55 protein-coding genes (1 of these 55 cut by a window edge) are annotated in these 54913 nt (G+C 67.2%); 27 read left to right on the forward strand and 28 right to left on the reverse strand.

Annotation, left to right across the window (positions count from 1 at the left end):
* Positions 1-188: 188 nt before the first annotated feature.
* The gene (locus tag NS1_RS32835; RefSeq protein WP_062990805.1) at positions 189-941 is read left to right on the forward strand and encodes a thioesterase II family protein; all 753 of its coding nucleotides are present in this window, start codon (positions 189-191) and stop codon (positions 939-941) included.
* Here NS1_RS32835 and NS1_RS32840 read toward each other — a convergent pair.
* Both NS1_RS32840 and NS1_RS32845 read right to left on the reverse strand, forming a co-directional pair.
* Complete coding sequence (locus NS1_RS32840) at positions 922-1296, reverse strand: DUF2784 domain-containing protein (RefSeq protein WP_062990807.1); 375 nt, start codon at positions 1294-1296, stop codon at positions 922-924. The genes NS1_RS32835 and NS1_RS32840 overlap by 20 nt on opposite strands.
* 68 nt (positions 1297-1364) lie before the next feature.
* Positions 1365-2795, reverse strand: a complete 1431-nt coding sequence (locus NS1_RS32845) for an SDR family NAD(P)-dependent oxidoreductase (RefSeq protein ID WP_062990809.1) — start codon at positions 2793-2795, stop codon at positions 1365-1367.
* A gap of 113 nt (positions 2796-2908) precedes the next feature.
* Here NS1_RS32845 and NS1_RS32850 point away from each other — a divergent pair, with 113 nt between their 5' ends.
* A complete protein-coding gene (locus NS1_RS32850; RefSeq protein WP_062990942.1) occupies positions 2909-3601 on the forward strand; it encodes a TetR/AcrR family transcriptional regulator in 693 nt (230 codons plus the stop codon).
* Here NS1_RS32850 and NS1_RS32855 read toward each other — a convergent pair.
* On the reverse strand, positions 3598-3948 hold the full coding sequence (locus NS1_RS32855; protein WP_062990811.1) for a hypothetical protein: 351 nt from the start codon (positions 3946-3948) through the stop codon (positions 3598-3600). The genes NS1_RS32850 and NS1_RS32855 overlap by 4 nt on opposite strands.
* Before the next feature lie 258 nt (positions 3949-4206).
* Between NS1_RS32855 and NS1_RS32860 the strand changes: the two genes are divergently transcribed.
* Positions 4207-4917: a hypothetical protein gene (locus NS1_RS32860; protein ID WP_062990813.1), complete on the forward strand. Its 711-nt coding sequence runs from the start codon at positions 4207-4209 to the stop codon at positions 4915-4917.
* A gap of 57 nt (positions 4918-4974) precedes the next feature.
* On the opposite strand, the gene ligD is transcribed toward NS1_RS32860, so the two are convergent.
* The 3 genes from ligD to NS1_RS32875 all read right to left on the reverse strand — a co-directional run bounded on the left by ligD (position 4975) and on the right by NS1_RS32875 (position 7607).
* Positions 4975-5973: a non-homologous end-joining DNA ligase gene (gene ligD / locus NS1_RS32865; RefSeq protein ID WP_062990815.1), complete on the reverse strand. Its 999-nt coding sequence runs from the start codon at positions 5971-5973 to the stop codon at positions 4975-4977.
* On the reverse strand, positions 5970-7049 hold the full coding sequence (locus NS1_RS32870) for an ATP-dependent DNA ligase (protein ID WP_200950468.1): 1080 nt from the start codon (positions 7047-7049) through the stop codon (positions 5970-5972). Before NS1_RS32870 ends, ligD begins: the two co-directional genes overlap by 4 nt.
* Before the next feature lie 174 nt (positions 7050-7223).
* A complete protein-coding gene (locus NS1_RS32875; RefSeq protein ID WP_062990817.1) occupies positions 7224-7607 on the reverse strand; it encodes a cold shock domain-containing protein in 384 nt (127 codons plus the stop codon).
* A gap of 219 nt (positions 7608-7826) precedes the next feature.
* Between NS1_RS32875 and NS1_RS32880 the strand changes: the two genes are divergently transcribed.
* Positions 7827-9344, forward strand: coding sequence for a condensation domain-containing protein (locus NS1_RS32880; protein WP_255284786.1), 1518 nt, complete (start codon positions 7827-7829; stop codon positions 9342-9344).
* On the opposite strand, the gene NS1_RS32885 is transcribed toward NS1_RS32880, so the two are convergent.
* From NS1_RS32885 to NS1_RS32910, 6 genes are all read right to left on the reverse strand, one after another.
* On the reverse strand, positions 9345-10658 hold the full coding sequence (locus NS1_RS32885; RefSeq protein WP_062990821.1) for a pyridoxal-phosphate dependent enzyme: 1314 nt from the start codon (positions 10656-10658) through the stop codon (positions 9345-9347).
* Positions 10658-12067, reverse strand: a complete 1410-nt coding sequence (locus NS1_RS32890; RefSeq protein WP_062990823.1) for an alanine racemase — start codon at positions 12065-12067, stop codon at positions 10658-10660. Before NS1_RS32890 ends, NS1_RS32885 begins: the two co-directional genes overlap by 1 nt.
* Positions 12064-13317, reverse strand: a complete 1254-nt coding sequence (locus NS1_RS32895) for a heavy-metal-associated domain-containing protein (RefSeq protein ID WP_062990825.1) — start codon at positions 13315-13317, stop codon at positions 12064-12066. Before NS1_RS32895 ends, NS1_RS32890 begins: the two co-directional genes overlap by 4 nt.
* Positions 13318-13357: 40 nt before the next feature.
* On the reverse strand, positions 13358-14653 hold the full coding sequence (locus NS1_RS32900) for an aminotransferase class V-fold PLP-dependent enzyme (RefSeq protein ID WP_255284779.1): 1296 nt from the start codon (positions 14651-14653) through the stop codon (positions 13358-13360).
* Between the two features lie 68 nt (positions 14654-14721).
* Positions 14722-15156: a CBS domain-containing protein gene (locus tag NS1_RS32905; protein WP_062990826.1), complete on the reverse strand. Its 435-nt coding sequence runs from the start codon at positions 15154-15156 to the stop codon at positions 14722-14724.
* 87 nt (positions 15157-15243) lie between these two features.
* Entirely contained in the window at positions 15244-15432 is a 189-nt protein-coding gene (locus NS1_RS32910) for a hypothetical protein (protein WP_062990827.1), read from the reverse strand.
* A 353-nt stretch (positions 15433-15785) separates the two neighbouring features.
* Between NS1_RS32910 and NS1_RS32915 the strand changes: the two genes are divergently transcribed.
* Both NS1_RS32915 and NS1_RS32920 read left to right on the forward strand, forming a co-directional pair.
* Positions 15786-16019 carry a DUF397 domain-containing protein gene (locus NS1_RS32915; protein WP_056817490.1) on the forward strand — a complete coding sequence of 78 codons (234 nt, stop codon included), beginning with the start codon at positions 15786-15788 and terminating at the stop codon, positions 16017-16019.
* An 18-nt stretch (positions 16020-16037) separates the two neighbouring features.
* On the forward strand, positions 16038-16922 hold the full coding sequence (locus NS1_RS32920) for a Sco1979 family transcriptional regulator (protein ID WP_056817487.1): 885 nt from the start codon (positions 16038-16040) through the stop codon (positions 16920-16922).
* Positions 16923-17021: 99 nt separating this feature from the next.
* On the opposite strand, the gene NS1_RS32925 is transcribed toward NS1_RS32920, so the two are convergent.
* From NS1_RS32925 to NS1_RS32940, 4 genes are all read right to left on the reverse strand, one after another.
* Positions 17022-17276: a hypothetical protein gene (locus tag NS1_RS32925; RefSeq protein ID WP_056817483.1), complete on the reverse strand. Its 255-nt coding sequence runs from the start codon at positions 17274-17276 to the stop codon at positions 17022-17024.
* 352 nt (positions 17277-17628) lie between these two features.
* A complete protein-coding gene (locus NS1_RS32930) occupies positions 17629-18285 on the reverse strand; it encodes an SDR family oxidoreductase (protein ID WP_062990828.1) in 657 nt (218 codons plus the stop codon).
* Positions 18286-18295: 10 nt separating this feature from the next.
* Entirely contained in the window at positions 18296-18778 is a 483-nt protein-coding gene (locus NS1_RS32935) for a DUF2599 domain-containing protein (protein ID WP_255284780.1), read from the reverse strand.
* An 80-nt stretch (positions 18779-18858) separates the two neighbouring features.
* The gene (locus NS1_RS32940; protein ID WP_062990946.1) at positions 18859-19110 is read right to left on the reverse strand and encodes a hypothetical protein; all 252 of its coding nucleotides are present in this window, start codon (positions 19108-19110) and stop codon (positions 18859-18861) included.
* 275 nt (positions 19111-19385) lie between these two features.
* On the opposite strand from NS1_RS32940, the gene NS1_RS32945 reads away from it, so the two are divergent.
* From NS1_RS32945 to NS1_RS32955, 3 genes are all read left to right on the forward strand, one after another.
* Positions 19386-20603 (forward strand): lipase family protein, encoded by a 1218-nt coding sequence (locus NS1_RS32945; protein ID WP_062990830.1) that lies wholly within the window; start codon positions 19386-19388, stop codon positions 20601-20603.
* 253 nt (positions 20604-20856) lie between these two features.
* The gene (locus tag NS1_RS32950) at positions 20857-22221 is read left to right on the forward strand and encodes a lipase family protein (protein WP_062990831.1); all 1365 of its coding nucleotides are present in this window, start codon (positions 20857-20859) and stop codon (positions 22219-22221) included.
* Between the two features lie 281 nt (positions 22222-22502).
* Entirely contained in the window at positions 22503-23684 is a 1182-nt protein-coding gene (locus NS1_RS32955; RefSeq protein WP_062990837.1) for an esterase/lipase family protein, read from the forward strand.
* Between the two features lie 72 nt (positions 23685-23756).
* Here NS1_RS32955 and NS1_RS32960 read toward each other — a convergent pair whose 3' ends face one another.
* The gene (locus NS1_RS32960; protein WP_056817464.1) at positions 23757-24983 is read right to left on the reverse strand and encodes a PucR family transcriptional regulator; all 1227 of its coding nucleotides are present in this window, start codon (positions 24981-24983) and stop codon (positions 23757-23759) included.
* 182 nt (positions 24984-25165) lie between these two features.
* Between NS1_RS32960 and NS1_RS32965 the strand changes: the two genes are divergently transcribed.
* Complete coding sequence (locus tag NS1_RS32965) at positions 25166-25642, forward strand: HAD-IIIC family phosphatase (RefSeq protein ID WP_062990839.1); 477 nt, start codon at positions 25166-25168, stop codon at positions 25640-25642.
* A 78-nt stretch (positions 25643-25720) separates the two neighbouring features.
* Here the strand turns inward: NS1_RS32965 and NS1_RS32970 are convergent, their stop codons facing one another.
* Positions 25721-26599 carry a sigma-70 family RNA polymerase sigma factor gene (locus NS1_RS32970; protein WP_062990841.1) on the reverse strand — a complete coding sequence of 293 codons (879 nt, stop codon included), beginning with the start codon at positions 26597-26599 and terminating at the stop codon, positions 25721-25723.
* A 120-nt stretch (positions 26600-26719) separates the two neighbouring features.
* Between NS1_RS32970 and NS1_RS32975 the strand changes: the two genes are divergently transcribed.
* Entirely contained in the window at positions 26720-27064 is a 345-nt protein-coding gene (locus tag NS1_RS32975) for a DoxX family protein (RefSeq protein ID WP_062990843.1), read from the forward strand.
* A 42-nt stretch (positions 27065-27106) separates the two neighbouring features.
* Here NS1_RS32975 and NS1_RS32980 read toward each other — a convergent pair whose 3' ends face one another.
* Positions 27107-28696 (reverse strand): GMC family oxidoreductase, encoded by a 1590-nt coding sequence (locus NS1_RS32980; RefSeq protein ID WP_062990845.1) that lies wholly within the window; start codon positions 28694-28696, stop codon positions 27107-27109.
* Positions 28697-28841: 145 nt separating this feature from the next.
* Positions 28842-30323, reverse strand: coding sequence for an FAD-dependent oxidoreductase (locus NS1_RS32985; protein WP_255284781.1), 1482 nt, complete (start codon positions 30321-30323; stop codon positions 28842-28844).
* A 180-nt stretch (positions 30324-30503) separates the two neighbouring features.
* Here NS1_RS32985 and NS1_RS32990 point away from each other — a divergent pair, with 180 nt between their 5' ends.
* Positions 30504-30995, forward strand: a complete 492-nt coding sequence (locus tag NS1_RS32990; protein ID WP_062990847.1) for a glutathione peroxidase — start codon at positions 30504-30506, stop codon at positions 30993-30995.
* A 1-nt stretch (position 30996) separates the two neighbouring features.
* Here NS1_RS32990 and NS1_RS32995 read toward each other — a convergent pair whose 3' ends face one another.
* The 4 genes from NS1_RS32995 to NS1_RS33015 form a co-directional block, all read right to left on the reverse strand.
* Complete coding sequence (locus tag NS1_RS32995) at positions 30997-32214, reverse strand: DUF7373 family lipoprotein (RefSeq protein WP_157125514.1); 1218 nt, start codon at positions 32212-32214, stop codon at positions 30997-30999.
* Entirely contained in the window at positions 32190-32489 is a 300-nt protein-coding gene (locus NS1_RS33000) for a hypothetical protein (protein WP_169812863.1), read from the reverse strand. The genes NS1_RS32995 and NS1_RS33000 overlap by 25 nt, the downstream gene beginning before the upstream one ends.
* A gap of 394 nt (positions 32490-32883) precedes the next feature.
* A complete protein-coding gene (locus NS1_RS41985) occupies positions 32884-33573 on the reverse strand; it encodes a serine/threonine-protein kinase (RefSeq protein WP_062990855.1) in 690 nt (229 codons plus the stop codon).
* 44 nt (positions 33574-33617) lie between these two features.
* Positions 33618-35045, reverse strand: coding sequence for an MFS transporter (locus NS1_RS33015; RefSeq protein WP_084504707.1), 1428 nt, complete (start codon positions 35043-35045; stop codon positions 33618-33620).
* Positions 35046-35221: 176 nt separating this feature from the next.
* On the opposite strand from NS1_RS33015, the gene NS1_RS33020 reads away from it, so the two are divergent.
* Positions 35222-36052: an SAM-dependent methyltransferase gene (locus tag NS1_RS33020; RefSeq protein ID WP_062990857.1), complete on the forward strand. Its 831-nt coding sequence runs from the start codon at positions 35222-35224 to the stop codon at positions 36050-36052.
* A 75-nt stretch (positions 36053-36127) separates the two neighbouring features.
* Complete coding sequence (locus tag NS1_RS33025; RefSeq protein ID WP_255284782.1) at positions 36128-36712, forward strand: QsdR family transcriptional regulator; 585 nt, start codon at positions 36128-36130, stop codon at positions 36710-36712.
* On the opposite strand, the gene NS1_RS33030 is transcribed toward NS1_RS33025, so the two are convergent.
* Positions 36709-37323 carry a TetR/AcrR family transcriptional regulator gene (locus NS1_RS33030; RefSeq protein WP_062990861.1) on the reverse strand — a complete coding sequence of 205 codons (615 nt, stop codon included), beginning with the start codon at positions 37321-37323 and terminating at the stop codon, positions 36709-36711. The two genes, NS1_RS33025 and NS1_RS33030, sit on opposite strands and share 4 nt — an antisense overlap.
* 56 nt (positions 37324-37379) lie before the next feature.
* On the opposite strand from NS1_RS33030, the gene NS1_RS33035 reads away from it, so the two are divergent.
* The 5 genes from NS1_RS33035 to NS1_RS33055 all read left to right on the forward strand — a co-directional run bounded on the left by NS1_RS33035 (position 37380) and on the right by NS1_RS33055 (position 43243).
* Positions 37380-38543, forward strand: a complete 1164-nt coding sequence (locus NS1_RS33035) for an acyl-CoA dehydrogenase family protein (protein WP_062990863.1) — start codon at positions 37380-37382, stop codon at positions 38541-38543.
* Between the two features lie 9 nt (positions 38544-38552).
* A complete protein-coding gene (locus NS1_RS33040) occupies positions 38553-39680 on the forward strand; it encodes an acyl-CoA dehydrogenase family protein (protein ID WP_062990865.1) in 1128 nt (375 codons plus the stop codon).
* A complete protein-coding gene (locus NS1_RS33045) occupies positions 39680-40804 on the forward strand; it encodes an alcohol dehydrogenase catalytic domain-containing protein (RefSeq protein ID WP_062990867.1) in 1125 nt (374 codons plus the stop codon). Before NS1_RS33040 ends, NS1_RS33045 begins: the two co-directional genes overlap by 1 nt.
* Positions 40801-42243, forward strand: coding sequence for an NAD-dependent succinate-semialdehyde dehydrogenase (locus NS1_RS33050; RefSeq protein ID WP_062990869.1), 1443 nt, complete (start codon positions 40801-40803; stop codon positions 42241-42243). The genes NS1_RS33045 and NS1_RS33050 overlap by 4 nt, the downstream gene beginning before the upstream one ends.
* A gap of 73 nt (positions 42244-42316) precedes the next feature.
* Entirely contained in the window at positions 42317-43243 is a 927-nt protein-coding gene (locus NS1_RS33055; RefSeq protein WP_062990871.1) for a helix-turn-helix transcriptional regulator, read from the forward strand.
* On the opposite strand, the gene NS1_RS33060 is transcribed toward NS1_RS33055, so the two are convergent.
* Positions 43226-44524, reverse strand: a complete 1299-nt coding sequence (locus NS1_RS33060) for a PucR family transcriptional regulator (protein ID WP_062990873.1) — start codon at positions 44522-44524, stop codon at positions 43226-43228. The two genes, NS1_RS33055 and NS1_RS33060, sit on opposite strands and share 18 nt — an antisense overlap.
* Positions 44525-45031: 507 nt before the next feature.
* On the opposite strand from NS1_RS33060, the gene NS1_RS33065 reads away from it, so the two are divergent.
* The 4 genes from NS1_RS33065 to NS1_RS33080 all read left to right on the forward strand — a co-directional run bounded on the left by NS1_RS33065 (position 45032) and on the right by NS1_RS33080 (position 48354).
* The gene (locus NS1_RS33065; protein ID WP_062990875.1) at positions 45032-45589 is read left to right on the forward strand and encodes a TetR/AcrR family transcriptional regulator; all 558 of its coding nucleotides are present in this window, start codon (positions 45032-45034) and stop codon (positions 45587-45589) included.
* Positions 45590-45756: 167 nt separating this feature from the next.
* Positions 45757-47073 carry a lipase family protein gene (locus NS1_RS33070; protein ID WP_255284783.1) on the forward strand — a complete coding sequence of 439 codons (1317 nt, stop codon included), beginning with the start codon at positions 45757-45759 and terminating at the stop codon, positions 47071-47073.
* A 235-nt stretch (positions 47074-47308) separates the two neighbouring features.
* Entirely contained in the window at positions 47309-47809 is a 501-nt protein-coding gene (locus NS1_RS33075; RefSeq protein WP_062990879.1) for a hypothetical protein, read from the forward strand.
* 146 nt (positions 47810-47955) lie between these two features.
* Entirely contained in the window at positions 47956-48354 is a 399-nt protein-coding gene (locus NS1_RS33080) for a hypothetical protein (protein WP_062990881.1), read from the forward strand.
* A gap of 29 nt (positions 48355-48383) precedes the next feature.
* On the opposite strand, the gene NS1_RS33085 is transcribed toward NS1_RS33080, so the two are convergent.
* Both NS1_RS33085 and NS1_RS33090 read right to left on the reverse strand, forming a co-directional pair.
* Positions 48384-49169 (reverse strand): MerR family transcriptional regulator, encoded by a 786-nt coding sequence (locus tag NS1_RS33085; protein WP_062990883.1) that lies wholly within the window; start codon positions 49167-49169, stop codon positions 48384-48386.
* Complete coding sequence (locus NS1_RS33090) at positions 49166-50359, reverse strand: serine hydrolase domain-containing protein (RefSeq protein WP_062990885.1); 1194 nt, start codon at positions 50357-50359, stop codon at positions 49166-49168. The genes NS1_RS33085 and NS1_RS33090 overlap by 4 nt, the downstream gene beginning before the upstream one ends.
* 207 nt (positions 50360-50566) lie before the next feature.
* Between NS1_RS33090 and NS1_RS33095 the strand changes: the two genes are divergently transcribed.
* From NS1_RS33095 to NS1_RS33110, 4 genes are all read left to right on the forward strand, one after another.
* Entirely contained in the window at positions 50567-51004 is a 438-nt protein-coding gene (locus NS1_RS33095) for a hypothetical protein (RefSeq protein ID WP_062990887.1), read from the forward strand.
* Between the two features lie 221 nt (positions 51005-51225).
* The gene (gene gad / locus NS1_RS33100) at positions 51226-52608 is read left to right on the forward strand and encodes a glutamate decarboxylase (RefSeq protein ID WP_062990889.1); all 1383 of its coding nucleotides are present in this window, start codon (positions 51226-51228) and stop codon (positions 52606-52608) included.
* A gap of 268 nt (positions 52609-52876) precedes the next feature.
* Positions 52877-53050, forward strand: a complete 174-nt coding sequence (locus tag NS1_RS33105) for a CsbD family protein (RefSeq protein ID WP_062990891.1) — start codon at positions 52877-52879, stop codon at positions 53048-53050.
* A gap of 625 nt (positions 53051-53675) precedes the next feature.
* Positions 53676-54913 carry the 5' portion of a carotenoid oxygenase family protein gene (locus NS1_RS33110; protein WP_062990893.1) on the forward strand. The gene runs 163 nt beyond the window's last position, so the window shows 1238 of its 1401 coding nt (coding positions 1-1238); its start codon is at positions 53676-53678; its stop codon lies beyond the right edge, outside the window.

Here is a 54913-nt window from a genome sequence, read left to right on the forward strand (position 1 = left end):
GCCGCCGCGACCGAACCCGCCGCGAGCGCCCACACCGGTAGGGTGGCCGCCAACCGCGCACCGGGGTCGGGCACGTCGGCGTCGCCGGACGGTGGGAGTCCCAATCCCGTCTCGTAGGCGTGGACGAGCTGCTGCGCGGTGGTCACATCGACCAGCCTAGTTGTGGTGACGACGGTGAGGAGTGTGATATGGGCGTGAATACGGCTGCGACGGAGTGGGTTCGAATACTGCGACCGGGTACCGCGACGGGTGGTCGATTGACGTGCTTTCCGCCGGGCGGTGGGTCGGCGACCTTCTATCGGGAGTTGGCGCGACACATCGGCCCGGACGTCGACGTGACAGCGGTGCAGTATCCGGGCAGACAGGACCGCCTGGGCGATCCGATGATCACCGACCTGCATCTGCTCGCCGACCGGATCGCCGCCGACATCGCGCGTCGACCGGCAGCGACACGGTCGCTGTTCGGGCACAGCATGGGTGCCACCGTGGCCTACGAGACCGCGCTGCGACTGGCCGCTGCTGGACAACCCGTTCGCGCCCTCGTCGTCTCCGGCCGTCCCGCGCCGGAGTTCGTCGAAACCGCCCGGCTGCACGAGGCATCGGATGCCGCGCTCATCGAGGATCTGGAGCGGCTGGCGAACGACCCGGCCCCGGTGCGACTGCTGCGCACCGAACCGGGACTCGCCGATCTGGTACTGCCCGCCGTTCGGGCCGACTACCAGGCGGTCGAGACCTATCGGCATCGGCCGGGACCGCTACTGAGCTGTCCGGTCGTCGCGCTCGTCAGCACCGAGGACCCCACGACCACCGTGGCCCAGGCCGAGCAGTGGCGTGCGGTCACCTCCGGGCCGTTCAGCCTGCGCACCTTCGGTGGTGGGCACTTCTATCTCGACGCACAGCACGCCGCGGTGGCGCAGGAGATCACACGGCACGTGAACTGAGTCGGCGCTGGTACAGGCGCGCGTAGCCGAGCCAGGAGACGAGCACCGCCACCGCCGCGAGCGCGCGGACCAGGCCGAGCGCGCTGTCGGGGTAGATCACCCCGGTCAGGTAGTGGTCGATGAATCCCGCCTCGGGCAGCTCGCTCACCCCGGCGCGCCTGCGCGCCCAGTTCTCGGCGTAGGTCAGCGGGCAGTGGAAGCCGATCAGGATGATGCCGAAACCCCATGCCACGGCCATCGCGTGCAGGCCGATGGTGCGAGGCCATCGCCACGCGAGGAATCCGCCGACGACCACGTACGCGATGAACGCGACGTGGGTGACAGCGAGAACCTCGGCCAACACCCGGAACGACACCTATTCAGAATATGTACCCGCTCGCCGGTCGGAATCATGATCATCATTCCGGTTCGGCATCGCTTGGATCACCAGGGCGAAGGCCGGTAGTCCTTCAGGAAGCAGCCGTAGAGGTCGATGCCGTCCTCGCCCTGCACGATCGGGTCGTAGACGCGGGCGGCGCCGTCGACGAGATCGAGGGGAGCGTGGAAGCCCTCTTCGGCCAGCCGGACCTTCGTGAAGTGCGGGCGCTCATCGGTGATCCAGCCGGTGTCGACGGCGGTCATCAGGATCGAGTCGGCCTCGAACATCTCGAGCGCGCTGGTCCGGGTGAGCATGTTCAGCGCGGCCTTGGCCATATTCGTGTGCGGGTGCCCCGGACCCTTGTAACCGCGGCCGAACTGGCCTTCCATCGCGGAGACATTGACCACATACTTGCGCCTGCCCGCCGCGGCGGCCAGCGCCGGACGCAACCGCGACACCAGGATGAACGGCGCGACCGAGTTGCACAGCTGCACCTCGAGCAGTTCGGTGGCCTCCACCTCACCGACGGTCTGCACCCAACTGTTGGTGTGCGCGAGATCGGGGACGAGGCCTCCTGCGTCGATGGCCACGCCCGCCGCGATCCGTTCCGGGGTGGCCGAGCCTGCGACCAGCGCGAGTTCGGCGACATCGGTGGCCGACAGCGACGGCGTGAGCGAGGCGGTGAGCGCGGTCGGGTGAGCCTGCATGGTCTTGCCGAAGGTGACCATCTCCGGCAGCACGCCCGCGGGCAGCGGGGAGTTCTCGGCGTCGACCAGCGCGCTGTAGGCACCAGCGGAGCGGCGCACGGTCTGGGCGGCGTTGTTGATCAGGATGTCGAGGGGGCCCTGGGCGGCGACGTCGTCGGCCAGGGCGACGACCTGGGCGGGGTCACGCAGGTCGATGCCGACGATGCGCAGCCGGTGCAGCCAGTCGGCGCTGTCCTCCATGGCGGCGAAGCGGCGGATCGCGTCGTTGGGGAAGCGGGTGGTGATGGTGGTGTGCGCGCCGTCGCGCAGCAGGCGCAACGCGATGTACATGCCGATCTTGGCCCGGCCACCGGTGAGCAGGGCGCGCTTGCCGGACAGATCGGTGCGGGCGTCGCGTTTGGTGTGGCTCGAGGCCGCGCACTCGGGGCACAGCTGGTGATAGAACGCGTCGACCTGGGTGTATTTCTGCTTGCAGATGTAGCAGGGTCGCGCCTTGAGCAGGGTGCCCGCGCTCGCACCGGAGGTGGCCGAGCTGATCGGGATGCCCGCGGTCTCGTCATCGATGCGCTGGGGGGAACCGGTCGCGGTAGCGGCGATGACCGCGCGGTCGTTCGAGGAGATCTGCTCCCTGGCCTCGATGCGGCGGCGGTGCTTGAGCTTTTTGAACATGTGCCCGACGGCGCGCTGCACGGCGATGGAATCGGGATGTTCCTTCTCCAACTGCCCGGCGCGTTCCAGTACCCGCAGACAGGTCGCCAACTCATCCGGATCGATCATGTTCTCGGTCATCGGGGAGTGCGACATTCCTTCGTGCGGGAGCGGTGGACGACATCTATTGTCGCATTGGCCGCGCGAGCGACCCGCTGGGTATCGTGATGGGCCGTCGCCGCAACCGCGCGACGATGAAACGAACCCGACGGAGCAGCCCGATTTCCCCGCTGGACACCGATACCGCAGACGCGCCGCGCAGGCGCAGGCTCGAACCCGACGAGCGACGCGCGCAGATCCTGGCCTGTGCCATCGACATGTTCGGTGAACGGCCCTACGCGGCGGTGTCGACCGCGGAGCTAGCCCAGCGCGCGGGGGTGGCGCGCGGCCTGATCAACCACTACTTCGGGAACAAGCGCGACCTGTATCTGGCGGTGGTGCGTCGCATGGTGACCCTGCCGCGTCAGGACAGGGTGTCCATTCCCGACGGCACGGCGGGCGAGCGGGTCGACGCGATCGTGGGCTGGCTGCTCGACACCATCGCCGAGCACGGCACCACCTGGGTGAAGGTCACCAGCCACGAGGGCGTCGGTGACGACCCCGAGGTGCAGCAGATCCTCGACCAGGCCGACGACGCCGCCGCCGAACGCATGCTGGTGATGATCGGACGCGCCGATCTGGCAGACAGTGCATCGTTGCGCGCGCTGGTGCTCGCCTACGCGGGCCTGGTGAAAGTCGCCGGGCGCGAATGGATTACCCGCGGCACGCTGACCAGGGCCCAGATGCATCAACTGCTGGCGGACACCTTGCTCACGATCATCAACGAGACGATCCCCAGCGTCCTGCGCACCGCGCCGACACCGAGCGTGCAACCCGGCGAAGGTTAGGGATCGAGCGCACGCCGCGAGGGTGGCATCGCGACCTCCGCACTGTAGCGCTGTGGTCCGGCATGGCCGGGTGCGTGGCCGGTGCGGCCCAGCGCCTGTTCGATCTTCTGCTCGCGGTGATGTTCGAACATCAGCGCGCCGACGCCGCCGCCGAGGAAGAGCACCGTCGCTATTCCGGCCAGCACGGCCCACCCGGTGTGCTCGGTGCCTGCCGCGACGAGGGTGCAGGCCAGCCCGACCACCCCGATCGCGCACATGACGATGCCGGGGACGTTGTAGTCGTCGGCCAGGAGGTCACCGGCTTGGGCATGCCAGGGCGGGTCTGCCGAAGGCGTGCTGCCGGACATGAGTCCTCCTCGGGAGCTGAGGGGTGCGAGCAATGGTGCACTTGATGACCAGCATGAACCTGTTCGGTCTGGCGAAGCAAAGGTGTTAGCCGGTTCGTTACCAGGCGGGTTACCGCAGAATCACACGTTATGTCACTGTGACCCTATTTTGCGTTTGAGCTGTGCTATCGGGCTCGGAGTCCTTATTCTCGTCGCGTAACCCGGCGCCATACCTGTTTCGTTGTGCGCCCGGGGAGATCGGAGAGGGACCCGGGGTTGATGGCACGGTACGAGGAATGGGACGACGACCCCGAGCAGGAGTCCGATGATCGACGTTGGGACGGCCAGCGCTGGCCGCAGGTGTCATCGGAGGGTGTGGGCGGTGGGCGCCGCAATGATCAGCCGCGCGTGAATCCGTATGCGATGGTGGCGCTCGCTGCCGCGCTGGTGCTGCTGTTTCCGATCGCGATCGTGTTCGGGCTGCTGTCGTTCGGGCATCCGCGCGGGCGGGGAATCGCGTTGCTGGCGTTGCTGCTCGGCATTACCGAGGTGGCGGTAGCGGCGGCGATCGGGCTCGCTGTTTTCGGTGGATTGGATGTGTCCGTTCCGACGCTCGCCGGGTCGTCGACCACGACACCGAGGCCGGTGTCGGTAACTTCCCACGCGACGCCGACGACCACCGAGGCCGTCCCGGTGACGAGCCCCGCGGCCGGCAGTGAGAAGGGCAGCGTGGTCGAGAAGGGCACCGAGTGCGCCGCCGAGAAGGCCGGTCTACTCGGTGTCGCCGCAGACGGTGCGACGTTGCTCTGTCTGCGCGGATCAGGCGGTTACACCTGGTCGGGGCCGTTCCGGGTGTCGGGGTCCTACTACACCGCGGGGGCGAAATGTGATCCCTCGGTGGACAAGTCGGGCCGCACCACCGATAACCACGCGCTCGTGTGCGAGGGCAAGGGCAGCGCCGCGGTCTGGTCGCCCTGGACCACGGAGTAGAGCTCAGTGGACGGCGGGGCAGCTTCCATTTCCGGGCTCGGATCGGGGGAGTAGACCTCAGTCCTTCTTGGCCCGGCTCGGTTGCACGCGCGGTGGCTCGTTCGGCATCTTCGGATACTGGGGTGGCCACGGTGCGTCCATCAACCCCGCTGCCATGTCGCGCTCCGACATCTCCAGCAGCGGGTCGATCGACTGCGCGGGCCGATTCGCCCACGGATCACCGGACTCGGCGAGGCGGGCGGGAACTGTCGCGAGGGTGAGTTCGTCGGGGACGACGGTGTCGAGCTCGGCCCAGGTGATCGGCGTCGACACCTGACCGCCGACCTTCGGCCGCACCGACCAGGCGCCGAACACGGTCTTGTGCGGCGCGTTCTGATTGAAGTCGATGAACACCCGCGAGCCGCGCTCCTCTTTCCACCACTGTGCGGTGATCTCCTCGGGGTGCCTACGTTCCAGCTCCCTGGCCAGCGCCACCGCGGCCGCCCGCACCTCGTAGCCGTCCCACCTCGGTTCCAGCGCCGCGTAGATGTGCAGACCACGCGAACCCGAGGTCTTGATGGAGGAGTCGATGCCGAGTTCGGCCAGCAGTTCGCGCGTACGCACCGCGGCGCGTCGCAGATCGTCGAATCCGATGCCGGGCGAGGGATCGAGGTCGATGCGCAGTTCGTCGGCGATCCGCAGATCGGGAACGTGATTGGGCCACACGTGAAAGCCCAGGCAGCCCTGATTCACCGCCCACAGGATGTGGGCGAGATCGTGGGCCACCAGCGCGTCGCTGGTGGTGCCGTTCGGGGTGGACACCTCCACCGTCTGTAACCAGTCCGGCGCCGACTTCGGCACCCGTTTCTGGAACCACGATTTGCCCGAAGCGCCGTCGGGATAGCGTTCCAGCAACAGCGGACGGCCCCCGATCACGCCGAGCAGCGGATCGGCGACGGCCCGGTAGTAGTTGACCAGGTCGAGCTTGGTCTCCCCGCGTTTGGTGAAGTAGACCTTGTCGGGATTGCTGATCGTCAGCGCGCGGCCGTCGACGTCGAGTTCCACCGCGGCGCTCATCGGCCGACCCCGAAGATCGCGTCGAGCTCGGCGGGCGCCACTTCGTCGAGTTGGGCGTAGGTACACGACTCCGGGGTGCGATCGGCCCGGAACCGGGCCAGCCGCCCGCCGTGGCGGAACCTTCCCGACTGCACGTGCTCGTAGCGCACCTCGGCCACCAACTCGGGCCGTAACGGCTCCCACGAGAGGTCTTTGCCCCCGCTCCATCGACTCACCCCGCCCGGCATCTTGCCGTCGGCGTTCGCCTGCGCGACAGCGTCGGCCCAGTTGCGCCACGGATGGTCGTCGAGCGCGTTCTCGCGCAACGGCGCCAGCTCACCGAGCAGTTCGCGGCGCCGGGCCGCGGTGAAACTCGACGCCACCCCGACATGATGCAGATTGCCCTCGTCGTCGAACAGGCCCAGCAGCAGCGAACCGACGCCCTCGCCGTCCTTGTGCATCCGATACCCGGCGACCACACAGTCGGCGGTGCGTTCGTGCTTGATCTTGAGCATCACGCGCTTGTCCTGCAGGTAGGTCAGCTCGTCGGACTTGGCCATCACGCCGTCGAAGCCCGCGCCTTCGAACCGGGTGAACCAGTCCTGGGCCACGTCGGGATCCTGGGTGATCGGCGTGAGGTGGATCCGGCCGGGCGCGGCGTCGAGCAACGATTCGAGCTCGCGGCGCCGCTGCGCGAACGGTTCGGTGGTGAGATCGCGATCGCCGAGGGCGAGCAGATCGAAGGCGACGAAACTGGCCGGCGTCTCGGCCGCGAGCTTGTTGACCCGCGAGGCCGCCGGATGCAACCGCTGCTGCAAGGTATCGAAATCGAGGCCCTGGTCGGTGACCACCACGATCTCCCCGTCGACGACACAGCGCGGCGGCAGCGCCGCCTTCAGCAGCTCGGCCAACTCGGGGAAATACCGGGTCAGCGGGCGATCGTTGCGGGAGCCGAGTTCGATCTCGTCACCGTCGCGGAACACGATGCAGCGGAAGCCGTCCCACTTGGGCTCATAGCTGAGTCCGGGTTCGCGCGGCAACGACGGCGTCGACTTGGCCAGCATGGGGCGCACTGGCGGCATCACCGGTAGATCCATCCGATCCTCCTCGCGGGTGTGTTCACCCGTATCGACGATGCGAGCACGCCCGATTCATCGGTGTGTGAGGCGATCGTAGGACGGGGTACCGACACGTGCGCGGACCTCGGGCGCGCGCCTGTCGCGGTCGACTGTCCGCGTGGCGCGCACGCGGTGCGGAGCGCGGGCGCGAGGTCAGCTGTCGAGCCAGCCGTGTTCGTCGGCGAAGGTGGTGAACCGGTCGCGGATGGTGATGATCTCGGCCGCGGTGAGCGCGGGGGAGGCTTCCAGCAGCAGTTCGGTGATCTGCTGACGCAGTTCCTCGGGACCCAACTGGTCGCCGCTCTTGCGCGTCTTCTGAGCCGTTGGGGTCTGGCCGACCCCGGTCAGGTTGATCGCCTTGGGTCCCCGATCACCTTCGGTCACATCGAATTCGAACAGACGACCCTGACGGAGCTCGTCCTCGTCGAGGCCGATGTCGTTGACGTGGACGAACACATCGGGCCCGCCGTCATCGGGCCGGATGAACCCGAAACCCCGTGAACCGTCGAACGACACCAATTTCCCGATGGACACCAACCAACTCCTCGCTCAGCTTCCCGTCGCTACTCTAACGCGGCTTTTGGGCGATTTCCCCCGGAAAGTGGATAGTCGGCGAAATCTTCGGAGTCGCGATGTGATCGACCGACCGAGCATGGTCACGATCCGGTAACTGCGCGTTCACATCCAGTCATTAGCGTGGCTCACCTGTCGGAACGGTGTGGAGGTTGTAGACGCGTGTTGGACCCCGGCGTGGGGATGAGGTCGGGGGGATTCGAGGCCGATCGCGGCGTGTTGTCGGCGACGGTGCGCACCGGAAGTGCTCCGGGGCGTTCGCGGCCCGCCACGCCACCGGTGCTCGCTCCGCGCCCGTGTCCGGCGCACGTGCCGCTCGCGCCCGCCCAGGAGCGGATGTGGCAGGCCGCGCGGCTGGGCCGGTCGGCGGACTGGAATGTCGCGCGGGCCATGCGCTTGCGCGGCGCGGCCGTCGATGTGGCGGCACTGCGCGAAGCACTGAAACTCCTTGTCGCCCGACACGATCCGCTGCGAACCCGTTACCCGGCGACCGAGCTCGGCCCGGCGCAGCGGGTAATCGAGCCCGGCGACGCCGTCCTCGATGTGGCCGAATGCGCGGTCAGCGCAGCCGAACTCGCCCCCGCGGTCGCCGAGCTGGCCGGGCGGCCCTTCGACCTCGCCGGTGAACTGCCGGTGCGGGCACGGCTGTTCGTACTCGGCCCCGACGATGTGGTGCTGGCCCTTGTCGTGCACCACATCTCGGTCGACGGTCGCTCGATGGGCCCGCTGATCCGCGATCTGGTCACCGCCTACCTGGCTTGCCGTGCGGGCACTTCCCCGCAGTGGCGGCCGCTGCCGATCAGCTACACCGACTACACCCTGTGGAAGCACGAGCAGCTCGGCGAGTTCACCGACGAGTGGAGCCGGGCCACCCATCAGCTGCGGTACTGGGCCAATGCGCTGGCGGGCCGTCCCGCCCGGCTCGCCCTGCCCGCCCGCGAACAGCCCGCCCCGCCGATCGACCCCGTCGCCGGTGCGCTGCTGCCGATTTCGTTCGATGCCGCGACCCACGCCGGGCTGCTGCGCTTGGCGCACGAGGGTCGGGCGAGCCTGTTCATGGTGTTGCAGGCCGCGTTCGCCCTCACCGTCGGCGCCTTCGCGCGCAGCTCCGATGTCACTGTCGCCACGGCGGTTTCGGGACGCGAGCACCGCCTGCTCGACGATCTCGTCGGCAACTTCTCCGATGACGTGCTGATGCGGGTCCGCCTCGACCGCGCGGGCGACGTCGAGGAGCTCATCGATCAGGTCCGCCGCGTCGCGCTCGCCGCGTACGCCCACCCCGACACCCCCGACACCCGCCTCAAGCGTTGCCTGCTGGAGGACGCCGCGCTCCCGTTGTTTCAGGCGACGCTCATCCTGCAGCGAGCAGAAGCGCCACGCACTGCCACTGAACCATCACCGGCGCAAGGTCTTTCGATCACCGAGATACCGACCGGCGTGGTCAGGGCCAAGCACGATCTCGAGTTCGGGCTCACCGATCACTACGATCGCATCGGCGCGCCCGCCGGTATCGACGGGTCGTTCATCTATCCGATCGCTCGATTCGACGAGACGACCGCACAGCACTTCGTGGCGCGCTTCGGCAAGGTCGTCGGGCTCCTCGCGCAGGGGTATCGCGGCCCGCTGGCGCCGTTGCTGGCGGCGGCCGGTCGAGGTCGTTCGCTGAGCACCGCTCGACGTGCGACCAGGGTGCTCGTCTGATCAGCCGCCGCGCTCCATGGCATATCCGGCATCGCGCCACGCGACGATGCCGCCCTCGAGGCTGAACGCCGCATAGCCCGCGCGGTGGGCCAGTGCGGCGAAGCGCAGCGAGGTCTCCCCGACCGGGCACACGAACACCACCGGCCGTGACCGCGGAAACGGCACACCCTGGGTGAGCATCTCGTCGAGTTGGTCGTCACGGATATTGAGCGCCCCGGGGACATGCCCGACCCGGTAGGCCATCGCGCCCCGGGTATCGACGACAGTGGGTCTGGCGGTGCGGTCGAGCTCGGCGAGTTCGGCGGGTGAGAGCGTCGGCGCGGAGTCCTCGGGGCTCGGGGGCGCCGGTGCGGTGGGCTTGCCGAACAGGTCAGGCCGACGTTTGGCGAAATAGGACAGATACGGTTCCATTCGGTCACACACGATCAACACCGCCACCAGCGGTCTGCCCTCGGGCCGCGGCGCCGCGGCCAGGGCGTGCAGGGCGGCGTAATAGCCCGCGCCGCTGGTCGGTCCGGCGAGCACGCCGTAGCCGCGAACCAGGTCGAGGGTCGCCTCGATGGCGGCGGCGGCATCGACGGTGACGATCTGGTCGTAGAAATCCGGCCGGAACAGGCCGACCTCCCACATCTCGCGCTCCGAGCGGATACCGGGGATGAAATCGAAACGATCCGACACCACCCCGATGGTGCGCAGCCCGGGATGATGGGCCAGCAGCGCGGTCGCGGTGCCACGGGTGGATCCGGTGGTGCCGAGGCCGCCGATCAGATAGTCGAGATGGTCGATGCCCGCGTCCGCGAGGTCGGTGGCGATCTCGGCGCCGGTGCCGTCGTGATGGGCCGCGACATTGCGCTCGTTCGTGTACTGCGAGGGGTGATACCAGCGGCCCTGCCCCTGGCTGATGGTCTGCTCGATGACGGCCGAAACATCGTCGGCCGCATGGGGATCGGGGCACTCGGACAGGCCGGGAAGCTCCACGATCTCGGTGCCGAGCAGTTGCAGCAGCTGGCGGACCTCGCTCACCCTGATCCGGTTGGTGACCGCGCGCAACGGGATGCCGTGCAGTGCGCCGAGTACCCGCAGCGCTTTGGCGGTGTTGCCGCTCGACGCCTCGATGAACGACTGTCCGTCCGCGGCGATGTGATCGAGGTCGTCGCGGATCATCGCCCAGGCGACGCGATCCTTCACCGAACCGAAAGGGTTGTGCGACTCCAGCTTCGCGTACAGGTCGACCTCGGGTAACCCGTGTACGGCGGGGTCGAGACGCAGCAGGGGAGTGTTGCCGATCAGCTCGGTGATGTGGGTGTAGACCATCACCGGCCCCCGGGTCGATAGTCGGCGTCGGGACAGAGCTCGAACCCTCCGTCACGATGCAGCACAGCGACTTTCGCCGGAACGGGATGCATGCTGGCCTGTGCGGCCGACAGATCCATATGGTAGGCGGCGGTATTGGCGAATACCACCGGATCGCCAGGGGAGGGCAGCTGGGCGACCCGCACCTGCCGCTGGGTGACCAGGTCGCGCTCGAGGCACAGATGTCCGGCGAAATACACTCCTACAGGCCGCGATCCGACCTCTTCGGACAGCACGATCGGATCGATGAGCACCTCCTGGTCGGCGGCGGTGACGGTGTCGCGGCTGAGATCCAGATGGACCAGCGTCGCGCCGCTACCCGCCTGCTTGACGAATTCCACCTGGGCCACGGTGATTCCGGCGTGATCGACCAGCGCTTTGCCCGGTTCCAGCCACAGGTCGAGGAGATTGTCGGTGAGCACCGTCCCCAGCGCCCGCCCGCCGTGTCCGGGCAGCGCGGCGGCGAGTAGTTCGGTGAGCATGACGGCAGCGGATTCGGTATTGGCGTATTTGTGGAACACCGGCCCGCCGTGCACCATTCCCTCGGCGAGGTGGTAGCCGAAAGTATTGTTTCCCCAGTGCATCGCGGGGCCTCGTCCGAGCAGGCCCGCCCGCAGGACACGGTCGTAGGCGTCGTAGCCCGCGGCGTCGGCGGTGAAGACCTGGCGCAGCCCGCCCCCGATATCGAGCACGGTCGGCGCGAGACCGTGCTCGTAGGCGCGCTCGATCAGTTCGAGACAGTCGCCGACCGCGTTGACCCGCTCCGTGGTGGCCGCGGTATCGAGGTGGAAGGCGAACCCGAGCAGCCGCAGCCGATCTCGGTGCCGCACCAGCAGCTCCAGCGCCATGTCCACATCGGCGAGATCGATGCCGAACCGGCTCGGCGAGCTACCGGAGAACCCCGAAACGCGCAGCAACACTTGCACCGGCTGCTCCGGCGACGCCAGCTCGGCCAGCGTCGCTAGTTCCCAGAGATTGTCCACATTGACCGTCACCCCTGCCGCCAGTGCGGCCCGCAGCATCGCGGCGCCCTTGGGCCCGGTCACCTCTATACGGTCGGCGGGGAATCCGGCAGACAGTGCCGAACGCAGTTCCTGCGCCGACGCCACATCCACCGCGATCCCCGCGTGCGCGGCGGTACGGGCGAACGCCGCCGAACGATTCACTTTGTGCGCGTAGCAGAGTCGATATCGGACGGCATCGGCGTCGAGCACGGTACGCAGCGCCGCGAGGTTGGCGGTGAAGACCTGGGGGAACACCAGATGCAGGGGAGAGCCGTAGCGGCGCAGCGCCGCACGCACGCCGTCGCGGTCGGTGAGGAACGCGGCGACGAGCGGATGCAGCGCGGCGGGGACGGCGGGCGGGATCATCCCACCGACGTGCCGGGCACCTGCGCCGGCACGTCGTCGACCGGGTTGTACCCGCCGTCGCGCAACGCCTCGAACACGCGGAACCGGTTGCGCGGACTCCGGATCTGGGCGATCACGCGCTTGGATTCCAGGTCGATCTCGACGACGGGGATGTCCATCGACTCGAGCAGCGCGGTGATCGTGCGCACGCAGTGTCGGCAGCTCATATCGGGCACATAGAAGACACCGTCGTCACCTGTCGGGTCGGTGCCGGGGCGCTGCTCGGTCAGGTCCTCGACCACCTCCACCGAGCCCGCCAGCGCGGCGAACGTCTCGACGAACCGGTCCGCCACAGTAGTGAGCACATGCACGCCGACACCGTCGATATCGTGCTGGGTAGCCGCGAGACAGGTGGGCCTGGTGTCGGCCGGCAGCAGCGCGTACTGCCGGGAGATCAGGTCCAGGTCGTCGTGATACTTCGCGACGGCCGCCTCGGTCCCGAGACCCTCCTCGGTGGTCGCGCGCGCCATCACCGCGTGCGCGTCGGCGATGGTGGCGTCCTTCATCGTGCGCAGGACGGCGATCGAATCGGCGGTATAGCGCACGGACCCATCGGGCTGGGCGGCCAAGCGCACCGGGATCATCCCGCGCCGGAAGGTCGAGGCCTGCAACTCCCAGAACCAGCGGGTCGCTACGGCGGTGAATATCCCGGAATCGTTTATCCCCCTGGCGAATTGGACGACTCCGCGATAGGGGGTGTCGGCGGCGATGAGTCCGTGTTGGACCAGCGCGCGTCCCGTCGCTTCGACGCCGACCCGGAAGATCTCGTGCGGATCGTGATCGGTGGTGGTCGCGGCGAGGACACCGCGATCGTGGGCGAGCAGGGCCGCGGCCCGCGCCGGAAGACCGGATTCCGCCAGCGAATGCCACAGTGCGAGAACGGTTTCACGCGCGATCACCGCGAGTTCGGGGCCCGATCCCGCGGTGTGGAAGTACCCGGTGTTGGGGATGCCCGCGCTGTCGGTCCAGGTGAGGCGGTGGGTCGCGCTGGTCACCTGGTCCGGGCGACACGGTCGCATGAACCGTTCCATATACATCCGCTGGGACTGCGTCAGCGCGGCGCCGGGTTCGGGTTGCAATGCGCGAGTACGGAAGGTGATTCGCACCGGAGCCGGCGGGGCGGCCGAGGCGAAGAGTCCGGGGGCGGCCAGTCGGGCCAGTATCCGGGACGCGGCGCGACGATCGTAGTGCTGCACGGTGGGCGTGCCCATCGTTCCTCCTCGGCGTCGGGGGCTTGGTGGACAGCTCGGGTCAGCGCCCGTGCCCGGCGATGCCGGACACACAGGCGACGAATCGGTCGATCTCGTCGAGGGTGTTGTAGAGGTGGGTACTCACCCGCACCGAACCGCTCGCGGCATCGGCCGAGGGCACACAGTGCGCCCCGGTTCGGACCAGGAACCCGGCATCGGCCAGCACGAACCCGAGGTCGGCGGCGGTGAGCGTGTCGAGGGTGAACGAGACGATCCCGTAGCCGACCGCGCACGCGGCGTGCGCGGGCCCGGGGAGAAAGTCCAGCCCGGGGATCTCGCGCAGACCATCGATCAGCCGCAGGGTGAGGACCCGGTTGTGCGCGGCGACAGCGAACCGGTCGAGTTCGTCCAGCAGATCGAAAGCCGGTGCCAGGGAAAGGATGCCGGGAAGATTGTGGGTTCCGCCCTCGAGCAGTTCGGGCATGCCGGTGCCGACCAGACCGGCGTCGGTGATCGTCACCCCGGAGTGCCCGCCGGGCAGGAAAGGCCGCAGCCTGTCGTGCACCCGGCGATGGCAGTACAGCAGGCCGGTCCCGGGCGCACCGAACATCTTGTGCCCCGCGAAGACCGCGAAATCGGCGCGCAGAGCGCTCACGTCGATCGGCAGGTGCCCACCGCTCTGCGAGCAGTCGAAGCACAGCAGGATCTCCGGGTCGATGCGGCCGTGCAATTCCTCGAGGGTGGTGAGCCCGCCGTACACATGATGCAGGTGGCTGGTGGTGATCAGCCGGGTGCGCGGACCGACCTGCGCGAGGAGGTCCTCGATATCGGCCTCGCCGGTCGCGGTGCTGCGATAGGGCCGCAACACGATGCGTCGGCCGAACCGGCCGAGAGTGTCACGCAGGTGATGCCACGGCAGCACATTGGCGGCGTGATCGGCGGGGTTGTAGACGATCTCGTCGCCGTCGTTCAACTCGGCCAGACCCCAACTGTGCGCGATCGCGCCGAGCGCGGCGGTGGCTCCACCGGTGAACACGATTTCGTCGCGGTGCCGCGCGCCAAGAAAACCGGCCGCTCGGGTACGGACAGCGTCGATCCGTGTGGACAGCGAGGTGGCCCAGCCGTAGGTGCCGCGGCCCGCGTTGGCGGTGTGCTCGCGGTGGTAGTCGGTGACGGCCGCGATGACCGTGTCGGGCTTCTGTGTCGTCGCGGCACTGTCCAGATAGACCACCGCGGGGTCGGCCAGGGCGGGGAACCGCGCGCGAATCGAGGCGGGCACCGGAGTGGGCGCGTGCCGGATCACCGAGGCGGCGGCGAGCTCGGGCCGGGCGGGGTACACGTGCTCAACGATACGCACGTTTGTGCCACGGCTCGCGAAGAATTCTCAGCCGCAAGGCTTTTCGGCAGCGCGGGGTGGTGTCCGGCTCAGTAGTTGCCCTGGAGGTACTCGACGAGATGTTCACGCTCGGCGGCGAGTTCGGTGATCTCGCTCTTCACCACGTCACCGATGCTGACGATGCCGACGAGTCGGTCCGACTCCACCACCGGCATGTGCCGGATCCGGTGCTCGGTCATCACATCTCGCAGCGAGGACACATCTTCATCGGGCCCGCAGGTGCGAACCCGGGCGGTCATGATGTCGTTGACCGGCCGATCGAGCAGCGCGGCCCCGTGGGCGTGTAGATGACGCACCACGTCGCGTTCGGAGACGATGCCCGCGATCACCACGCCATCGGGGGAGACGACCACCGCGCCGATATTGTGCTCGGCCAGCGCCGTCAGCAAATCGCGCACCGTGGTCTGCGGTGTCACCGTGGTGACCGCCGTGCCCTTGCTGCGCAGGATCTCCGCTATCCGCATACACGCACCACCTGTCCGGATCGATCGTCGCCCACCAGCATGACCTGTTGGAACCGACCTGACCAGCACGAAGACGTTACGACCGGACTATTCGTCGTCCAGCCCCGCGGACAGATACGCGGCGGCGGCCAGCCACTGGCGACACTGTGGGCCGTGGATATCGTGCTGGCGCAGCATCTCGCGCGCCTGACGGTAGGTCAGCCCGTTCGGCTCGTCGCTACACGCGGTGGGCGATGCGACCGCGGCACCGACGTGACGCTGAAACGGACTACTCATCGAAGTCCCCTCCCATCCGGCGACGGAAGGTTTGCCCGGCAGGTGGAGCCGTGGAACCTTCCGATGATCTTGCGGCCTGAGTCTACGGGCGGGCTGTTTTCGAATGCAAGCACATCTGCACGTTCGTTTCGGCCGTGTCGGCTCGCGATGGGGTTGCGGCGCTTACGAATTCAGGGGACTGGACGGCTCTATCCGAGCGTGTTCCAGGGTCATGACGTCGGGTAAGTACCGACCGGTGCGCGGTGGCCTCGAGCGTGTTAATGTCCCCCTCGCGCAAGCAGATGCAAGAACGTTTGTGCGTGCATCTGCAAATTTCGTACCGATGGGCATCATTCGAGAAGGAGGAGTGCGGTATGTCCGGAATGCAGCATGATCAGCGTGAACGCCCGGGAGACGGTGCGTGGCGCAAGAGCACCTACAGCAACCCCAGCGGCAATTGCGTCGAGGTTGCCGAGGCTGCCGACGGCTCGGTCGCCGTGCGCAACTCGCGCGACCCGCAGGGCTCGGTAATCTTCTACACCCGGCCCGAAATCGACGCGTTCATCCGCGGCGCGAAGGCCGGAGAGTTCGACTACCTCACCGGGTAATCGGTAGGATCTGGGTCCATGACGGCTGAACCCGACGAGATCGGTCGCGTGCAACCTGTGGTGGACCGCGGCCCCACGGTGTTGCGCATTGCGCTCGGTGGCCAGTTGCGCAAGCTACGCGAGAGCAAAGGCATCACCCGCGAGGCCGCGGGTGATGCGATCCGTGGCTCGCACGCCAAGATCAGTCGACTCGAGTTGGGTCGCACCGGTTTCAAGGAGCGCGACATCCGGGATCTGCTCACGCTCTACGGCGTGCACGATCCGGTGGAACGTACCTCGTTCTTCGAATTGGCCAGGCAGGCAAGTGAACCCGGTTGGTGGCACCGCTACAGCGATCTGCTGCCGTCGTGGTTCAGTACCTATCTCGGGCTCGAGCAGGCGGCCAGCCAGATCCGCACGTATGAGGCACAGCTGGTGCCGGGTCTGCTGCAGACGCCGGAGTACACCAGGGCGATTGTCAGCCTCGGTTTCGACGACGCCGAAACCGACCGTCGGGTCCAGGTTCGGCAGCTGCGCCAGGATGTCCTACGCCGGATCGACCCGCCGGTGGTGTGGGCGGTGATCGACGAGGCCGTGCTGCATCGTCCGATCGGTGGGCGTGAGGTGCACCGGGCCCAGCTGCGCCATCTGGCCGAACTGTCGTTGCTGCCGAACGTAACGGTGCAGGTGTTGCCGTATGCGGCCGGTGGGCACGCGGCGGCGGGCAGCTCGTTCAGCATTCTGCGTTTCGGCGAGCCGGAACTGCCCGACATCGTCTACCTCGAGCAACTCACCAGCGCGCTCTACCTCGAGCGTCGCCAGGACCTCGCGATGTATCTGACAGTGATGGATCAGCTCAGCGTCCAGGCCGAACGGCCGGATCGCTCGCGCGAGATCCTGTTGTCCTACGCCGAGCGGGAGTGACGGCCGAACAAGATCGACGGCCGAGCGGATTCGGCACCGGGAACTGGATCGGACTGCACCGAATATCGCGCAGTCGATCGTCGGGCACCGACTCTATAGTCAGTATCGGATGCAGCCGGCGGCGATTCGCCAGAAAGTATCCGGGGTCAGCATCTGCAGATCCCAATCGTCGGCCAGGTCGTGCGCGGTGGTCACGATCCGGTCGATATCGAAATCGTTGCGGGTCGCCGCGCCGGTGGATTCCACGGCGTCGATGACGAAGGCGACCGCGCTTTCCCTCGACCACTGGGTGGTCTCGGCGTGGGTGGCCGCTGCGCGATCAGCGAGGCCGGACCGGCCCTTGGTGTTGTTCATGATAAATGCCCCTGTGCTTCTCAGGCAGTGGCAAACCCAAGGCAATCCTGACCCCGGGTGTGCCGCTCGCGGCCTCCCCTGACTATCCCCTCAATTGTGTTGCGGCCCTGAGTTTAGGACGGCGGCACTTTCAGATGCAAGCACATCTGCACTATCGATTCCGTCTCGATGCAGCGTATTTCCCGGCTTCTGAGCGGCGAATCGGGGGTGGCGGCACCGCCCCCGCCGGGGGTGGTGCTCGAATAGTGGCGTGACCGGCGGTTCGCGGTGTCCATCGGGTGGCGACGCAGTGTCCCCGAGGGGTGACGATCATGTCCGCCGGGCGAAATATGCTGCGATAGTTAATTTCTGGCTATCGAATGGCTGCGACGGCCGAATCAATGGGCTGCGATCCGGAGACCAGCTCGAGAGTGTGGCGAAAAGTGTTGTCCGCGACCAAGATCGATGCGAGCGTCGCGGCGACGTCGGCGCGCGGCACCGAATCGCGCGGAATCGGCGGCGGTCCCAGCGTGATCAGACCGTTGCCTTCGGTATCGGTGAGCCGACCGGGACGCAGGATCGTCCAGTCCAGATCGCGGGTCCGCAGATCTTCTTCGGCGCGGGTCTTGGCGTCGATATAGGCAGCCCACACCTCGTCGGTTCCCGCAGCGGGTGGGCTGCCGGCGCCCATCGTCGAAATCTGCACGAACCGCGCCACGCCGGTCTGCTCGGCGGCGTCGGCGAGTTGCACCGAACCGTTGAGGTCGACGGTGTATTTGCGCGCGGCACCACTGCCCGCGCCCGCGCCCGCGGCGAACACCACCGCGTCCGAGCCCGCGACGGCGGCCGCGAGGTCGGCGGGGGTGTCGCGTTCCATGTCGTAGATCACCGGGACGCCGCCGGTCGCGGCGATATCGGCGGCTTGGTCCGGGTCGCGGATGAGCGCGTGAACGTGGTCGCCGCGCCGGGTCAGCGACTGGGCGAGTAGGAGGGCGATTTTGCCGTGTCCACCGGCGATGACGATGCGCATGGTGCTCCTATCAGCGTTCGGGTCCTCCGGGATTGCAGTTCGCCGCCACCGTAGCCTGATAGCCGACGTCGGGGCGCCACGGCTCTAGATTCCAGCTCGGTTTGTCGGGCGCTACCATCCTCGCCCACACCCAGTGGCACAAGAACTGGTCGCGCATGCCCGGCGCGTCGGCATCGGCGTCGAGCGCGCGCACTTCCTGCCAGGCCAGCTCGTCGGTGCCCGGAGCGGTCGTTTTGCGACCCGCCTGGGTGGGGACGACGAGCAAGCGGGGGCCGTCGACGTTCTCGGTCCAACTCACGTGATCGATGAGAGGCAGGCCGGCATAGGGGTCGACCGTCGTGGTTGGCGGTGCGATGGTGGCGGGCACTCGCTTGGTGGTCGTTGTCGGAGCGGCGGTGGCGGCCGGGGTCGCGACCTGCGCGGTGTCGGCCGAGCCGCAACCGGTGAGCACGGCCGCCGCCGCGAGTACGAGCGGGAGCTGCCACCGTGTCACGAACGCCCTTTCTGTCATAGCGGGCCGATGAGCGCCCGCCCGGACAGCCTAATGCGGTCGGTGCGGGGGCGTCGCGAGCGTCAGTGCCACAGGGACCGGCAGGGCAACCGGCGCAGTCCGGGGGCGACCTGGCCGTCGACGGTGACCTGCAGGCCGGAGTGTGCGGCCGCCGAGGTGAACTCCCACGCCTCGGCCTGGGTCGCGGCATATTCGAGGACCAGGGCTTCCTCGGGTGTCGGGCCGTCGAAGTACACCGTGATCCGCCGGGTCGGTATCTCGTTCGGGTCGATGCGGTGGAGGGTGTCGGCGATGTTCTCGTCGGTGGGAATCATGGCGTGCTCCTTTCGCCCCGGCACTGGTGAGCGCCTTCCTACTCGACGGTAGGGCCTACACCATCGAGAGGAACACGTTCCGATTTCGCTTGGAGATCTCACAATCCACCTGTCGCCGCGGCGGTGCGCCCCCCATATGGGCGCGCTGCCTCCGGTCACAACCATGTGGCAAGCAGGTTGTGAGCTCCGCCGATGTTCGCGGCGACCCGTCGACGGGGAGCCACGGTACCGGCGAGGATCGCTTTTGACAGCAGCGACACGGGAGGGGCAGCCGCATGATCTGGGGACGCGCTCGGCCACGCAGGACACTGTCGGTCTGCCTGGCGGCGGCGGTGCTCACCCTGGCCTCCGCCGCGGCGGGCCACGCCACACCCCTGTACCCGACTGCCGACCCCGACCCCTTCTACAGCCAGCCGGCCGACCTCGACGATCACCAGCCCGGAGACGTGCTCGGTGTGCGGCCGATGCCGCCGCTGGCGATGTTCCCCGACACCACGATCACCCTGATCCAGTTCCGATCCACCAACTCCGCGGGCGACCCGATCGCCGCGACGACCACGGTGCTGCAGCCGAACAATCACCGCACCGATGCCCCCGTGCTGTCCTATCAGCACATCATCAACGGGCTCGGCACGCGGTGCTCGGTCTCCAAAGTCCTCTACACCGACGATCCGGACCTGATGGTGCGCGAGGCGGTGGCCTGGAACTACGCGCTCAGACGCGGTTGGACGATGGCCGTGCCCGACCACCTCGGGCCCAATTTCGCTTATGGCGCGGCGAAACTAGGTGGTCAGGTGACTCTCGACGGCATCCGGGCGGTGCGCCAGGTCGAGCAGCTACGCGTCGGCGGCAGCCGGGTGGCGATGGCCGGGTACTCCGGTGGCGGCATGGCGACGGCCTGGGCGGCGGCACTGCAGCCGGAGTACGCACCCGAGCTCGAGATCGCGGGGGCGGCGATGGGCGGGGTGCCGATGAACCTGGTGTCGATGCTCGAGGGGCTCGGCTTCGGTTCGCATCCGGTGTTCGGACTCGCGCTGGCCGCGGGGATCGGCCTGGAACGTGAATACCCGCAACGGTTTCCGATCAGCGATCAGATGAATGCCAGCGGCCTGGCGGCTCGCGCGTCGATCCGGGACGCCTGCACCAACGACATTCTCGGCGCGGGCGCGGGGCGCGGCATTCTGGACTTCGCGGCCACCACCTCGCTGGTGGGGGATCCCCAGGCGCGCGCCGTGGTGGAGGAGAACAGCCTCGAGCTCTACCCCGGTGCGCCGACAATGCCTGTCTTCGAATGGCATTCGCCGATCGACGGCCTCATCCCGGTCGACGCGATCACCTCGACGACGCATCGGTGGTGCACTGCGGGGACCAAGGTCGTCAGCCAGCAGACACCCACCCCGGACCACCTGACCGCAGCTGTGCTCGGACTGCCTTCCGCGCTGAGTTGGCTCGATGCACGGCTGCAGGGGGAACCGGCACCCAGCACCTGCTGAGTCCGGTTTCGATCGGTCCGGATCCGTGCGCCCCGAAGCGGATCCGGACCGTTTCGTGGTGCGACGGGTCGATTCTTGTTGCGATACAGCGGCATTGCGCACACGACTCGGGCACAACGCCGAAGTCGGAGAGCGCCTGCACGTAGCGTAATTGCTCTGACGACGGCGCGGTGGGGGAGTTTCGGCGGGGGTCGAAGCACCGCATGGTGGCACGTCATCGACGAATCCGTTGCCACCCGAAGGCGTGTGTGCCATGAGATCTGTTCGAGTACTTGTCGGTTCGATGCTGCTGCTCTTCTCGCTCGCGGCAGGCACCGCCGCCGCGGATCCACCGCCGACCCAGGAATTTCCGGTGCCACAGGTGGGCACACCCGGTTTCCTGCCCGATCTACAGCGTTGGATCGACCAGGTGCTGCCCTCGCCGATCCAGCCCGACGCCGCCGATCCGGCCGCCGAGCTCGCGGCGCTGCACGCGGCGGTGCTGCCCTCGGCGGTGGGCGATCCGATCTTCGACCAGTGGCCTGCGGGGCTGGCGGAGTTGTCGCCCGGTGATCTGATCGAATCGCGCGACATCACCGCGACCGCGGCCTGGTTGACGGTGGTGCCCATCCGCTCGGCGACGCTGCTGAAGTTCCGCACCGAAGACGCGCAGAACAGGCCGTCCTACGCCACCGCGACCCTGATCGTGCCCGCCACCGAGTGGACCGGGCCGGGGGACCGCCCCGTGCTGGTGAACAACCTTCCTATCGACGCGCTCGGCCGTAAGTGCACCCCGGGATACTCACTGACGCACGGTATGACATCGCAGTCGAGTGCCACGGAATTCCTTCCGCCGACCACCCAGCTGGCGGTTCTGCGTGGATACGCGGTCCTGGTGCCCGACCACGAGGGCCCGTGGATGGCCTATGCCGAACCGTATGTCGCCGGGCACGCGGTGCTCGACTCGATCAGAGCGGTGCGCGGTATCGACCCGGTGTCCTACAGCCGAAGCCGCTTCGCGATGACCGGTTACTCCGGCGGCGCGATCGCCACCCACGGTGCGGCCAAGCTGATCGACTCCTACGCACCGGAACTGGCCGACGTGATCGTCGGCGCGGCACTGGGCGGCGTACCGGCCGACTTCGAAATCCTGTCGCGCAGTATGAACGCCAACCTCGCATCCGGAATATTTATGGCCGCGACCTTCGCGATCGGCCGCGAGCGCCCCGAAATCCTCGCGGCGATGAACAATCTCGGGCGGTGGGTCACGACCTCGTTCATGAAAGATACGTGCGCCAGCGTGTTCGCGGTGCCAGGGATTCTGCACCTGCCGATCGACGTCGGCGCCAATATCGCCGACCCGCTGCGTTCGGAACTGGCCACCGATATCTACGAGATCACCCGGATGCAAGGTCTTCGGTCGGCTACTCCGCTCTACATCTACAACGGTGACCAGGAATTCTGGATCCCCGCGGAGGGCGCTCACAATCTCTACACCGAGCAGTGCGAACTCGGGGCGAACGCGGTATATCGCGGTGTGCTGGGTGAACACATCATCGGTGCGGCGACCGGCTATCCGGAAGCTATGGTGTGGCTCGACGAACGACTCCTCGGAGTCGCCGCGCGGAGCGAATGCTGAACGGCTAGATGATATTTCACAGAGCATTTCGCGGAACGTGATGGTCGGACACAGCAGGCATTCGTGGCTCGAATTCGTGGGATGTCGGAGAGCTGAACATTTTCCTGTGCCTCGTCATGGCAGTTTTCGAGAAGCCGTGGTGACCTGCCCAGACCGGACGTGACTGACGTCTCGTAAGGATTTCCGCGGCTTATGTTTTGGGCGGTTTCGACAAGCCATTCGTTCTCCCGGCAGGAAAAGGGCGACGAATATTCGAATCGCACAGGAAGACAAGTCAACACATGAAATCTCCCAGTCGCAGGCGCACGCTGCACACGGCGGTCTTCGCCGGAGTCGGCGCCCTCTCCATGGTTTTCACCGGGCCGGGGGCGAGCGCGGCTCCGGCCGCGGCGCCGACCGAGCAGGATCTCGCCAATATCGTCTCGGAAGGCCGACAGGTCGCCGGATCCGGTTCGGCGTGCACCTCCGGCAGTGGTGCCGGGTCCGGTAACGGGTCCGGTGACTGCTACGGCGGTTCGGGTTCCAGCTCGGGTTCCTCGGGCGGCTATTCCTCCGATCCCGGCGCGTACGGACCGACGTCGACGGCGTTCCTCGCCGCGTTCGCCTACGGCCTCAACAACCCCGATGCCGCCGCGCCCGGGACGAACGACTGGAACTGCAAGCCGACCGCCGAGCACCCCCGCCCGGTCGTGCTGCTGCACGGCACCTGGATGAACGCCTACAACGGTTACGCCTACATGGGTCAGCCGATCAAGGACGCCGGTTACTGCACGTTCACCTTCAACTACGGTCGCTCGAACATCATGGAAGGCGGCGGCGTCGGTTCGTTCCTGCCCGGCGTGATGGGCACCGGTTACATCGAGGATTCGGCCAAACAGACCGCCGCGTTCGTCGACCGGGTCCTCGCGGCCACCGGCACCGACGAGGTCGACATCGTCGCCCACTCGCAGGGCGGGGCGATGGCGAACTACTACACCAAGTTCGAGGGCGGTGCGGCCAAGGTGAACAAGCTGATCACCTTCGGCGCCACCCACCACGGCACCAGCCTCGACGGCATCGGCGCGCTGGGTCGCATGATCAACAACCTGGGTATCGATATCCTGGGTCCGATCGAGATCTTCGTCGGGCACGCGGGTATCCAGCAGACCATCGGCTCGGATTTCGTCAACAACCTCAACGCAGGAGGCGACACCGTCGCCGGCGTCGACTACACCGTGGTCGGCACCCGGTACGACGAGGTCACCAACCCCTACGAGCTCACCTTCATCAAGGCTGGCCCGGGGGCGCACGTCACCAACATCACCCTGCAGGACGGCTGCGAGCAGGACATCTCCGATCACCTGACGATGATGTACTCCCCGCGTGCCCTGTCGATCGCGCTTCGTGCGCTCGACCCGGTGCAGAACCCGCAGTTGACCTGCGCGTTCAACCCGTGGCTCGTCGGTGGCGGCGGTTCGATCTGACCCGCCGCTCGCACTGACAACGACGAAGGCGCTGTCCACATGATGTGGACAGCGCCTTCGTCGCGTTCGGGATCAGGCAGGGACGGAACGGTAGCTGCGCGCGACGAGTGCGGAACGCAGGTACCACAGCCCCGAAGGCTGAGTGGGATCGAACCCGGTGAGCTGGCCGATCCGCTTGAGCCGGTAATCGACGGTATTGGTGTGCACGTGCAGTACGCGAGCGGTGCGCTGGCGGTTGAGGTTGTTGGCGATATGGCGCTGCAGGGTTTCGAGCAGCTCGGGGTACTGATCGAGCGGATCCAGCAGCGAGCCGAGGAATTCGCGGCCGGGGCCGGGGCGGGTCAGCTGGTATTCCAGGGCGAGCTCGTCGAAGCGGTACAGACCCGAGGTCACCTCGAGCCGCTGCACCATGTCCAGCAGTTCGTGGGCCTGGTCGGCGGCATCGGGGACCCCGGTGGTGGTCGTTTCGACCATCGCGGCGGTGATGCCGACCTGTGCGGCCTGGGAGAGCTGGGCGACCAGTGCGGTCAGACCCTCACGGTCGAAGGTCTCGGCCGGGATGAGCACGGTTCCGCCGTCGACGCTGAGCAGCGACAACGCCGAGTCGCCGCAACGCTTGGCCAGCTCGGCCTGCACCCGGCGCAGCTTGCGGCGGGCGACGACCTTCGAATCCAGCGCCGGATTGGCTTCCTCGCGGTGCTGGGGGATCGCCAGGGCGAAGACCGCGTAGGTCTCGGCGATCGTGATGCCGCATTCGCGGGCCATCGTCGAGGTGCTGTGGCCGCCGAGCAGCGCCGAGGTGAGGGTGTGCACGGCGGTGTGGTGTTCGCTGACCACGCCGCGGAGCTCACGGACATAGGCCATCGAGATCTGGGCGGTGATCGTGTCGAGCAGTTCCATCACGACCTTGACGCCGCCGACAAGACTGTCGAAGTCCTTCCCGGAGGCGCTCGATACCACCAGGTCGAGGCCCATTTTGAAGCCCTCGGCAATCGAGTGGTGGATCGTGTCGATCGGCACGCCCTCACGGGCCCACGCGCTGGCCGCGTCCTGCAGACGCTGCAGCTGACTGGGGACATCGCGCCCATCGAGCATGCCGACCGCGAATTCCAGGCAGATGCGGGTGATCGTGGTCACATCACCGGAGATGGCGTCACCCGGTAGCGTGCCGCACGGCGCGACGTTGGCGACGAAATGGCCGACCATCTGACGCGACAGCGCGCGAACGTCCTTGAGTGGCAACGACATCGGCCTGCCCGAGACGGTCAACGACGGTCGGGGTGGATTGTGGACGGACATCTATTTCCCTTCGCCAGTTTCGGCTGTACCCCCCGCTGTCCAGCGAACCTCACCCTAACGAACTACAAAGGAAACCGGAATGGATTGTCAGGTTCTGGGTACGGGGCCCACGACTGGAGGTCGGCGTAGTGACCGGTCACAAGTCTGGTTCTTCGCTATGAGTGGTTGTAGAGTTCAGCGCCATGCGACCTGCCGTCCGTTGTCTGGTCTGGGAACTGGACGAGACCCTGTGGGAGGGTGTCGTCCACGACGAGACCGGCACCACGCCGCGCCCACCGGCACTGCGCACGCTGACGAAACTGAGCGAGCGCGGTGTGCTGCATGCTGTCGCCGCACGCGGTGACCGAGCCAGAACCATGCGCACGCTCTACCGCCACGGTCTGTACGAGATGTTCTCGGCGGTCGAGGTCGGCTGGGGTCGCAAGTCGGCCTCGATCGTCCGGATCGCAGGCACCCTCGGCCTCGGCCTCGACGCACTAGCGTTCGTGGATGCCGAGCCGGTCGAACGTGCCGAGGTCTCGCGCGCACTGCCGATGGTGCGTTGCTATGCCGCCCGCAATGTCGACATGCTTCCGCTGCTGCCCGATTTCCGGCACGAACTGCGGTCCGGCCCCGTACCGACCCCGCCGTTGGGATTCGCCCGCGTCCCCGCCTTCTGACCGGGACGAATCTGCATCAGCCGCATCATTGCATCGACTGCCACAATGGCCGTGATTCGGTCATTCTCGCGGCCCTGATCATGGCAGTAGCGACAGCGTGAGCGCGGCCAAACGTTGCGGCGAGGCCACCACGTCGTAAGCCGAGATCTGCCCGTCGCGCACCAGGAACGTCACCGCGAACACCGGGCCGCCCGCACCCGCCACCACCAGGCCGGGCCTGCCGTCGACGAGGACCAGCACCGCGTCGCGCGACCGGCGGCGCAGGCCGAGGGCACCCTCCGCTACAGCTCGGGCCCCGCGCACGACGAGGGCCATCCCGGGCGAGAGCGCCGCCGGGTCGGCGGTGCGCACCACATCCGGCGCGAGCACCGCCAGTAACCCACCGAGATCGCCCCCGCGAGCCGCCCGCACGAAGGCTGTCACCGCGGCCTGATGCGCGAGCAGTTCCATCGGCTCGATCCGGGCGGGCGCGTGCACTCGCAGCCGCGCGCGACTGGCGAGCTTCTTGGTGGTGGCGGGTGTGCGGCCGAGCATCGGCGCGATTTCGGCGAACGGCACCGCGAACAGATCGTGCAGAACGAAGGCGACCCGTTCCTCGGGCCCGAGTGCGTCGAGAACCACCAGCAGCGCCCGTCCGACGGAATCGGCCCGCAGTGCTTCGGCCTCGGGGTCGATGCCCGCACCGGTCGCTGCCCGCGCGGGCGCGTCCGGTGCCGCGACCTCGGCGCGGCGAGCACGGGTGCGCAGCATATCGAGACAGATCCGCGACACCACCGTGGTGAGCCAGCCGTCGAGATCGGCGATCTCGGCGTCGGTCGCGGCCAACCGCAACCATGCGTCCTGGACCGCGTCCTCGGCTTCGGACCCGGAACCCAGCATTCGAAAGGCGACACCGCGCAGGCGATCGCGCCGTTGTTCGAACGCGTCCGCCGATGCTCGGGTCCGGTCCGCGCGCATCGGTCACCTTTCGCTCACGCCGGTCGTCTATCGAATGGACGGCACTCGCTGTCCGATCACGGTGGCTGTCTCCACGATGGCAGAGGCAGCCGATCACCCGAAACAGGAGGACCTGATTCGATGCACACCACCTATGTTGTCGTCACCGTGCTCGCCGCGGTGGCAGCCTTGGCCGCCGCGCTGATCGACGTCGTTCGTGCCGACTGGGTGCGCGAGAACATGCGCCACTACGGCATCGCCCCGTGGACGCTCACGCCGCTGGCCCTGGTCAAGGCGGTGGGTGGGCTCGCTCTGCTCGCCGGCCTGGCCTATCGGCCGCTGGCGGTGGCTGCCGCGGCCGGGCTCGTGCTGTATTTCGTCGCCGCCGAATTCACGGTCGCACGCTCGGGCCGGTATTCGGATCTGGGCTACCCGCTGCCGTATCTGCTGCTCGCGGCCGCTTCGCTGGGCCTCGCGGTGGCATGAGGCACGTGGTGGCGCGCCGTGGCGGGCACGCCACCACCTGGGTCAGGCCTCGGCCAGGATGAAATCCGCGGCCTGTTCGCCGATGAAGATGGCGGGGGCGTTGGTGTGGCCGCGGATGATCAGCGGCATCACCGAGGCGTCGGCGACGCGCAGCCCCTCGACGCCGCGGACCTTGAGGTCCGGGGTGACGACGCTGGCGGCGTCGGTGCCCATCCGGCAGGTACCGATCGGATGGTAGAGGGTGTGCGAGAACTGTTCGATGGTCAGCGCGATGACGGCCTCGAGATCCTCGGGTGCCTCAGGCGGGTAGATCAGCGCGCCGAGCGCGCTCTTGAGCGCGGGCTGCCCGGCGAGTCCGGCGCACACCCGAAGTCCGGTGGTCAGCGCGGCCCGGTCGGCACCGTCGGGATCGGACAGATACCGCGGATCGATCACCGGCTTGGCGGTCGGATCGGCCGAGGCCAGACTGATCTTGCCGCGACTGCGCGGGCGGAGCAGGATCGCACCGAGCACCACACCGTGTTCGGAGGCCTCGACCAGACCCTCGTGATAGAACGGCGCCGGTGCGTAGATCAGCTCCAGATCGGGGTGCTCGAGGTCGGGTTCGCTGCGCACGAAACCGTAGGCTTCACCGACATTGGAAGTGAGCATGCCGCGGTGGCGGACCAGGTAGTTGACCAGCTCGAGCGGCTTCTCCGCGGTGAACAGCGAGTCCGAATCCACGCTGTAGCCCAGCGCCGAGATGAGGTGGTCCTGCAGGTTCGCGCCGACCTCGGGGGAGTGGGCGACCAGCTCGATGCCGTGTTCCTTCAGCTCGTTCTGATCGCCGATGCCCGAAAGCTGCAGCAGTTGAGGACTGTTCACCGCGCCACCACACAGGATGACCTCGCGATTCGCGGTCACGGTGAGTGTCTGCTCGCCGTTGCGGTACTCCACACCGGTGGCCTTGGTGCCCTCGAACAGCACGCGGGTGGCCAGCGACTCGGCCAGCACGGTCAGGTTCGGCCGCTTCATCGCAGGACGCAGGTACCCGTCGGCGGTGCTCCAGCGTCTGCCGTCACGCTGGGTCACCATGGTCTGGGTAAAGCCCTCGGGCGCGGGCCGATTCGCCGATTCCAGGTCGTGGCCCGCCTGGCGCGCGGCCTCGAGGAACGCGTGCGTCGACGCGCGCGGGCTGCGCTGGCGCTGCACGTGCTGCGGTCCCTTGGAACCTTCGTCGGGGAACTGCGCGTCCTGGACGTTCTCGATCTTGCGGAACTGTTCCACCGCGGCGGCGAAGTTCCACTTCTCGCCCGCCAGCAGCCCCCATTCCTCGTAGTCGGCGCGGAAACCGCGTACCCACATCATCGCGTTCATCGACGACGAGCCGCCGAAGGTCTTGCCGCGCGGCCAGTAGATCTGGCGGTCGCCGAGCTCGGCCTGCGGCTCGGTCAGATAGTCCCAATCGCGCTCGCTGCGAAACAGCTTCGAGAACGCGGCCGGAATATGGGCGAATTTGTCGTCGTCGGCCGGACCGGCCTCCAACAGAACGACCGTGGTGCTCGGGTCGGCACTGAGCCGATTCGCGAGCACCGCCCCCGCGGATCCGGAGCCGACGATCACGTAATCCGCGGACGTCCCACCTGCTTGCACTGTCCAACTCCGATCTGCACTGCGTCTGTCGTTCGGCGCGCCTGCTCACGGGCGTGAAAAGACCGCGAGCCCAGCCGGACTCGTCGTCTGGCGTGACGCTGCAAGCAGAGTACTGACAGAAGGCCGATGGTGGGTTGTGCGTCGGTCAGCCCGCTGCGGCGGCTTTGCCCGCGCGACGACCGTAGAAGCTGCCGTCGCCGAGCGAGGCGCCACTGACGTAGCCGTAGGCGCACAGTCCGGAGGTGCAGCGACCCGCCGCGAACAGGCCCTCGATCGGCTCACCGCTCACGTGCAGCACCCGCGAATCCAGGTCGGTGCGCAGCCCGCCGAGGGTGAACCCGGCGGTGAACCCGCGCAGATCGAAGCAGGCGAGCGACCCCGTGATCGGGCGCACCCACTCGGGCTTCTTGCCCAGCACCGGATCGGCGCCGTGCTCGGCGTGCTGGTTGTAGGTGGCGACGGTGGTCTGCAATGTCTGTGCGGGCAGCCCCATCTCGGCCTCGAGTTCGGCGACCGTCTCGGCGACCCACTTCGGCTGGAAGCGGAAGAACGGGGTGGCGCTCTCGGTCGCGAGCGCCTCCTCGAGCGAGGTCTCGTCGATGATCAGGAACGCCTGGTTGTCGTTCTGCAACAGCGTCGCCTGACCGATCCGGCCGGGGTAGGTGTCCTCGGTGACGTAGCGCTGACCGCGTCCGTTGACGAGGATGCCGCGCGCCATCATCTGCGGATCGCCGAAGATGGCCACCTCACTGGCGTCCATGTGCGCGAGTTCGGCGCCGAGCGCTTGGGCCAGCCGGATGCCGATGCCGTCGTGTTCCTCGATGGCCGCACCAGGCCTGCCGCTCAGCCGCGGGGTGTAGCGGTCGATCATCTCGGTGTCGTAGGCGAAGCTGCCGGTCGCCAGCACCACACCGCGCGCGGCCCGCACGGCGACGGGCTTGCCGTAGGTGGTGGCGAGCACGCCGACCACCCGGTCTTGCTCGTCGACGACGAGCCGCCGGATCCGGGTGTCGTACTCGACGTCGATGCCGAGCTCGGCGACGGTGTCGGCCAGCGGCTTCATCAGCATGTAGCCGCCGCTGCGCTCACCGATCTTCTTGCCAGCCAGCTCCGGAACATGGCCGCGCGGAGCGGGTTCGGCGATGTCGAGGAACGGCGCGGAGTTCTCGCCGCCGGAGTACATCAGACCTTCGTCGTGCGGGGGCTCCCAGCCGGGCTCACCCCAGAACGACTCCTTGAACGGCACACCACAGTCGACGAGCCAGTTGTAGTGCTCGACGCTGCCCGCGCAGTAGTCGTTGATCTTGGCCTCGTCGACGCCGGGCCCGAGCGCCGCGGTGAGGAACGCCGCCATGTTCTCCGGGGTGTCGTCGAATCCGAGCGCCTTCTGCAGCGGTGTGCCGCCACCGAGGTAGACGAATCCGCCCGCCAATGCCGCCGCGCCGCCCCAGCCGCCGGTTCGTTCCAGGATGAGCACCTTCGCACCGGCCCGCGCGGCTTCGATCGACGCGCACACGCCCGCGATGCCGAAACCGGCCACCACCACATCGGCCTCGAAATCCCAGTGCGTCACCTCGCTCGCACGCAGCGGGCGGACGGTATCGATCCGATGTGGCTGGTTGCTCACGGGCTTCCTCCGGTGCTCGGGGTGCGGGCGCTACCGCCCGTCCTTGGAATGGTGCCGCCAAAAGCGCGACAAAACAAGAACGTGTTACAGATTCTCCCGCCCAGCGGGATACTTGCGCGCCCCTCGGGCTCCGGTACGGTGGCGATCGAACCTACATAGACGAGATCTGGTGGTGATGTGATGAGCGCGAACATTCGAGACATTGCGGTGCAGACCCTGGCGGGCGAGGACACCACACTGGGTGAGCTGGCGGGCGAGCGGGCAGTGCTGCTGGTCAACGTGGCTTCCAAGTGCGGTCTGACCCCGCAGTACAGCGCCCTGGTGGAGCTGCAGAAGACCTACGGCGAGCGCGGTTTCACCGTGATCGGCTTCCCGAGCAACCAGTTCATGGGCCAGGAGCCGGGCACCGCCGAGGAGATCCAGGAATTCTGCTCGGTCACCTACGGCGTCGACTTCCCGCTGCTGGCCAAGGCTGATGTCAACGGCGACGAGCGGCACCCGCTCTACTCCGCACTGGTCGAGACGGCCGATGCCGAGGGCGCGGCGGGCGATGTGCAGTGGAACTTCGAGAAGTTCCTCGTCGGTCGCGACGGTACGGTCGCAGGCCGGTTCCGCCCCCGCACCACCCCCGATGCCGCCGAGGTCGTCCAGGCGATCGAGGCCCAGCTCTGAACTACTGAGCGTTCGCCAGCAGCGCGTACTGCGCCGCGGCCTGGCGTCGAACCCCCGCGGGTTCGGCGCCGCTGACGAAGGCGCCGTAGCGGCGGTAGCTCACATAGCAGCGGGTCAGCGCCGGCGCGCTGCCCGCCCGGCGCTCCGCACACCGCGCCTGCGGCAAGCCCTCGGGCGCTGCGACAGGGTGCGCGGCCGCGCTGAGTGTGTCCTGCCAGGTGCCGCCGAACGCGATGGCCGCGGCATCGTCACGGAACCGGAACAGCGTGGTGCTGTAGGAATGCGCCACGCTGTCCACCCCACCGCGATCCCAGGCCGCACCGAGCTCGGCGGGTTCGGTGGGGCGGTAGTGTAAGCCGGCGCGCCCGGTCCACGACGCGAACTCGCGCGAGGCGATCGCGATCTGCTGATTGGCCGGACCGGGAATCAGGGTGCGCCGCAACAGATCATCGGGATCGCGGGGCAGGTCGGCGATCCGGTCGGGTGCGGTGGGGGCGAACGTGTCGAGCAGGGGTATCTGGGCGTCGAGGACCGCCGCGACGCGCTTGGCGAGCGCATCGATGTCCGGTGACGGGTGCTGCAGGAACAGGCTCACCACGATCTCGCCGCGGGCGAAGGTCGCCCCGACCGTCTTGATGCCCGGTCGCCAATGCGCGTGTGCGGCAGGGTAACCCGGAATCGGCACCGGCCGGTTGTCCGGGCTGACCCCGAAATCGGTCGCCGCGAGTTCGCGCGCCGCCTCTTCGGCGATCTTCGCGCCGGGAAACCGCAACAGCACGACCCTGGTGATCCGCGCGTCGGTCTCGATCGCGGGTTTCGCCGTGTCGAAGGCCTGGGAGCCCTCGGCGATGTCGAAGCCGACGATCATCCGATGCCGTTCCAGCACACCGAGATTGACAGTGGAGATCGCCGAGGCATCCGAGGCCCGTCGCGGAGTGTCGAGGACGTCGGTGCCCCAGTTATGGGTCAGCGCCGGATCGACCTCGTGCGGAAACACCACCGCCCCCGCCATCCGCAGACCTTCCAGAATCGGGCCGTCCGTAGGCTTTCGGCCGATCTCGATATCGGCGGGCACCGTCGTATAGCTGCCCACGTCGAGGGACCGGACGTCGATCTCGCCGGGCGTGGCGGTGCCGTCGACGGTGCCGCAGCCGACGAGCAGAACCGCGAGTGCGCCCAGAGCCAGTCGCGCGGTCACAGGGGTGCGGTGCTCAACCATTGGTCGATCATCTCCTGATGGGTGTGGCCCTTCCAGTACACCTGGAGCAGCACAGTCGAATACGGCGCGGCATCGAAGCGCACCAGCAGCCATGGTCCGGTGGAGCCGTTGAAACTGTGCACGGTCAGCGGCCTGCCGTACCTCGACCGCAGCTGCTGGGTCGCCCCGGCGGGCAGGGTCGCGACGAACCGCCCGACGGTCTCGGCGTCGGAGTGCGCCATCACCTGCAGCTGCACTGCTTCGCGATCGGTGCAGTCGAACCCCGTGTCCCACACGGCCTGTGGGCTCTTCGTCGCGAAACTGCACCGCAGCCCTCGATACCCCTCGCTGTCGGGACTCGCGGGCAGCAGGTCGGGGAGGCGCTTTCGAAGCCGGTCCGATTGTCCGCACCGACCATTCGGCCGCCCGCGACACCGGCTTCCGCCACTGGTTGCCTGCTCATCGGGGTGATCTGTGGACCTCGATTGTCGGGCCCGAGGACTCCGGCGGAGTCGGTCACCGGACGCGTGGGAGCGAGTCCTGTCGTCAGCGCCGTGGTCGCCGCCGCGACCATCTGCGCGCAACTGGCGAATCGGTGATCGGGATCCTTGGCCAGCGCCCGTGTGAACACCACATCCACCGCGTCGGGCAGACCCGGCACCAGCGCGCTGATCCGCGGCACCGGTTGCATCAAGTGCGCGCCACCAACGCACCCGCGTTGGTGGCGGTATACGGAGGCCGACCCGCGAGCAGGTGAAACAGTGTGCACGCCAACGAATACTGGTCCGATCGCGGGCCCGCGGTGTGTCCGTCCAGTTGTTCGGGCGCCGCGTACCGCAGCGTCGCCACCAGCGTCCCGGTCCGGGTCAGCGCGGTGGACTCATCGATGGCCTTCGCGATCCCGAAATCGGTGAGCAGTACCCGCTCACCGGTGGCACCGGCACTCTCGCTCAGCAGAATATTGGCGGGTTTGACGTCGCGATGCAGCAAACCGGCCGCGTGCGCGCAATCGAGCGCGTCCGCCGTCGCCCGCGCGATCCGCAACGCCCGAACCGGTGCCAAAGCCCCTGTTCGCAGCGCTGATTCGGCATCGCTGCCCGCGACATACTGCATCGCGATCCACAGCCGCCCGTCCTCGCTGCCCCGATCGTGAATCGCCACGATGTTGGGATGATCGAGGCGGCCCGCGAGATCGGCCTCGCGCTGGAACCGTCCACGGAACACCGGATCCGCCGAGAACGAGGAGTGCAGCAGTTTCACCGCCACCAGTCGCGGTAGTCGCGGATGCCGGGCGGCGTAGACGCTGCCCATTCCACCCGACCCGAGCACCCGCTCGATGCGATAACCGGCGACGATGTCACCGGGCTCGAGCTCGTGCATGGTGTCACGCTAGCTCAGGACCGGTGACCACGCGATCGGCACGTTCAGTAGCTGATCCTGCGCACGGCGAGCGCGGCCGAGGCGGCGGCGACGAGCGTGATCGCGACGCCGACCAGATAGACGACGGCGACCGCGTCGGCCGCGGATGACGCGCTCGTTCCGACCGATTCGAAGAACACCGACCCGAGACCCGCGATCCCGACCACGGTTCCCAGCTGCACACTGGTGACGAGAATGCCGCTGGCGTCGGCGGCGAGCGTCACCGGCACCGCGGCCAGCGCCCGTGTCATCAAGGGGCTGAAGGCAAGCCCGTTACCCAGGCCGAACAGGGCGAACGCGATCGATGCCGCCAATCCGACTCCCGCACCGTCGCCCAGCAACCACGCCAGCCAGCCCAGCGAGGCCGCGCTCACCACCAGCCCGAACAGAATCATCCTCGCGTGCAGCCGGGCCGGGACCCGATGCCAGGACAGGCCGACCACCGCGAACGCGGCACCCATCGGCAAGAACTGCGCGCCCGCCCGCAGCGCGCTGTAACCGAGATCGCACTGCATGTGAATGGCGCTCACGAACAGCCACCCGCCGAAGGTCCCCATCACCAGGAGCAGAGTCGCCGCCGTCGCGAGCAGACCGGGCGCGCCGAGCGCCTGCGGCGCGAACAGCGGATCTCGACCTCGCCCGGCGACCGAGCGCTCGACCAGCACGAACACGACCAGCCCCAGCACGCCCGCCCCGAGGCACAGCCACGACCACAGCGGAAATCCGAGCTCTCGCCCGAGCACCAGCGGCACGACCAACAACAGCACGGTGGCCGTCAGCGCTACCAAACCCATCCCGTCGATCGTCCGATCGGTGCGCGCGGCGGTCACCGGGAGCACGCGCGGCGCGAGCACCAGCAGGGCGAGCCCGATCGGCGCATTCACCAGGAACACCCCACGCCAACCAGTGCCGCCCAGGTTCGCGTCGACGATCAACCCGCCCAGAATCTGGCCCGCCAGCAGGCCGCCTGAGACGATCGCCGCATAGATGCTGAGCGCCCTGGCCCGTGCCGCTCCGGTGAACGTGCGCTGGATCAGTGTCATCACCTGTGGTGCCATCGCGGCCGCGCCGATGCCCTGAGCGAATCGGAACACGATGAGCGACTGCGCGTTCCACGCCGACCCGCAGGCGAGTGAGGCCAGGGTGAACACCACCAGACCCGCGATGAAGGTGCGCCGCTGAGTGAACCGGTCACCCAGGCGCGCACCACCGATCAGCAACACCGCGTAGGCGATCACGTAGCCGGCGACGATCAATTGCAGTGCGGCCCCGCTGGTATCGAGGTTCGAGCGAATGGACGGAATGGCGACATTGACGATGGAGCCGTCGAGCACCGTCATGAACTGGCCGGTGAGGATCACGACGAGCACAGCGATCGAACGCCTGCCCGTCACCGAATCGGGCGCCGGAACCGGCTCGAGCATCTGGATCATGCTCTGATGGTGGGACCGGCAGGCGCTGGAGGAATAGGAGCCCACCGATACGGGTACTCCGGGTACCGGCTCCGCGCCCTGGCCGGGCGTGGGCCGGAATAGCTTGTCTGCCAACGCAACCGATGCTCTAGGCTGAAATCGTCTCCCTCGGCTCCGATGCTCGAAAGGCGCTACCGATGTCGCATTCTTCTGCCGCCTACCCCAGCGCTGTTCCGGTCGGGGTCGACACCACCCGCGCGAGTATCGCGCGTGTCTACGACGCCGCGCTCAACGGCAAAGACAACTTCGACGTGGATCGCCAAGTGCTGGACCAGGTTCGCACCGTCGCCCCCCAGGTCAACGATCTGGCCTGGGCCAACCGTGATTTCCTCATCCGCGCCTGCCGTTTCCTGGCCAGGGCGGGCATCGACCAGTTCCTCGATCTCGGATCGGGTCTGCCCACCGCGGAGAACACCCACCAGGTGGTCCAGCGGGTCAACCCCGGATCCAAGGTCGTCTACGTCGACAACGACCCCTCGGTTCTCGTACACGCGCAGGCATTATTGGCGAGCAACAGCCGCACCCGCATCGCCGAAGCCGACATCTTCCGGCCCCTGGACGTTCTCGGTAACCCCACGGTGCGCCGCGAACTCGACTTCACCCGGCCACTGGCCCTGTTCCACATCGGCACCCTGCACCACTACCTGGGCGAGGACGGCCCCGCCCTGATGCAGACCTACATCGACGCCCTGCCCTCGGGTTCGTTCGTGGCGATCGCGCACTTCCACGACCCGGAGACCGCCGAGTACAGCGAGCTCGCCAAGAAGATGGAAGAGAAGTTCATCCACAGCCCGATGGGCAGTGGGCGCTTCCGCACCCGCGACGAAATCCAGGCGATGTTCGGCACTCTAGAGATGATCGAACCCGGCCTCGTCCGCTGCGACGACTGGTGGTCCGACGGTCCCCACCTCACCCCGCTCTCCGCCGTTCGCAACTGCATCGTCGCAGGCGTCGGCCGCAAACCCTAGACGGTCACGCCGATCCGGGCCGGGTCGGCGGAGGGCTGAGATCGGACAGCCGCAGCGCGCCCTATGCTGTCGGGCGTGGCACGCACCGAAGGAACTCGAGCGCCCGGCCGCCCGGCCGGGGCCAGCCGTGACGCTGTGCTCGACGCGGCCGTCGAGGCATTCCTGGCCGGTAAGCGAGTCGACGCGAATGCCATTGCCGCCCAACTGGGTCTGGGCCGCACCAGTATCTACCGGTGGTTCGGCTCCCGGGACGGATTGCTCGGGGCGGCCTTGGCGCGCCAGCTCGAGCGGATGGTCGCCTACGCGGAACGGCGCAGCGCCGCCACCGGCGGGGAACGGCTCGTCGAGATTCTCGACAATGCCATTCACTGGCTGGTCGAGGACGGTTCGCTGCGCACCTACTTCGATCAGGAATCCACGGCGGCGTTGCGCGTGATCACCCGCAGCGACGGGGTGGTGCACCCGGCGGCGGTCTCGATCGTCGAGGGTCTGCTCGAACGTGCCGAGGAGCAGGGCTATCGGCCGCCCATCGATCGCGCCACCCTCGCGTACGCCCTGGTCCGGCTGTGGGAAGCGTTCCTGTACAACGACGCCGTGGCGGGTTTCCAGGGTGACGTGGAGCGGCTGAGCCGCGTCCAGGCTGCCCTGCTGCGGGCCTAGGTGTAGCTGCTCGTCTCCCGCACGCCCGCGCAGTACCACCCGGCGATGGCGTCCAGCGCCGACCGTCGCGGTATCGGTTGCCGTGTGCGGTGCCATTCGTCCGCCGCCGCCAGTGTCGCCCCGACGAGGCCGTAGGCGAGCAGCCGGGTCCGATGCTGACCGACGTCGTCGGGATGCAGATGAGTGGCCAGCGTGGCGACGAATTCGGCCAGGGCCGTGGCGATTCGGGCCTCGACGGCGTGGTCGCCGAGAGCACCGGAATTGAAGACCAGCGTCGGTGTGGAATGCGGGCCGGACTCGACGAGGTCGAACAGGACCTCCACGGTGCGCCACACTCGGTCGAAGTCGGAGCTGGCCGCGTCGCGGACCTCGCTCAGCCGGTCGGTGAGCTCGGCCAGGTACTCCAGAATCACCGCGAGGTAGAGCGCGCTCTTGGTCGAGAAGTACCGGTAGAGAACGGGTTTGGTGACGTCGGCGACCGCGCTCACGGTGTCCATCGTGGTGCCGTGATAGCCGTGCGCGGTGAAGCTCGTCCGTGCGGCCGTGACGAGCCGACCGCGCTGGGTGCTGGGACGGGTGCCGGATCGGGCCGTCGCGAAGGAAGTGCTCATGTGCCGGATCCTGCTTCCATTTGATACACGAGGAACTCTATGTAACATACTGGACCATGCAACTGGCCTTCACCGAGGACGAGCTCGCCTTCCGCGACGAGCTGCGTGCCTTCTTCGACCGTGAGATCCCCGCGGACATCCGCCGGCGGAACCGGCACATGCACGAGCTGAGCAAGAACGACTACGTCAGCACCCAGCGCATCCTCAACAGCGCCGGGCTGGCCGTACCGAACTGGCCCGTCGAATGGGGCGGGCGGGACTGGTCGGCGGTGCAGCACCACATCTGGCATCACGAAATGCAGCTCGCCTCGGTGCCCGAGCCGCTCACCTTCAACGCCAACATGATCGGCCCGGTGCTCGCCGAGTTCGCCTCGCCCGAGCTCAAGCAGCGATTCCTGCCCGCGACGGCGAATCTCGACATCTGGTGGTGCCAGGGCTTCTCCGAGCCCGACGCCGGATCCGATCTGGCCTCGCTGCGCACCGTCGCGGTGCGCGACGGTGACCACTACGTGGTCAACGGGCAGAAGACCTGGACCACCGCCGCTCAGAGCGCGGACTGGATGTTCTGCCTGGTCCGCACCGACCCCACCGCACCGAAGAAGCAGGCGGGCATCTCGATGCTGCTGTTCGCCATGGACACCCCCGGGGTGACGGTGCGGCCGATCGAACTGATCGACGGTGGCTTCGAGGTCAACGAGGTGTTCCTGGAGAACGTGCGCGTCCCGGCCGACCAGCTGGTCGGCCAGGAGAACCAGGGCTGGACCTACGCCAAATTCCTGCTCGGCAACGAACGCACCGGCATCGCCGCGGTCGGGCAGACCAAGGTTCGCCTGGAGTTGGCGAAGGAATACGCCGCCCAGACCAGGCTCGGCACCGGCACGCTCCTCGACGACGCGGCCTTCGCGGCCCGGATCGCCGACCTCGACAACGAGCTGCTGGCACTGGAGCTGGTGCAGCTGAGGGTCGCGGCGAGCTCGAGCGGCGGTGCCCCGAACCCCGTCTCCTCGATTCTCAAACTGCGCGGCACCGAACTACAGCAGGCCGTCACCGAACTGCTCGTCGACATCGCGGGCCCCGCCGCCGTGGCCCGGGTGGGCGAGACCGACGACTGGGCGCGCCGCACGATCGCCGGATACCTCAACTACCGCAAGACCTCCATCTACGGAGGATCGAACGAAGTGCAGCGCACCATCATCGCCTCGACCATCCTCGGACTGTGAGTACTCGCCATGGATTTCACCTTCACCACTGAACAGACCATGCTGCGCGACACCGTGCGCAGCGTGCTCACCCGCCACTACACCCACGAGCGCCGCGCGGAGGTGATCGCCGATGATCCCGGCTGGGATCCGAAGGTGTGGGCGGCCTTCGCCGAGATCGGTCTGCTCGGGCTGACCGTGTCGGCCGAGGACGGCGGCATCGGCGGCGGCCCCATCGAAACCATGCTCGCCCTGGAGGAACTGGGCCGCACCCTGGCGCCGGAACCGGTCTTCGACTGTGCCCTGCTGCCCGCCCTCATGATCGGCCGGGCAGGCACCCCGGACCAGCGCGCGGCCCTGCTGCCCGGCATCGTCGACGGCGAGCAGCTGTTCGCCTTCGCCCAGGCCGAGCCCGGGCTCCGTTGGCCGTACACGCAGGTGGAAACCCTGGCGCTGGACAACGGAAACCAGTGGACGCTGACCGGGCGCAAAAGCCCTGTGTCCTATGGGGATCGGGCCGACCGGCTGATCGTCTCGGCCGTGGTGCCCACCGGCGAGACCGCCCTGTTCCTGGTCGACGCCCGTGACACGGCGGTCGTGCGCACCGCCTACCGCACCTACGACGGGCGCCGCGGCGCCGATATCGAATTGCGTAATGCGCCCGCCGAACTGCTCGGCACCAGCCTCGACGCCAGTGCGGTCATCGACGAAGCCGTGATCACCACCCAAGCCGCACTGGGTGCCGAAGCGGTCGGTGCGATGGCCGAGGCGCTGCGCCTCACCACCGAATATCTGAAGACCCGCAAGCAGTTCGGTGTCGCACTGCGCACCTTCCAGACCCTCACCCACCGAGCCGCGGACATGTACGTCTCGCTGGAACTGGCCCGCAGCATGAGCCTGTACGCGGCGATGTCCCTGGCGGACGGAGTAGTCGACCCGACGGTGGCCTCCCGCGCGAAGCGGCGGATCGACCTCTCGGGCAAACACATCGGCCAACAGGCGATCCAGCTGCACGGCGGCATCGGCATGACCGCCGAATACCCGGTCGGCCACTACACCGCGCGGCTCACCACCATCGAGCACACCCTCGGCGACACCAGCGATCACTTGCGTTACCTGTCGGGTCTGCTGGCCGAGCCCGAGAAGGCGGAGATCTGATGCGCATCCGTGGCGCGGTCCTCGACCACCCCGACCGGCCACGGCCCTTCGCGTCGTCGCGCCCGATCGGGGTCTACGACCTCGAACTCGACGAACCGGGTCCGACCGAGGTGCTGGTCCGCATCGAAGCAGCCGGTGTGTGCCACTCCGATCTCAGTGTGGTCGACGGCAATCGGTTGCGCCCGCTACCCATGCTGCTCGGTCACGAAGCGGCGGGCATCGTGGTGACGATCGGCGAGCAGGTCGACGATCTGGCCGTCGGCGACCGGGTGGTCATGTCGTTTCTGCCGCGTTGCGAGCGCTGCGCGGCGTGCGCCCGCGGCGGGGCGCTGCCCTGCACCGAAGGAACCCGAGCCAACACCGCGGGTGAACTCCTGCACCACCCCGGCAGACTGACCAGGGCCGGACAGCCGGTGCGCCATCACCTCGGCGTCTCCGGATTCGCGACGCACGCCGTGATCGACCAGGCTTCGGTCGTCGCGGTCGGCCCTGATGTGCCGCCGGAGGTGGCGGCACTGTTGGGATGCGCCGTGCTCACCGGCGGTGGCGCCGTACTCAATGTCGCCGACCCGGCGCCCGAGGACGACCTGATGGTGGTCGGGCTCGGTGGTGTGGGAATGGCCGCGCTGCTCACCGCGGCCGCGATCGGCGTGCGGCGCATCGTGGCGGTCGACCGCCTGCCCGCCAAGCTCGAGGCCGCCCGCGACCTCGGCGCCACCGAAACCTACACACCCGAACAGGTTGCGGCGCAAGAAATTCGAGCGCGCTACGTGATCGAGTGCGCCGGTCACCCTGCCGCTTTCGAAACCGCCTTTCTGGCCACCGCTGCCGGTGGAACCACCGTCACGGTCGGCCTGCCCGCCCCGTCGGCCACCGTGACGCTGTCACCGCTGATGTTCACCGCGGAGGCCCGCACCGTGGTCGGAAGCTACCTCGGCTCGGCCGTACCGGCGCGCGACATCCCTCGCTACGAGCAGATGTGGCGGGCAGGTCGGCTGCCGGTCGAGAAACTGATCTCCGCCCGCATCGGACTCGACGACCTCAACGAGGCGATGGATCAGCTCGCCGACGGCGCTGCTGTGCGCCAGGTGATCGTCTTCGCACCGGAAAGGCGCACACGATGAAATCCACTCTTTCCGACCTCCCGGTCGCCCAGTTCCTCGGCGGCCACTGGGTGGACAGCACGACGACGATGCCCGTGCGCAACCCCGCCACCGGTGCGCAGATCGCGACCGTCGCCGACGGCGACGACGTGACAGCCCTGGCCGCGTTGGACGCCGCGGCCGGCGCGCAGCAGGACTGGGCGGCCACCGATGCGCGCCGGCGCAGCGACATCCTCCTGCGCGCGTTCCGCCTGCTCCATGCCGACGCCGAGCGGATCGCGCGCACGATCACCCTGGAAGTGGGCAAGCCGCTCGCCGAGGCACGCGGCGAAGTCGCCTACGGCGCCGAGTTCCTGCGCTGGTTCGCCGAGGAGACCACCCGCGGCAGCGGTGCCTACTTCCCGGCACCGAGCGGCGGCCGCCGCACCGCTGTCCGGAAACAGCCGGTCGGCCCGGTCTACGCGATCACACCGTGGAATTTCCCCCTGGCCATGGTCACCCGCAAGGTGGCCCCCGCGCTCGCCGCGGGCTGCACCGTCGTGCTCAAGCCCGCGCCCCAGACCCCGCTCACCGCACTGGAATTCATGCGGATCCTAGTCGAAGCAGGACTGCCACCGGGAGTCGTCAACTGTGTGACGACCTCGCGCGCGCCGCTGGTGTCGGCGCCGATTCTGGCCGACCGGCGGCTACGCAAGATCACCTTCACCGGCTCCACCGCCGTCGGCCGCACCCTGCTCGGACAAGCCGCGCAAGGAGTCCTGCGGGCCTCGATGGAACTCGGCGGCAACGCGCCCTTCGTCGTGCTGGAGTCCGCCGATCTGGACAAGGCCGTCGACGGCGCGGTGCTCGCCAAACTGCGCAACGCCGGACAGACCTGCGTCGCCGCCGACCGCTTCCTGGTTCACGACTCGTTGGCAGCGGAGTTCACCGAACGATTCCGCACCGCCGTCGCCGCGCTGCCGGTGGGCGAGGGCCTCGACGAATCCACCCGCATCGGACCCGTGATCGACGACGCGGCGGTGCGGCGGATCACCGCGCTCATCGAGGAAGCGGTCAGCCAGGGCGCACACCTGCACACCGTCGGCGCCGAGATCGACGGATCCGGGCACTTCCTCCGACCCGCGGTCCTGACCGACGTCGACACCCGGACCCGCCTGTGGAATTCGGAGGTATTCGGCCCCGTCACCGCGATCCGCACCTTCACCGACCCGGCGGAGGCACTGCACCTGGCCAACGACACCGACTCCGGCTTGGCCGGTTACGTGTTCGGTGAAAACTTCGGCGACACCCTCGATTTCGCCGAGGCACTCCAGACCGGCATGGTCGGCGTCAACACCGGCGCGATCTCCGACCCGGCCGCACCCTTCGGCGGGATGAAGTCCTCCGGGCTGGGCCGAGAAGGCGGCAGCACCGGGCTGGAGGAATACCAGGAGGTGCAGTACCTGGCCATCGCCCGCTGACGACCGGCGCCCACGCCGATCCGGGTACCAGTACCACCTGGATACCGGGATCGGCATCGGCGACGATGGTGGGATGAGGGAAGTGGTCGACCTGCGTTCGGTGCGCACCGAACGCCGAGCCCAACTCGGTGCGTTCCTGAAATCCCGTCGCGCCAAGATCACCCCTGGTGACGTCGGTCTGCCGCCGGGTCCCCGCAGGCGCACGCCGGGGCTTCGCCGCGAGGAGGTCGCCCAGCTCTCCGGAATCGGCATCACCTGGTACACGTGGCTCGAACAAGGCAGGCCAATCAATGCCAGTATTCAAGTGCTGGATGCGGTGTCGCGTACGCTGCGACTCGATCAGGCGGAGAAGGCCCACCTCTACAGCCTGGCTGACCTGCCGACCGTGCCGAGCGAGGCGGTCGCCGAAGCCGCGATTCCGCCGGGCGTACCGCTCATCCTCGACCAGCTGGATCCGTTGCCCGCGGTGTTGGTGAGCCCGAAATTCGATGTGCTGGCCCACAATGGAGCCTATCGGGCATTGTTTCCCTGTTTCACCGACAATGTGCTGCGCCGGGTGTTCACGACGCCCGATTGCTGTAACCCCTACGCGCACAACACTGATGACCTACGCAGGATGGTGGCCTACCTGCGCGGCGCCTACGCCAAGCACTTCGACGACCCGACATGGCAGGGCTTGGTCCACGGATTGTGTACCGACAGCCCCGCTTTCGCGACGCTGTGGGCGAGCAACGATGTGGCGGTGCCGATCAGCTTGATCAAAGAAGCTCGGCACCTGGCCATCGGATCGATCACCCTGCATCTCACCAACCTGTCCCTGCCGCTGATCGACGGCGCCTGGGTGCAGATCTTCACTCCGGTCGACGAGGTGCAGGGCGCGAGACTGACCAGGCTGTTGGCGATGAGCGACGAGCGACGTCGCGCCGTCTGGGTCGACCACGTCGCACAGTGGCACGGCGCCGCCCGCCCGGCACCTGTCGGCCTACAATGCTGGGAGTAGTTCGTCGCCGTAGACGCTGAGACAGCGCAGCGCGAGCTCGATGTGGACCCGTCGGCTCTCGATCGTATGACCCAGGCGGCGCTCCGCCTGTCTGAGCCGATACCGGACCGTGTTGCCGTGCACTCCGAGCAGACTCGCGGTCGCGTCGATATTGCCTCCGGCGCACAGGAATTCGAGCACCGTGTCGCGAAGGCGGGCGGTCGGCTCGCTCCGATCGGCGAGTTGGCCGAGTTCGCGCTCGATGAGCGCGCGCACGGAGTCGATATCTCCGTCGCCGGTGAGCAAGCAGACCAGGTCGACGTCCCGGTAGAAGGTGACCGCGCTCGTATTTCGCGCGCTGGTCGCGATCCGCTGAGCGGCACCGGCTTCCAGGTGGCTGCGCCGAAAGCCCGCCAGTCCGGAACGCGGGGTACCGATCGCGAGATGAATGTGCGCGATCGGCGGCACCGGTACATCAGCGATGTCCGGGAGATGCGAGGTTGCCATCCAGGCCCACAGGCCGTGGACGCCGCTGCTGATCAGCAGCGGCGGTGGCGCCCCGAGGGCGTAGGCGATGTGGGACGCGCGCTCGCGAAGCAGACCGGTCGCGTGTCGAGCGGGCACCTCGCGGTCGGTCCAGAGAACGATCGCGACATGGGAGTTGTCCATCGGGTATCCGAGATAGTCGGGCGAATCGGCTGACGGCGCCGGCTCCCCGCGCAGGATGGCCTGAACGATCTCTGTGCGCTGGGCGTCGAAGTTGCGGGTGTGGTGCTCACGCTCGTCCATATACGCGGCGACGATGCCGTCGAGGCAGGTATCGAGCCACTGCGTGCTGTGTTCCCAGAAGATGACCAGCACGGCCCCGCGCAGCTCAGGATCGGGGATCTGCTGGTGGAGCACCTGGGTGATGTATCGCCACAACCCCCGCTGCGCGGCTCGGTAGGTCTTGAGCAGCATGTCAACGCCGTAGCCGCGGCGCGCCACGGTCCGCGCGCCGTCCATGGCCTCGGTGGGTGGACGTGCCTCGAACTGCGTGCGCCCGATCACCGCGAGGAAGCCCAGCCAATGGGCTCTGGTGGCTGCCCGGACTTCCCGATGGACCTCGACATCGGCGAGGTAGTGCGGGAACGTCTCCTGGATCGCGGAGTCGACAGCGGACAAGATCAGTTCGGACTCGGACTCCGATCGCATCCGCAGCGCGAAAGCCGCGAGCCATTCGACCGCCGATGCCTTGTTCGCCACAGGGGTGGGCGTCGACTCGCCACCGTGGCGTTCCGTGCGCGGGATCGCCGTCTTCACCGCACGGTCAGGTGGTAGTCGGGCCGTGCGGGCTGCGCGGATGTGGTGTCGGAGGGAGCGGATACCAGCATAGTTGCACCCTAGCGCAACCGGACTGTTGTGTCCGGATAATTCCTGGTCTGGGATGTTCGACGGTAGGGATTGTGGGGGCGTACGAATCGTGCATTCGTGCTTGGAAAGGCGAACAAATTTGAAATATTCAGTTGGTAGGTCAGGGTGTCGCTGCTACATTAGAATCGGTCAACGCCGGGCGGCGTAAATACTCCGGACAGCGTCGTCCCGGAATCCGTCTGGCGTCGGCTGAATTGTTTGATACTCGAAATACATTAGTTCGTCGGCTGCCAATTCTCGGTATTCGAATAGAACTGCGGTAGGTGATCGGGGGAGTCAACGGCTCGATGTCGGGGTGATCCGCCCGCGTTGTCGGGCACCTGGGCGCGCAGATTGCCGACACTTGCGGCGCCGTTCGGCGCCGGACTGGATCGGCTGGTGGGTAACGTTGCCCGGATGAGCTCGCCACGCCGTGCCAACAGGGGACCCGCTGCTGCCGCGGAGAATCGCGTCGCCCTGCTCGTCGCGGCGAAGGCCACGTTCGCCGAGCACGGGCTGGACGCTCCGCTGAACCTGATCGCGCGCACGGCGGGAGTGGGTCAAGGCAGCCTGTACCGGCACTTTCCGAGCCGTGAGGCGATTATTCTCGCGGTCTTCGAGGAGAACCTCGGCCAGCTGGAGTCGATGGTCGCCAATGTCGACTCGACTCTGGACGAACTGCTGGCCGAGATCGTCGACCAGATAGTCGAGGTCGCGGTGCTGTTCGACCTGTTTCGTCTCGCGGACAGCAGCGACCCGCGCCTGACGGGCATCATCGGCCGCCTGTATGCCTTGTTCGACGAGAAGCTCGCCGACGACAGTCGTCGCGGGAGCGTGCGCCGGGGCGTCACGGCCGAGGAGATCTTCCTGGCCGTGGGAATGCTGGGAGCGCTGCTGAACAAGACGCCGGAATCTGAACGAGCATGGGTGGCGGACAAATGTTGGGGACTGTTGCAGCGCGCCCTGTGTGACTAGAACTCGCGTACTTGACTAGCGAGACGATTGCGTTAAGAATACGTTCCAGCAACCGGATATCTGTGTCCGGTTGTGGTCGGGTATTCGTGTCGATCCCGCCCTCGGCCTCGTTCGAAATGGCTGCTGGATTTCATCCGGTACCAGGTTTCTGATTTCAGGGGAAATTCTTGAAGAATGCACGCTCGATCGCCCCGATGATGTCGGCGATTGCCGCGCTGTCGGTGGCGTTCGCCTCGACAACAGTGTTCGCACCACCGGTGTATGCGGTATCGGACCCGTTCTACAGCTACCGCGACAGCTTGTCGCTGGCCGAAGTGGAGCCCGGCACCGTCCTGGACAGCCGGACCACGACCTATCACCTCGCCGGCATCCCCACGCCGATCACCGCGGTGCAATTGCTGTACCGGACGACCGACGCCCGGTACCGACCCAGTGCCAACGTGACCTCCATCTTGATCCCGCCCGGTGGAGTGGACCCGACACGGGCGGTCGCCTACCAGTCCTTCTACGACTCGCTCGACCCGGAGCACGGTCCCTCGCGTTCGATCGCCGGTGATGTCAGCTTCGGTGGCATGGTGCTCACCTCGGAGGCCACGGTGATCGCCGACATCCTCGCCCGCGGTTACACGGTGATCATCGCCGATACCGAAGGGCAGCAGGCGAATTTCGCGGCGGGCCCCGAGTACGGCATGAACACACTCGACTCGATCCGGGCGGCAGTCCGTTCCGAGGCCACTGGGCTCACGGCCCAGACGCGAATCGGCCTGGTCGGCTACTCCGGCGGCGCGATTGCGACCGACTGGGCCGCGGCGCTGGCACCGGAATACGCCCCCGAAGTGAACGCGAACCTCGTCGGCGCGACCCAGGGTGGTCTGCTGGTAGATCCTGCGCACAACCTGCGCTACGTCAGCGGCAGCGTCGGCTGGTCCGGTGTGGCCGCCATGGCGATCATCGGTGTCGCCCGCTCCTATGACATCGATTTCTCGACCTACCTGAGCCCTTACGGCGCACAGATAGTCGCCGCACTCCGGTCCGCGTCGATCGCCAACGTGCTGTTCCAGTACCCCGGCCTGAGCTGGCAGCAGATGGTCAAGCCGGAGTACCTCGACCCCAATACTGTTGTGCCCCTTGTCGAAGTGGTCGGCAAGGTCAACCTCGCGAACGCACCGACACCGACCATCCCGCTCTACATCGCCCAGGGCGCCAACGGCGTTCTGGAAGGCACCGATGGCAGCAGGCCGTCGGTCGGCGCCGGTGACGGTGTCATGGTCGCCGGTGATGTCCGCAGCCTCGCCCGACAGTACTGCGCGGACGGAAACCCCTTCGTCGAATACCGGCAGTACGACGAGCTCAGCCATATTCCGACGTTGGGTGTGTGGAGCGTCGGCGCCGTCTCGTGGATCGATGCCCGATTCGCGGGTGAGTCCGCCGGGTCGAGCTGCGGGACGATCCCCGAGGGCAACCCGCTGACATCGGATCTGTGATCTCGGGCTGCCGGTCGCCTGCGACCGGCAGCCATCGTCGAGGTCGGGATTCAGGAGAGGTTCCCAGGCCGGCGCCAGATGTAAGGGTTTGTTGAGAGTGCGAACCGGCCACGGCCACCATGGCCTACTCGCTGGTAGCTTGTTGTGGCGTGTATCGCAATCTGTAATAGCCCGTTGCGCCGGCGCGGTGCCCGGCGGACATGCGTCTACTCGCGCTGCCCGGTCAGGAGTTGCTTTGTTCAGTGAAGGAAATCTGCCGATTCCGCGCTATTCGATCTCATCCCAACACGGGCCGTTCCTCTCGCCACAGGAGTTGGTGGCCGCGATTCATGGACGTACCGACTGTGATCTGCCGTTGGCGCGATGGGCGCGCACTCTCGGATCGTTGTATCGGGACTGGCTGGCCGAGCCCACTGCGGTTCGCGTCGGCCAGCAGATTGTCGAGGTCGTGCACGACATAGACGTCTGGATCACCGCCCGGCTTCCGCGGCCGCGCCCAGGTGTTCCGCGCGGACTCGATTCGGTGGGCGGGATAATCGGTCGTGTCGCCGAGGCCGCTGCCTGCGCTCACTGGGCGCTACACAACACTCGAGACACCAATCAACGGCACCGAGCGTGGAACCATCTCGCCGAAATGCGCGAAGGCTACGAAGATATGGTGCGGTTGATACTCGATGGATCTATCCATCTGCCCGAGTCCTGGCCCAGTATCAGCTGGTCGGCCCCGACGATGTAGCACTGGCCTGAGGCGCCTCGTCCCTTCGCATCAACATTTCGGGATGCGATGTCGGATGGAAGCGGTTAGCTGCTCATCGTTTGTCTTTCCAATCGGGGGTATTCCGATTGAGTAAGGACAACACGGGGGATGCGAGGAGTAGCGGAATGAGCACCACCAGTGTAGTCGTGACTATCGTCGTCGCAGTCGTAGTCGTCATTGTGCTCGCTGCCGTCATTGTGGCTTTGATGCGCAGTCGGCGTGAACACAGGCGGGTCGACGCGGCGGAAATCCGCGATCGGGCGGCGGAACAAGAATTCGAAGTCGGACAGCGGGAAGCGCGGGCGGAGGAGATCGCCGCCCGAAGCCGTGCGGCACAGGCCGAAGCCGACGCCAAAGCTGCTCATGCCGAACAGCTCGCCCAGCAGGCGCAGGCACACCACAGCGATGCCGCGGAATCGCGCGCCGACCTGGACAAAGAATGGGAGCGCGCGGACAGGATCGACCCCGATCAGAAGCCGAGTCAAGCGAAGGAAGATCCAGAACAGCCGACGCACAGCACCTGACCGGCCTCGGTGGTAAGTGGCACGCACCGTCAATGGGAGTGCGGCCTGGGGATATGAATGCCTGCGGCACGGAGCTCGTTCTCGAAAACCGCGGCTGCTCGGGTCGTGGCCGATTCCCGATCCTCGCCGTGGCGGGCGATGAGCGTGTACCGAGTCGCGGCATCGGTGCGTGCTTGCAGGGCGGTCACAATTTTCAGGTGCTCGGGGTTGGCGAGGTAGTGCTCGGCCATGGCGGTGGCGAGCTCGGTGATGCGCGGATCGTCCGGTTGCCAGGCCACAGCCTCAGCGGCGCGCTTGATCAAGGCGACATAGTGGGGGTCGTCGAGCGCGTGCTCGAGATGGGTGAGGTAATCGTCGAAGCCATCGGGGACAAGAGCTTTGGCCAGCACCCAGCCCTCCTGAGCCTTCGCCACTTCGTCGATGGCGAAGCCGAGGCCGGTCATCCGCTCGAGCAACGCGACCGCGCGGTCGCCCAGCAACGCCCGGTCGCCGGCGGCGAGCCGGTCCAGCGTGTCGCGTCGCGCGATCAAATCCTCGATCCGTTCGGTGAGCGCACGCCCGACGTCGGCGAGTGCGGCAGCGAATGACACCGCGTCGGCCGCGAGCAGGGGCCCGACCTCGGCGAGCGGCACCCCGGCGGCCGTCAGCGTCCGGACCTGCACCAGTCGCGATAACTCTGCTGACCCGTACCGGCGGAACCCGGAGCTGTCGCGGTCGGGCTCCGCGATCAAGCCGAGCTTGTGATAGTGCCGCACCGTCTTCACCGTGACACCGACGAATGCCGCCGCCTGCCCGATCGTGACCCCGTCGTTCATCTGCTCAGACTGCCCTGTGTGGCGGCCGCTCGCACGGCCTGACCGCCTCCGAACACCTCGTCGAGGAGCTTTTGCTGAGCGGTCTGGAACGGCACTGCCACAGACATCTCTGAGTCGTCAACGCAGGTCAGCGAGGCGGTCATGGTCTTGCTGCCGTCGGGGGTCGCGTACATCAGCGTCGCATAGCCCGCATGGCCGCCGTTGTGAGTGATGACGATGCCGCCGCCGTCCGGGCCCAGGTCCCGGACGAAGACCCCCAGGCCGTAGTCCATCGTCGGGATGCCCGTCGGATGCGGTGCGCACATCTGGGTCAGCAACTCCGGGGGAAGGAGCTTGCCGCTGAGCAGCGCGGAGATGAAGGTATGCAGATCCCGGGTCGTCGAGATCATGTCACCGCCGCACGGGTTCCAGGAGGGGTTGTGCCGGGTGACGTCGACGATCTTCTCCTCGCCGTCGTCGTCGAACCGGTAGTAAGCGTGGGCGTGCGGCTCGGGAATCTCCGGTGAGTTCTCCGGAACCACGGTGCCCGACAGGCCGAGCGGTTCGATGATCAGACGCTGCATCTCCTCGGCGAAGGAGCGGCCGCTGACCTTTTCGATCAACAGCCGGGCCAGGACGTAGTTGGTGTTGGAGTAGCTCCAGCTCGTGCCGGGCTCGAATCGCGCGGGCTTGGACAGCGCCAGCTCCACCAGGTCCTGCGGCCGGTAGGCGTGGAATCGGTTGTCCACCCACTCTTTACCCAGGGGGGTGCCCGGTGCGGGGATCCCGAGCGCGATCGTTCCGTCCTCGTACATCTCGCCGGTGAAGTTGAACACCCCGCTGGTGTGCTGCAACAGCATCCGCACCGTGATCCGCTCGTCCAGCCCGAGCTCGGGCAGATAGTCCGCCACCGGGGTCTCGAGGCTGATTGTGCCCACAGACACCAGCTGCAGCACCAGGGCCGCGGTGAATGTCTTTGTGTTGCTGGCGATCCGGACATGCCCGTCGATCGGGGGCTTCGTCGTCCCGCCCAGCTCGGCCACCCCGGCACTGCCGACCCACTCGCCCCGCTCGTCGTGCACGCGCAGCGACACTCCGAGGAACCCGGACTCGACGATCTGCTCGATCGCCTTCTGCAACTCCGGGCGATCTTGTCTGGCGGCGGCAGTCCGCGGGGTGCTCTCCTCATCGCCGGAAAGGGTGATCGACATGGTGGTTCGCTCCTTCGATTTCCAGTCGGCTTCGTGCCGCTGCGACGAGCTTCCACCCTGACCTAAGGTCAACAGCAATAGTGATCCAGATCACCTGCGGGGTCACGAAATACCGGGAAGTTGTCTTCGCCGCTGAGTCTCGGCGCTACTCGTGTGACAGATGCCGTCTGCCGACCCTTCACCAGCGGACCCGTGACCCGGCCTGCGATGCGGCTTCGGACAACGGAAAATACCCAGCTTCCCTCCGAGATCACCTTCCTCAGCCGCGGCACGCAGTGCGCGGCCTTGCACCTCCCCGCCCGCGCCACCTCGATCGCGGGACCCACCTGGCGCAGTGAGGTGTGTGCTCGAACCGCTCTCGAAATCGGGTTGAACCGGCCGACCACCTTCGTCGGTCGCGTGTCCTGCCCGATACTTCTCGAGATCGGCAGCAACGACAGCGTCGCGCCACCGGCGGCGGCGCGACGGGCGGCGCAGAAGGTGGAATCGCGAGCTCAGGTGCTCGAGTACCCTCTCGATCATTTCGACGTCTACGACGGTCCATGGCAAAAGCAGGCGCTCAGCGATCAACTGCGGTTTCTGTCCGAGGTTCTCGCACCCGAGCCCACGCCCGATCGCGAGCGGCCGTCACCCGCAATCGGTTGATACTTGCGACCTGACGAATGTCGGCCGGGCGTAGCTGCGTGGTGACCCACGCACGCTATTTCATCCGAATCGGGTGAAGCAGCCGGGACTCGCCGACGGCATCATTCGAAGCACATCCGGCGCCGGGGTGTTGTCGCCGTCTTGGAAGGAGCCGAGGTTCGCGTCGGCGTTCTGACTCATGTCCGAGCCGCCATCGCCGGTCTCTACTCGAAGGGATCTCCATGTCGCGCAAACGCACGCACGCTCCGCAGATCGCCCCGGCCTATACCGGGCGGCTGTCGATGAATCCGGTACCCGCGCTGCGAATGCCCGCGGACAGTATGGATCCCGATGTCGCCTATCGATTCATCCACGACGAACTGATGCTCGACGGGAGCAGCCGACTGAACCTGGCTACTTTCGTGTCGACGTGGATGGATCCCCAGGCCGAGAAGCTGATGGCTGAGACGTTCGACAAGAACATGATCGACAAGGACGAATACCCCGCGACCGCCGCGATCGAACAGCGGTGTGTGTGCATGGTCGCCGACCTGTTCCACGCCGAGGGTCTGCGCGACGACGACCCGTCCAGCGCCACGGGTGTGTCGACAATCGGATCCAGCGAGGCGGTGATGCTGGCCGGGCTGGCCATGAAGTGGCTGTGGCGCGAGAAGGTCGGCGACGGGTGGAAGGGCCGCACACCCAACATGGTGATGGGTTCCAACGTCCAGGTGGTGTGGGAGAAGTTCTGCCGCTACTTCGACGTCGAGCCGCGGTATCTGCCGATGGAGAAGGACCGCTACGTCATCACGCCCGAGCAGGTGCTGGAGAACGTCGACGAGGACACCATCGGCGTCGTGGCCATATTGGGCACGACATTCACCGGTGAACTCGAACCGATCAGCGATATTTGCGCGGCACTCGACAAGCTCGCTGCCGACGGGGGACCGGACATCCCGGTGCATGTCGACGCGGCCAGCGGCGGCTTCGTGGTGCCCTTCGTGCATCCCGAGCTGGAGTGGGACTTCCGGTTGCCGCGCGTGGTGTCGATCAATGTCAGTGGTCACAAATACGGGCTGACCTATCCCGGCATCGGGTTCGTGGTGTGGCGCAGCCCCGAGTACCTGCCAGACGACCTGGTCTTCCGGGTCAACTATCTGGGTGGCGACATGCCGACCTTCACACTCAACTTCTCTCGGCCCGGCAATCAGGTCATCGGCCAGTACTACAACTTCCTGAGGCTCGGCCGCGCCGGCTACGGCCAGGTCATGCATTCCCTCTCCCAGACCGCGCGATGGCTCGGCGACCAGCTGCGCAAGGGCGAGCACTTCGAGGTGATCACCGACGGCTCGGCGATCCCGGTGATCAGCTTCCGACTGTCCGGCAACCCTGGCTACACCGAGTTCGACGTCTCGGAAGCGTTGCGCGCCTACGGTTGGCAGGTACCCGCGTACACCATGCCGGACAACGCCACCGATATCGCCGTATTACGCATCGTGGTGCGGGAAGGGTTCTCCGCGGACATGGCCAGGGCGTTGAGCGATGACATGACCACCGCGCTCGGACATCTCGACGCGCTCAAGCCCAACGGATACTTCGACCAGCTGCGCCCGTTCGCGCACTGAGCCTCACTCAGTCACGAAGACAGCTCTGGTCGCCGGAAACATCGACTATTGGAGACGGAGCTGCTGGCGGCTACGTGTAAATGGGATCCGCTCCGAGCGATCTCAACTCGAACCTCACGCCTGAGTCCCAGCTCAGAGACCGGACCGCGGTTACCGGCGGCACCGGTGAGTGCCCGCAGGTGTTTGTCTCGGCTCAGGCCGGTTATTCGTTACTTGACTGGCCCGACAGAAGCAGGGCGGTTCGGACCCGACTGGAAGGGGTTAGACAATGAGCACAGCTGACAAGGCCGAGAACAAGGCTGACGAACTCGCCGGTCAGGCGAAGGAGAAGTTCGGCAGCGCGGTCGACGACAAGCACCTCGAGAACGAGGGCAAGAGCGACCAGGTCAAGTCCAATCTCAAGGCCGCGGGTGAGAAGGTCAAGGATGCTTTCCGCAACTGACCGATAATTCTGTCGCTGCCGTCGAGCGGGTGCGCGCCCTACAGGGTGCCGCCCGCTCGTTCGTGTCCGCATACCACTCGACGAGCGGCGCACCCTTGTCGCTATGCGCGCCGCAGTCCTGCTGTCCCTGAACGCTATTCATGGAGCCGTCAGCACGCCGTCGAGTCCAGGAAAGTCGTGATGGCGAGGATCGCGATCGCGGCTCCGGATGTGTACCGCGCCAACCGTGCAAGTGGCGAGTTGTCTTGCAGCTCAAAGTCGTCCAGGTCTGGGCTCGTCTTTCGACGTGGAGTCGTCGTCGGCCCCGTCGGTGGTGGCGGCCAGGCTCGCGAGGAGTTCGAGTCCGTCCGCGGCAGGGGTGCCGGCGGGTGCGGTGTAGACGAGCAGCGGTGCGTAGAGCGCTCGAGCCTAGGTGTTGGCGGCGAGCATGTCGTGGCGTGCGTTGCGTACCCAGGCCGCGGCGTGTGCCGACTGCGTTCAGCGATGTTGGGCCGACTTCGGACCGCGTTGTTCCATTGACGCCGATGATGGATGCTGAGAGGATAAATGTGTCAATCTCTCATTCGCTCACTCTGAGACGCGCTGGAGGAAGCCGATGGCGCCAACTACTGATACCCCTATTTCCTTGAATCGTGCGTTCGAAGCCGCGGTGGAGTGTCCCGACGAAGTCGTGCTGAACGTCGCGGGGACCATGCCGGATGGCTTGCGCGGCACGCTGTATCGCAATGGCCCGAGTAGGTGGGAGGCTGGGGGGTTCTGGGCCGGGCACGCCTTCGACGGCGACGGGTTGGTCTCGAAGTTCGTCATCGACGGCGGCGAGGTGCGGTTCCGGTCGCGGTACGTGCGGACTCCGAAATTCCTTGCAGAGGAACGTGATCGAGGCGCGAGGGTGCGAGGCTTGTACACGCAGGCATCCGGCATCTTGGCGAATGCGGGACGCCCGCCCGCCGACAATGCCAACACCCACGCGGTGGTGCACGCGCGGCGCCTGTTGGCACTCAGTGATGTGGGAAGGCCCTGGGAGATCGATCTTGATGATCTGCGCACTGTGGGCCGGTGCGACTTCGGCGGGGAATTGCCCCGCTCGTCGCGGTTCTCGGCGCACCCGAAGATCGATCCGGCAACGGGGGAAATGTTCAACTTCGGTCTGGATGTGACAGTCGGCCGCCGAACTCCGGCCGGCCTGCGTTGTTTTCGGGTAGACCCATCGGGTCGGCTGCATCGCATCGGCACCATCGGTCTCGATCACGTTGTCGTGCAGCATGACTTCGCAATCACCGAACGTTACCTGGTATTCGCCTTGGCGCCGCTGATTGTCGACCCGGTGGGGGCCGGACTGGCGGTGCTCGGCCGGGGAACCTATGGCGATGCAGCGGACTATCGGCCGGAGAAGGGGATGCAGATCGTGCTCGTGCCGCGTGATGGCGGCCGTCACCGGATCGTTGAGTGCGACCCATTTCTTTACGTGCACGTCGACAACGCGTACGACGACGGTGGCGATGTCGTCCTCGACGTCGTGTGTCACGACTCGCTCGCATTCTTGACCAGCGGGTTGAAGTCCTTCCGCGACGGGCTGCCACCCGTCGGACGTCCGGCCCGCGTGCGGATCACCAAGTCGGGGCACGTCGAGCGCACGATCATCGGCGAGTTCGAGTCGGTGGAGTTTCCCATGCATGATGAACGACGTACCGGGCGACCACATCGGTTCAGCTACTTCGCTGCCTACCATCCTGAAACTTCCGGCGCCATCGTGAAATTCGACCATCGGACGGGTCGTGAACGTCGTCACGTCTTCCTCGGGGGCGAGTTCCCCGGCGAACCGATATTTGTTCCCCGGTCGAAAACTGCCGCAGAGGACGACGG

Source organism: Nocardia salmonicida NBRC 13393, from assembly GCF_001613085.1.
Taxonomy (GTDB): Bacteria; Actinomycetota; Actinomycetes; order Mycobacteriales; family Mycobacteriaceae; genus Nocardia; species Nocardia salmonicida.

Excerpts from the sequence above, each read along its gene's own strand:
- NS1_RS32955 (WP_062990837.1), top strand. The coding sequence starts at position 22,503 with ATGAAATCTCCCAGTCGCAGGCGCACGCTGCACACGGCGGTCTTCGCC.
- NS1_RS33015 (WP_084504707.1), bottom strand. The coding sequence starts at position 35,045 with ATGATCCAGATGCTCGAGCCGGTTCCGGCGCCCGATTCGGTGACGGGC.
- NS1_RS32835 (WP_062990805.1), top strand. The coding sequence starts at position 189 with ATGGGCGTGAATACGGCTGCGACGGAGTGGGTTCGAATACTGCGACCG.
- gad (WP_062990889.1), top strand. The coding sequence starts at position 51,226 with ATGTCGCGCAAACGCACGCACGCTCCGCAGATCGCCCCGGCCTATACC.
- NS1_RS32890 (WP_062990823.1), bottom strand. The coding sequence starts at position 12,067 with ATGATCCCGCCCGCCGTCCCCGCCGCGCTGCATCCGCTCGTCGCCGCG.
- NS1_RS33045 (WP_062990867.1), top strand. The coding sequence starts at position 39,680 with ATGCGCATCCGTGGCGCGGTCCTCGACCACCCCGACCGGCCACGGCCC.
- NS1_RS32905 (WP_062990826.1), bottom strand. The coding sequence starts at position 15,156 with ATGCGGATAGCGGAGATCCTGCGCAGCAAGGGCACGGCGGTCACCACG.
- NS1_RS33090 (WP_062990885.1), bottom strand. The coding sequence starts at position 50,359 with ATGTCGATCACCCTTTCCGGCGATGAGGAGAGCACCCCGCGGACTGCC.
- NS1_RS32945 (WP_062990830.1), top strand. The coding sequence starts at position 19,386 with ATGATCTGGGGACGCGCTCGGCCACGCAGGACACTGTCGGTCTGCCTG.
- NS1_RS32885 (WP_062990821.1), bottom strand. The coding sequence starts at position 10,658 with ATGGTCTACACCCACATCACCGAGCTGATCGGCAACACTCCCCTGCTG.
- NS1_RS33040 (WP_062990865.1), top strand. The coding sequence starts at position 38,553 with ATGGATTTCACCTTCACCACTGAACAGACCATGCTGCGCGACACCGTG.
- NS1_RS33030 (WP_062990861.1), bottom strand. The coding sequence starts at position 37,323 with ATGAGCACTTCCTTCGCGACGGCCCGATCCGGCACCCGTCCCAGCACC.
- NS1_RS32975 (WP_062990843.1), top strand. The coding sequence starts at position 26,720 with ATGCACACCACCTATGTTGTCGTCACCGTGCTCGCCGCGGTGGCAGCC.
- NS1_RS33080 (WP_062990881.1), top strand. The coding sequence starts at position 47,956 with ATGAGCACCACCAGTGTAGTCGTGACTATCGTCGTCGCAGTCGTAGTC.
- NS1_RS32990 (WP_062990847.1), top strand. The coding sequence starts at position 30,504 with ATGAGCGCGAACATTCGAGACATTGCGGTGCAGACCCTGGCGGGCGAG.
- NS1_RS32920 (WP_056817487.1), top strand. The coding sequence starts at position 16,038 with ATGACGGCTGAACCCGACGAGATCGGTCGCGTGCAACCTGTGGTGGAC.
- NS1_RS32915 (WP_056817490.1), top strand. The coding sequence starts at position 15,786 with ATGTCCGGAATGCAGCATGATCAGCGTGAACGCCCGGGAGACGGTGCG.
- NS1_RS32850 (WP_062990942.1), top strand. The coding sequence starts at position 2,909 with ATGAAACGAACCCGACGGAGCAGCCCGATTTCCCCGCTGGACACCGAT.
- NS1_RS32870 (WP_200950468.1), bottom strand. The coding sequence starts at position 7,049 with ATGGATCTACCGGTGATGCCGCCAGTGCGCCCCATGCTGGCCAAGTCG.
- NS1_RS33085 (WP_062990883.1), bottom strand. The coding sequence starts at position 49,169 with ATGAACGACGGGGTCACGATCGGGCAGGCGGCGGCATTCGTCGGTGTC.
- NS1_RS32880 (WP_255284786.1), top strand. The coding sequence starts at position 7,827 with ATGAGGTCGGGGGGATTCGAGGCCGATCGCGGCGTGTTGTCGGCGACG.
- NS1_RS33105 (WP_062990891.1), top strand. The coding sequence starts at position 52,877 with ATGAGCACAGCTGACAAGGCCGAGAACAAGGCTGACGAACTCGCCGGT.
- NS1_RS32855 (WP_062990811.1), bottom strand. The coding sequence starts at position 3,948 with ATGTCCGGCAGCACGCCTTCGGCAGACCCGCCCTGGCATGCCCAAGCC.
- NS1_RS32965 (WP_062990839.1), top strand. The coding sequence starts at position 25,166 with ATGCGACCTGCCGTCCGTTGTCTGGTCTGGGAACTGGACGAGACCCTG.
- NS1_RS32860 (WP_062990813.1), top strand. The coding sequence starts at position 4,207 with ATGGCACGGTACGAGGAATGGGACGACGACCCCGAGCAGGAGTCCGAT.
- NS1_RS33095 (WP_062990887.1), top strand. The coding sequence starts at position 50,567 with ATGCGGCTTCGGACAACGGAAAATACCCAGCTTCCCTCCGAGATCACC.
- NS1_RS32950 (WP_062990831.1), top strand. The coding sequence starts at position 20,857 with ATGAGATCTGTTCGAGTACTTGTCGGTTCGATGCTGCTGCTCTTCTCG.
- NS1_RS32995 (WP_157125514.1), bottom strand. The coding sequence starts at position 32,214 with ATGGTTGAGCACCGCACCCCTGTGACCGCGCGACTGGCTCTGGGCGCA.
- NS1_RS33035 (WP_062990863.1), top strand. The coding sequence starts at position 37,380 with ATGCAACTGGCCTTCACCGAGGACGAGCTCGCCTTCCGCGACGAGCTG.
- NS1_RS33055 (WP_062990871.1), top strand. The coding sequence starts at position 42,317 with ATGAGGGAAGTGGTCGACCTGCGTTCGGTGCGCACCGAACGCCGAGCC.
- NS1_RS32895 (WP_062990825.1), bottom strand. The coding sequence starts at position 13,317 with ATGGGCACGCCCACCGTGCAGCACTACGATCGTCGCGCCGCGTCCCGG.
- NS1_RS33050 (WP_062990869.1), top strand. The coding sequence starts at position 40,801 with ATGAAATCCACTCTTTCCGACCTCCCGGTCGCCCAGTTCCTCGGCGGC.
- NS1_RS32930 (WP_062990828.1), bottom strand. The coding sequence starts at position 18,285 with ATGCGCATCGTCATCGCCGGTGGACACGGCAAAATCGCCCTCCTACTC.
- NS1_RS32940 (WP_062990946.1), bottom strand. The coding sequence starts at position 19,110 with ATGATTCCCACCGACGAGAACATCGCCGACACCCTCCACCGCATCGAC.
- NS1_RS32910 (WP_062990827.1), bottom strand. The coding sequence starts at position 15,432 with ATGAGTAGTCCGTTTCAGCGTCACGTCGGTGCCGCGGTCGCATCGCCC.
- NS1_RS32845 (WP_062990809.1), bottom strand. The coding sequence starts at position 2,795 with ATGACCGAGAACATGATCGATCCGGATGAGTTGGCGACCTGTCTGCGG.
- NS1_RS32925 (WP_056817483.1), bottom strand. The coding sequence starts at position 17,276 with ATGAACAACACCAAGGGCCGGTCCGGCCTCGCTGATCGCGCAGCGGCC.
- ligD (WP_062990815.1), bottom strand. The coding sequence starts at position 5,973 with ATGAGCGCCGCGGTGGAACTCGACGTCGACGGCCGCGCGCTGACGATC.
- NS1_RS33065 (WP_062990875.1), top strand. The coding sequence starts at position 45,032 with ATGAGCTCGCCACGCCGTGCCAACAGGGGACCCGCTGCTGCCGCGGAG.
- NS1_RS32960 (WP_056817464.1), bottom strand. The coding sequence starts at position 24,983 with ATGTCCGTCCACAATCCACCCCGACCGTCGTTGACCGTCTCGGGCAGG.
- NS1_RS33020 (WP_062990857.1), top strand. The coding sequence starts at position 35,222 with ATGTCGCATTCTTCTGCCGCCTACCCCAGCGCTGTTCCGGTCGGGGTC.
- NS1_RS41985 (WP_062990855.1), bottom strand. The coding sequence starts at position 33,573 with ATGCACGAGCTCGAGCCCGGTGACATCGTCGCCGGTTATCGCATCGAG.
- NS1_RS32970 (WP_062990841.1), bottom strand. The coding sequence starts at position 26,599 with ATGCGCGCGGACCGGACCCGAGCATCGGCGGACGCGTTCGAACAACGG.